The sequence below is a fragment of the Corynebacterium epidermidicanis genome (genome assembly GCF_001021025.1).
Taxonomy (GTDB): Bacteria; Actinomycetota; Actinomycetes; order Mycobacteriales; family Mycobacteriaceae; genus Corynebacterium; species Corynebacterium epidermidicanis.
The window spans coordinates 747,426-804,252 of the sequence record NZ_CP011541.1; the positions used below are offsets into that span (position 1 = coordinate 747,426).

Annotated in this window: 51 protein-coding genes and 1 tRNA gene (2 of these 52 only partly in view); 31 read left to right on the forward strand and 21 right to left on the reverse strand. The window is 59.4% G+C overall.

Annotated elements, in window-relative coordinates:
• Together CEPID_RS03515 and CEPID_RS03520 are read left to right on the forward strand one after the other, a co-directional pair.
• On the forward strand, positions 1 to 860 hold the 3' portion of the coding sequence (locus tag CEPID_RS03515; protein ID WP_047239782.1) for an NCS2 family permease. The gene continues 595 nt to the left of window position 1, outside the view; 860 of the gene's 1,455 nt are visible here — the last part of the coding sequence; its start codon lies off the left edge, out of view; it ends in the stop codon at positions 858 to 860.
• 255 nt (positions 861 to 1,115) lie between these two features.
• Positions 1,116 to 1,928, forward strand: coding sequence for a TrmH family RNA methyltransferase (locus CEPID_RS03520; protein ID WP_047239783.1), 813 nt, complete (start codon positions 1,116 to 1,118; stop codon positions 1,926 to 1,928).
• A 9-nt stretch (positions 1,929 to 1,937) separates the two neighbouring features.
• Here the strand turns inward: CEPID_RS03520 and CEPID_RS03525 are convergent, their stop codons facing one another.
• The 3 genes from CEPID_RS03525 to serC form a co-directional block, all read right to left on the reverse strand.
• On the reverse strand, positions 1,938 to 2,807 hold the full coding sequence (locus CEPID_RS03525) for a DUF6928 family protein (RefSeq protein WP_047239784.1): 870 nt from the start codon (positions 2,805 to 2,807) through the stop codon (positions 1,938 to 1,940).
• A 5-nt stretch (positions 2,808 to 2,812) separates the two neighbouring features.
• Positions 2,813 to 3,688 (reverse strand): septation protein SepH, encoded by an 876-nt coding sequence (sepH, locus tag CEPID_RS03530; protein WP_047239785.1) that lies wholly within the window; start codon positions 3,686 to 3,688, stop codon positions 2,813 to 2,815.
• 95 nt (positions 3,689 to 3,783) lie between these two features.
• The gene (gene serC / locus CEPID_RS03535; RefSeq protein ID WP_047239786.1) at positions 3,784 to 4,902 is read right to left on the reverse strand and encodes a phosphoserine transaminase; all 1,119 of its coding nucleotides are present in this window, start codon (positions 4,900 to 4,902) and stop codon (positions 3,784 to 3,786) included.
• A gap of 736 nt (positions 4,903 to 5,638) precedes the next feature.
• Between serC and CEPID_RS03540 the strand changes: the two genes are divergently transcribed.
• Positions 5,639 to 6,937 (forward strand): citrate synthase, encoded by a 1,299-nt coding sequence (locus CEPID_RS03540; protein WP_083984363.1) that lies wholly within the window; start codon positions 5,639 to 5,641, stop codon positions 6,935 to 6,937.
• A gap of 113 nt (positions 6,938 to 7,050) precedes the next feature.
• Positions 7,051 to 7,410, forward strand: coding sequence for an FKBP-type peptidyl-prolyl cis-trans isomerase FkpA (gene fkpA / locus CEPID_RS03545; RefSeq protein ID WP_047239787.1), 360 nt, complete (start codon positions 7,051 to 7,053; stop codon positions 7,408 to 7,410).
• A gap of 203 nt (positions 7,411 to 7,613) precedes the next feature.
• Here fkpA and CEPID_RS03550 read toward each other — a convergent pair whose 3' ends face one another.
• From CEPID_RS03550 to CEPID_RS03565, 4 genes are all read right to left on the reverse strand, one after another.
• Positions 7,614 to 8,759, reverse strand: a complete 1,146-nt coding sequence (locus CEPID_RS03550; protein ID WP_047239788.1) for an NAD(P)-dependent malic enzyme — start codon at positions 8,757 to 8,759, stop codon at positions 7,614 to 7,616.
• 9 nt (positions 8,760 to 8,768) lie between these two features.
• On the reverse strand, positions 8,769 to 10,274 hold the full coding sequence (locus CEPID_RS03555) for a carboxyl transferase domain-containing protein (RefSeq protein WP_047239789.1): 1,506 nt from the start codon (positions 10,272 to 10,274) through the stop codon (positions 8,769 to 8,771).
• 74 nt (positions 10,275 to 10,348) lie between these two features.
• Complete coding sequence (locus CEPID_RS03560; RefSeq protein WP_047239790.1) at positions 10,349 to 10,855, reverse strand: hypothetical protein; 507 nt, start codon at positions 10,853 to 10,855, stop codon at positions 10,349 to 10,351.
• A complete protein-coding gene (locus tag CEPID_RS03565) occupies positions 10,852 to 11,121 on the reverse strand; it encodes a helix-turn-helix transcriptional regulator (RefSeq protein ID WP_047239791.1) in 270 nt (89 codons plus the stop codon). The genes CEPID_RS03560 and CEPID_RS03565 overlap by 4 nt, the downstream gene beginning before the upstream one ends.
• Positions 11,122 to 11,256: 135 nt before the next feature.
• On the opposite strand from CEPID_RS03565, the gene CEPID_RS03570 reads away from it, so the two are divergent.
• From CEPID_RS03570 to CEPID_RS03595, 6 genes are all read left to right on the forward strand, one after another.
• On the forward strand, positions 11,257 to 12,126 hold the full coding sequence (locus tag CEPID_RS03570) for an aldo/keto reductase (RefSeq protein ID WP_047241321.1): 870 nt from the start codon (positions 11,257 to 11,259) through the stop codon (positions 12,124 to 12,126).
• A gap of 3 nt (positions 12,127 to 12,129) precedes the next feature.
• Positions 12,130 to 12,870, forward strand: coding sequence for an enoyl-CoA hydratase (locus tag CEPID_RS03575; RefSeq protein ID WP_047239792.1), 741 nt, complete (start codon positions 12,130 to 12,132; stop codon positions 12,868 to 12,870).
• 22 nt (positions 12,871 to 12,892) lie between these two features.
• A complete protein-coding gene (locus CEPID_RS03580) occupies positions 12,893 to 15,247 on the forward strand; it encodes an HAD-IC family P-type ATPase (RefSeq protein ID WP_047239793.1) in 2,355 nt (784 codons plus the stop codon).
• Between the two features lie 360 nt (positions 15,248 to 15,607).
• The gene (locus CEPID_RS03585) at positions 15,608 to 15,952 is read left to right on the forward strand and encodes a DUF485 domain-containing protein (protein WP_047239794.1); all 345 of its coding nucleotides are present in this window, start codon (positions 15,608 to 15,610) and stop codon (positions 15,950 to 15,952) included.
• 9 nt (positions 15,953 to 15,961) lie between these two features.
• Positions 15,962 to 17,575: a solute symporter family protein gene (locus tag CEPID_RS03590; protein WP_047239795.1), complete on the forward strand. Its 1,614-nt coding sequence runs from the start codon at positions 15,962 to 15,964 to the stop codon at positions 17,573 to 17,575.
• Positions 17,576 to 17,664: 89 nt separating this feature from the next.
• A complete protein-coding gene (locus CEPID_RS03595) occupies positions 17,665 to 18,468 on the forward strand; it encodes a hypothetical protein (RefSeq protein WP_144413439.1) in 804 nt (267 codons plus the stop codon).
• Here CEPID_RS03595 and CEPID_RS03600 read toward each other — a convergent pair.
• Together CEPID_RS03600 and CEPID_RS03610 are read right to left on the reverse strand one after the other, a co-directional pair.
• Positions 18,454 to 19,401 (reverse strand): DUF1906 domain-containing protein, encoded by a 948-nt coding sequence (locus tag CEPID_RS03600; protein ID WP_047239796.1) that lies wholly within the window; start codon positions 19,399 to 19,401, stop codon positions 18,454 to 18,456. The genes CEPID_RS03595 and CEPID_RS03600 overlap by 15 nt on opposite strands.
• 641 nt (positions 19,402 to 20,042) lie before the next feature.
• A tRNA-Arg gene (locus CEPID_RS03610) sits at positions 20,043 to 20,115 on the reverse strand.
• A gap of 305 nt (positions 20,116 to 20,420) precedes the next feature.
• On the opposite strand from CEPID_RS03610, the gene CEPID_RS13110 reads away from it, so the two are divergent.
• Together CEPID_RS13110 and cobF are read left to right on the forward strand one after the other, a co-directional pair.
• On the forward strand, positions 20,421 to 20,693 hold the full coding sequence (locus CEPID_RS13110; RefSeq protein WP_047239798.1) for a hypothetical protein: 273 nt from the start codon (positions 20,421 to 20,423) through the stop codon (positions 20,691 to 20,693).
• A 76-nt stretch (positions 20,694 to 20,769) separates the two neighbouring features.
• Positions 20,770 to 21,483, forward strand: a complete 714-nt coding sequence (gene cobF, locus CEPID_RS03620; RefSeq protein WP_047239799.1) for a precorrin-6A synthase (deacetylating) — start codon at positions 20,770 to 20,772, stop codon at positions 21,481 to 21,483.
• A gap of 5 nt (positions 21,484 to 21,488) precedes the next feature.
• Here cobF and CEPID_RS03625 read toward each other — a convergent pair whose 3' ends face one another.
• From CEPID_RS03625 to CEPID_RS03635, 3 genes are read right to left on the reverse strand one after another with little or no spacing between them, the layout of a single operon-like run.
• Positions 21,489 to 21,737 (reverse strand): mycoredoxin, encoded by a 249-nt coding sequence (locus CEPID_RS03625; protein ID WP_047239800.1) that lies wholly within the window; start codon positions 21,735 to 21,737, stop codon positions 21,489 to 21,491.
• A gap of 3 nt (positions 21,738 to 21,740) precedes the next feature.
• Entirely contained in the window at positions 21,741 to 22,256 is a 516-nt protein-coding gene (locus tag CEPID_RS03630) for a dihydrofolate reductase (protein WP_047239801.1), read from the reverse strand.
• On the reverse strand, positions 22,257 to 23,072 hold the full coding sequence (locus tag CEPID_RS03635) for a thymidylate synthase (RefSeq protein ID WP_047239802.1): 816 nt from the start codon (positions 23,070 to 23,072) through the stop codon (positions 22,257 to 22,259). It abuts the gene before it with no gap.
• Between the two features lie 201 nt (positions 23,073 to 23,273).
• Between CEPID_RS03635 and CEPID_RS12415 the strand changes: the two genes are divergently transcribed.
• Positions 23,274 to 24,695, forward strand: coding sequence for an HNH endonuclease signature motif containing protein (locus CEPID_RS12415; RefSeq protein WP_052843351.1), 1,422 nt, complete (start codon positions 23,274 to 23,276; stop codon positions 24,693 to 24,695).
• Positions 24,696 to 24,772: 77 nt separating this feature from the next.
• Positions 24,773 to 25,591: a GNAT family N-acetyltransferase gene (locus tag CEPID_RS03650; protein ID WP_047239805.1), complete on the forward strand. Its 819-nt coding sequence runs from the start codon at positions 24,773 to 24,775 to the stop codon at positions 25,589 to 25,591.
• A 7-nt stretch (positions 25,592 to 25,598) separates the two neighbouring features.
• Here the strand turns inward: CEPID_RS03650 and CEPID_RS03655 are convergent, their stop codons facing one another.
• Together CEPID_RS03655 and CEPID_RS03660 are read right to left on the reverse strand one after the other, a co-directional pair.
• Positions 25,599 to 26,291: a DNA alkylation repair protein gene (locus tag CEPID_RS03655; RefSeq protein WP_047239806.1), complete on the reverse strand. Its 693-nt coding sequence runs from the start codon at positions 26,289 to 26,291 to the stop codon at positions 25,599 to 25,601.
• Entirely contained in the window at positions 26,278 to 27,036 is a 759-nt protein-coding gene (locus CEPID_RS03660; protein ID WP_047241323.1) for a 3'(2'),5'-bisphosphate nucleotidase CysQ, read from the reverse strand. The genes CEPID_RS03655 and CEPID_RS03660 overlap by 14 nt, the downstream gene beginning before the upstream one ends.
• Positions 27,037 to 27,136: 100 nt before the next feature.
• Here CEPID_RS03660 and CEPID_RS03665 point away from each other — a divergent pair, with 100 nt between their 5' ends.
• Entirely contained in the window at positions 27,137 to 31,978 is a 4,842-nt protein-coding gene (locus CEPID_RS03665) for an ATP-dependent helicase (RefSeq protein ID WP_047239807.1), read from the forward strand.
• Between the two features lie 4 nt (positions 31,979 to 31,982).
• Here CEPID_RS03665 and CEPID_RS03670 read toward each other — a convergent pair whose 3' ends face one another.
• Both CEPID_RS03670 and CEPID_RS03675 read right to left on the reverse strand, forming a co-directional pair.
• A complete protein-coding gene (locus tag CEPID_RS03670; RefSeq protein WP_047239808.1) occupies positions 31,983 to 32,345 on the reverse strand; it encodes a DoxX family protein in 363 nt (120 codons plus the stop codon).
• Entirely contained in the window at positions 32,342 to 32,917 is a 576-nt protein-coding gene (locus CEPID_RS03675) for a TetR/AcrR family transcriptional regulator (RefSeq protein WP_047239809.1), read from the reverse strand. The genes CEPID_RS03670 and CEPID_RS03675 overlap by 4 nt, the downstream gene beginning before the upstream one ends.
• Positions 32,918 to 33,000: 83 nt before the next feature.
• On the opposite strand from CEPID_RS03675, the gene CEPID_RS03680 reads away from it, so the two are divergent.
• On the forward strand, positions 33,001 to 33,828 hold the full coding sequence (locus CEPID_RS03680) for a DNA-formamidopyrimidine glycosylase family protein (RefSeq protein ID WP_047241324.1): 828 nt from the start codon (positions 33,001 to 33,003) through the stop codon (positions 33,826 to 33,828).
• On the opposite strand, the gene CEPID_RS03685 is transcribed toward CEPID_RS03680, so the two are convergent.
• Positions 33,825 to 34,298: a DUF1707 SHOCT-like domain-containing protein gene (locus CEPID_RS03685; protein ID WP_047239810.1), complete on the reverse strand. Its 474-nt coding sequence runs from the start codon at positions 34,296 to 34,298 to the stop codon at positions 33,825 to 33,827. The two genes, CEPID_RS03680 and CEPID_RS03685, sit on opposite strands and share 4 nt — an antisense overlap.
• 127 nt (positions 34,299 to 34,425) lie before the next feature.
• Here CEPID_RS03685 and CEPID_RS03690 point away from each other — a divergent pair, with 127 nt between their 5' ends.
• Together CEPID_RS03690 and CEPID_RS03695 are read left to right on the forward strand one after the other, a co-directional pair.
• Positions 34,426 to 36,498 carry a bifunctional metallophosphatase/5'-nucleotidase gene (locus CEPID_RS03690; RefSeq protein ID WP_052843353.1) on the forward strand — a complete coding sequence of 691 codons (2,073 nt, stop codon included), beginning with the start codon at positions 34,426 to 34,428 and terminating at the stop codon, positions 36,496 to 36,498.
• Between the two features lie 39 nt (positions 36,499 to 36,537).
• Positions 36,538 to 36,951, forward strand: a complete 414-nt coding sequence (locus CEPID_RS03695; protein ID WP_047239811.1) for a YccF domain-containing protein — start codon at positions 36,538 to 36,540, stop codon at positions 36,949 to 36,951.
• On the opposite strand, the gene CEPID_RS03700 is transcribed toward CEPID_RS03695, so the two are convergent.
• The 3 genes from CEPID_RS03700 to CEPID_RS03710 form a co-directional block, all read right to left on the reverse strand.
• Positions 36,941 to 37,579 carry a DedA family protein gene (locus CEPID_RS03700; RefSeq protein ID WP_047239812.1) on the reverse strand — a complete coding sequence of 213 codons (639 nt, stop codon included), beginning with the start codon at positions 37,577 to 37,579 and terminating at the stop codon, positions 36,941 to 36,943. The two genes, CEPID_RS03695 and CEPID_RS03700, sit on opposite strands and share 11 nt — an antisense overlap.
• 25 nt (positions 37,580 to 37,604) lie before the next feature.
• Entirely contained in the window at positions 37,605 to 39,245 is a 1,641-nt protein-coding gene (gene pgi, locus CEPID_RS03705; protein WP_047239813.1) for a glucose-6-phosphate isomerase, read from the reverse strand.
• A gap of 80 nt (positions 39,246 to 39,325) precedes the next feature.
• A complete protein-coding gene (locus CEPID_RS03710) occupies positions 39,326 to 39,625 on the reverse strand; it encodes a chorismate mutase (RefSeq protein WP_047239814.1) in 300 nt (99 codons plus the stop codon).
• A gap of 84 nt (positions 39,626 to 39,709) precedes the next feature.
• On the opposite strand from CEPID_RS03710, the gene CEPID_RS03715 reads away from it, so the two are divergent.
• Positions 39,710 to 42,253, forward strand: coding sequence for a UvrD-helicase domain-containing protein (locus CEPID_RS03715; RefSeq protein ID WP_047239815.1), 2,544 nt, complete (start codon positions 39,710 to 39,712; stop codon positions 42,251 to 42,253).
• A gap of 77 nt (positions 42,254 to 42,330) precedes the next feature.
• Here the strand turns inward: CEPID_RS03715 and CEPID_RS03720 are convergent, their stop codons facing one another.
• The gene (locus tag CEPID_RS03720; protein WP_047239816.1) at positions 42,331 to 43,053 is read right to left on the reverse strand and encodes a M23 family metallopeptidase; all 723 of its coding nucleotides are present in this window, start codon (positions 43,051 to 43,053) and stop codon (positions 42,331 to 42,333) included.
• A gap of 302 nt (positions 43,054 to 43,355) precedes the next feature.
• Here CEPID_RS03720 and CEPID_RS03725 point away from each other — a divergent pair, with 302 nt between their 5' ends.
• The 12 genes from CEPID_RS03725 to CEPID_RS03780 form a co-directional block, all read left to right on the forward strand.
• Positions 43,356 to 44,921 (forward strand): cell division protein PerM, encoded by a 1,566-nt coding sequence (locus tag CEPID_RS03725; protein ID WP_144413441.1) that lies wholly within the window; start codon positions 43,356 to 43,358, stop codon positions 44,919 to 44,921.
• On the forward strand, positions 44,908 to 45,483 hold the full coding sequence (purN, locus tag CEPID_RS03730) for a phosphoribosylglycinamide formyltransferase (protein ID WP_144413442.1): 576 nt from the start codon (positions 44,908 to 44,910) through the stop codon (positions 45,481 to 45,483). The genes CEPID_RS03725 and purN overlap by 14 nt, the downstream gene beginning before the upstream one ends.
• 68 nt (positions 45,484 to 45,551) lie before the next feature.
• Positions 45,552 to 47,084 (forward strand): bifunctional phosphoribosylaminoimidazolecarboxamide formyltransferase/IMP cyclohydrolase, encoded by a 1,533-nt coding sequence (purH, locus tag CEPID_RS03735; protein ID WP_047239819.1) that lies wholly within the window; start codon positions 45,552 to 45,554, stop codon positions 47,082 to 47,084.
• Between the two features lie 1,013 nt (positions 47,085 to 48,097).
• Positions 48,098 to 48,523 (forward strand): hypothetical protein, encoded by a 426-nt coding sequence (locus CEPID_RS03740; RefSeq protein WP_052843355.1) that lies wholly within the window; start codon positions 48,098 to 48,100, stop codon positions 48,521 to 48,523.
• 302 nt (positions 48,524 to 48,825) lie between these two features.
• Positions 48,826 to 49,665, forward strand: coding sequence for an HpcH/HpaI aldolase/citrate lyase family protein (locus tag CEPID_RS03745; RefSeq protein ID WP_047239820.1), 840 nt, complete (start codon positions 48,826 to 48,828; stop codon positions 49,663 to 49,665).
• Positions 49,652 to 50,245 carry a TetR/AcrR family transcriptional regulator gene (locus CEPID_RS03750; RefSeq protein WP_047239821.1) on the forward strand — a complete coding sequence of 198 codons (594 nt, stop codon included), beginning with the start codon at positions 49,652 to 49,654 and terminating at the stop codon, positions 50,243 to 50,245. The genes CEPID_RS03745 and CEPID_RS03750 overlap by 14 nt, the downstream gene beginning before the upstream one ends.
• Positions 50,246 to 50,518: 273 nt before the next feature.
• Positions 50,519 to 52,105, forward strand: coding sequence for a carboxyl transferase domain-containing protein (locus CEPID_RS03755; protein WP_047239822.1), 1,587 nt, complete (start codon positions 50,519 to 50,521; stop codon positions 52,103 to 52,105).
• Between the two features lie 13 nt (positions 52,106 to 52,118).
• Positions 52,119 to 54,104: an acetyl-CoA carboxylase biotin carboxylase subunit gene (locus CEPID_RS03760; protein ID WP_047239823.1), complete on the forward strand. Its 1,986-nt coding sequence runs from the start codon at positions 52,119 to 52,121 to the stop codon at positions 54,102 to 54,104.
• Positions 54,105 to 54,134: 30 nt separating this feature from the next.
• Entirely contained in the window at positions 54,135 to 55,292 is a 1,158-nt protein-coding gene (locus CEPID_RS03765) for an acyl-CoA dehydrogenase family protein (protein WP_047239824.1), read from the forward strand.
• Between the two features lie 3 nt (positions 55,293 to 55,295).
• Positions 55,296 to 55,799, forward strand: a complete 504-nt coding sequence (locus CEPID_RS03770; protein WP_047239825.1) for a MaoC family dehydratase — start codon at positions 55,296 to 55,298, stop codon at positions 55,797 to 55,799.
• Complete coding sequence (locus tag CEPID_RS03775; RefSeq protein ID WP_047239826.1) at positions 55,796 to 56,626, forward strand: HpcH/HpaI aldolase/citrate lyase family protein; 831 nt, start codon at positions 55,796 to 55,798, stop codon at positions 56,624 to 56,626. Before CEPID_RS03770 ends, CEPID_RS03775 begins: the two co-directional genes overlap by 4 nt.
• 8 nt (positions 56,627 to 56,634) lie before the next feature.
• On the forward strand, positions 56,635 to 56,827 hold the 5' portion of the coding sequence (locus CEPID_RS03780) for an AMP-binding protein (protein ID WP_047239827.1). Its footprint extends 1,514 nt past the window's final position; 193 of the gene's 1,707 nt are visible here — the first part of the coding sequence; the start codon lies at positions 56,635 to 56,637; the stop codon falls past the right edge of the window.

A 56,827-nucleotide genomic window follows, 5' to 3' on the forward strand; every position in this document is an offset into this window, starting at 1 on the left:
TGGTCGGTCTGATCATCACTGGCATCATGGTTGCCCGGAATGTCCGCGGTGGTCTCTTCTTCGCGATCGTCATCACCACAATCATCGGCATGATCGTCGAAGCGCTCACCGGCGCAGGCCCATCCTTCGTGGACGGCAAGCCAGTCCCTACCGGCTGGAACCTCGCCGTACCGACACTGCCGAATTCCCTTGGTGGCATGCCCGACCTCTCGATTGTCGGCAGCGTAGACTTCTTCGGCGCCTTCGTTCATGTCGGCGCCCTTTCCGCCACGCTTTTGGTATTCACCCTAGTCCTGGCTAACTTCTTCGATGCAATGGGCACCATGACTGCGCTGGGCAAGCAGGCAGGGCTTACCGACGACGATGGCAACCTCCCCGACATGAAGAAAGCCCTTGTTGTGGAAGGCTTCGGCGCCATCGTAGGTGGCGGTGCCTCCGCATCCTCCAACACCGTCTACATTGACTCCGCAGCTGGCATCGCCGACGGTGCCCGGACCGGCCTGGCTAACGTGATCACCGGCGTGCTCTTCCTGGCCGCGATGTTTTTGACCCCGCTTTACCAAATCGTTCCGATCGAAGCAGCAGCTCCCGTGCTCGTAGTGGTCGGCGCGATGATGATGGGCCAAATCAAGGAAATCGACTTCTCCGACTTCACGATTGCGCTGCCAGCATTCCTCACGATCGTAGTGATGCCTTTCACCTACTCCATTGCTAACGGCATCGGTGTTGGTTTCGTGTCCTACACCCTGTTGGCTCTGGCCTCTGGCAAGGCAAAGAAGGTTCACTGGTTGCTGTGGCTGATCTCCGTGCTGTTCATGGTGTATTTTGCCATCGACCCGGTGATGAACGCCCTGTCCTAGCAACGTCGCCGGTCTTAGGCATGCACCTGGGAAGCGAGGAACGCTCGCACCCAGGTGCTTTTTCGTGCTGTCGGGCAGTCGGACTTCGCTGCGTGGGTCCGCTCAATTTGACCAAATTGTAGCGTCTATTTTGGCCCTCGGAATGGGGGGCTACGGTGTGATGAAGTTTGGCCACACCAAATTCCATCGCCACCCACCACGAGGCCTCACCCACCACGAGGCCTCACCCACCACGAAGCTAAACTCAACACCATTATGGCTCTTACACACATCGATGATCCTGCAGATCCCCGCCTCGACCCTTTCCGCGACCTGAAGCACTCAGATCAGTCGGGCAAGGGCCTGGTTATTGCAGAGGGTCCACTGATTGTGCGTCGGCTGCTGGAGTCGCGCTATCCGGTGCGGGCGATCGTGGGATTCGCAGCGAAGATCGACACCTTCCTGGCGGAGGAGGGGGTTCCTGAGCTGGTTGCGGACCTGCCCATTTATGTGGTCTCCAGGGAGTTGCTCGCGGAAGTCGCAGGGTTTGACATGCATCGCGGTCTGTTGGCGGCGGCTGACCGCGCCGAGCCCGCGACGGTGGCGGAGGCTCTCGAAGGCGCCAAGACCATCGCGATCTTAGAGGGCGTGGGCGATCATGAGAATATCGGCTCGATCTTCCGCAACGCGGCGGGCATGGAGGTGGATGCCATCTTGTTTGGTGCCGCTTGCGCAGACCCGTTGTACCGGCGCTCGGTGCGTGTTTCCATGGGCCACGTTTTGCGTCTTCCGTTCGCGTACCTCGACGGCTCACCCACCACCTGGCACCACAGCCTCAAACCGCTTGTCGACGACGGCTGGCGCCTCATCTCGCTGACTCCCAACACGGAGACTCTGCTCAAGGGCGCGTTGGCTGACAATCCAGAGAAGGTGGCCTTCCTTGTCGGTTCCGAGGGGCCGGGGTTGACGGAGCGGGCGATGCGGGCGACGCAGGTGCGGGCGAAAATCCCGATGGCGGAGGGAACTGATTCGCTGAATTTGGCGACTGCGGCCGCGATCGCTTTCTATGAGCGCCAACGCGCGAACTAACAGGCAGAACTAGCTGCGATCGGTGTGCCGGAGCTTTTCGCGAACGTTATTGAGGGCAGTCGATGCCTGTTTGAGGGATCGAGCGGTGAATTTCAGGGCGCCGTCGGCAAGCGAGCGAGCGCGGTTCGCGACGGGGGTTTCGGTGTTGTCGTCGGGGGTGTCTTCGTAGTCGTCGTATTCGGAGTATTGGGGGCCGAGGCCTAGTTTGGCGGAGGCGTTGTCGATGAGCGCGCCGACGTCGTTTCGCTCGGGCGGGGCCACGACCCGGGGTTCTTTGCGGCCGTCGATGGCGTAGCCCACCACGGAAAGGTCAGGGCCCTCGGCGGAAATGTCGACACCCAACCAATGCTTGTCTGCTTCATGGACCAGGTCAATTGGCTCGAAGGGGAGGTCGATGGAGTGCGGGCTGGTTTCGCCACGTTCCCCGGCCCAAAACGGGCTTTCAAACGGGGAGGGCAGGCCGATGTCCTCGTACACCCGATTGCGGCGTGCGCAGAAGCTGCGTCGCAGTTTGCCGTCGATCCAGTGTGCGATGCCACCAAAGCCGGTGTCGGGGTTAGTGGCGAACGCATAAGTGTTGTGAGCAGGGACGGAATTAAGCAGCGTCGGCGAGAGCTGTGACAAGCAGGTGAGTTCTTCAACCACAGTTTGCACGACAGTGATCCCTGGGTAGCCGGCGATATAGAATTCACCCTTGCTGGCTTGCACGGAGCGGTTCAGGGGGAATTGCCCGAAGACCGAGATGGGCCAGGAGGGGTTCATCAGCGCCAGGTATTTGCGCCCGAATCCGCGGTTAGCTTTTGGCTCTTTGGCCAGGACGGCGGCGGGGTCGTCGGTGTTGACGAACCAGAGGGTGACCACAGCATCGTGCGCGTGCATGGCAGCTAGTTCCTTGGACGTTTGGTGTTGGTACGAACTCCCAAGAGCACGTCCTCCCAGTGCGGAGTGACTGCTTTGCGACGTCGCTTAGCCGGCCGAGCTTGTGCCTCGGGGTGCTGGAGAAAGTCCTCGTCGGAGCTTTCGGCGTGGGTTTCCGGGACCTCTGGTTCTTCTGGTTCTTCTTCCGCAGTTATGGTGGCCAGCGAGCGCATCGCTGGTTGTCCGAAATCGGGGTCGGTGAGTTCGGCCGCTACGGCGTTGCGAGCAACCGCAGTCGCCGAGCTCATCCCCTGCGGGTGGTAAGACCACTCAGCAACGTTGTCGGTGTGCCCGACTTTCCAGCCAACCCGAACCACCCATTGACCGGAGGCGTCCTTGTAGGCGTCCCATTCGGAATCCGTGAGGTCGTTGCCACGGGCCGCGAAAGCGGTCGCGAGAACTTCCCACAAGCTCAGCTTCGCTGGCCCGTCGGAACGCACTGGGTGGGCACGCTTGGCCATGTCAGCGATCCGCGCGCGTTCAATGAGCACCGGGTGTGCGAATGGCTCAATCCGAGCCTCCGTCACGCCGTTTTCTTCAGCAACTTCCGCGATGGTCTTACCTGCGCGAATGCGATCTTGAATATCGCGTGGGCGCATCTTCAGTGGAGTGGACAGGCGCGGGTCAATTTCCCGCGGCTCCGGGCGTGGGGCTGGCTTATCGACGGCCTCCGGCTGGGAGTCCTCTTGGTGATCCTTAACCTGCTCCGGCGCTACAGATTCTTGCGTGATGAGTGTTCGTAGCTCGTCGGTGACTTCAATGAAGAAGTCCTGGTTGTCTTCGGCACGCAGCACTAAGGAAGTGGCGGTTGATTCTTCGGCGATGAGCCTGAGTTCGCGCAAAGTTACTCCTTAGGTGGGCAAACAACATCGATGTGACCACTCTAACGCACAATTGCGCCACAACGTGGGAGTTGCAGCGCGTGTATCGGGGTGTGTTACAGCTGTGAGATGGCCCAATCGATGGCGTGGGTGAGCTTTTCGATATCGGCTGGATCGATAGCCGGGAACATGCCGATGCGCAGTTGGTTACGACCCAACTTGCGATATGGCTCGATGTCGACGATGCCGTTTGCACGAAGAAGCTTGGCTACCTGCGCCGCGTCGATCTCATCGTCAAAATCAATTGTGCCGACGACCAGCGAACGCTTGGCAGGGTCGGCGACGAACGGTGTTGCGCCCGCGCGCTGCTCGGCCCAGCGGTACAGCGTCTGTGAGGACTCGGTGGTACGGGCAACCATCCCGGCCAGACCACCGTGCTCATTCATCCACTGCACCTGGTTATCCATCATGAGGAGGGTGGCAACCGCAGGGGTGTTGTACGTCTGATCTTTGCGGGAGTTTTCCACTGCCGTCTGCAGGTTCAAGAATTCCGGAATGAACCGACCCGAGCCGTGGATCTTTTCGATCCGCTCAAGCGCTTGGGGGCTCATCGCAGCAAACCACAGGCCACCGTCGGAGGCGAAGCACTTTTGCGGGGAGAAGTAGTAGACATCTGCTTGAGACATATCTACTGGTAGGCCACCTGCGCCTGAAGTGGCGTCGATAGCGATGAGTGCGTCAGTCCCTGCCGGTCGGGTGACGGGCACCATGGCGCCGGTGGAGGTTTCGTTGTGCGCCCAGCCGATCAGATCTACGTCCTCGATTGCCTGAGGCTCGGGCGCGTCACCAGGCTCGGCAGAGACGACAACGGGCTCGTCTAGCCAGGGGGCCTTCTTGGCGGCGCTGGCGAACTTGCCGGAGAACTCGCCGTAGGTAAGGTGACCCGACTTCTGCTCAATGAGGCCGAAAGTAGCAGCATCCCAAAATGCCGTGGCACCACCCAGCGAAAGAATAATCTCGTAGCCTTCAGGCAACTGGAAAAGCTCGCTGAGGCCCTCGCGTACGGAACGCACCACGTTTTTCACTGCAGGCTGACGATGGGACGTGCCCATGATTCCCGGTTGGCCCTGGGAAATCGCGGCAAGTTGTTCCGAGCGAACCTTGGACGGGCCACAGCCGAAGCGGCCGTCGCTTGGGACGAGCTCAGCCGGAAGCTTGGGGAATTCAGTAGTCATTGAAGTCACGCTTTCTGTGCCGGACGATAGTGCTGACCGTTAATTTAATGCGTTGGGGTGAAAATATACAGGGCGGGGGTAATGGGCATGTGTGACTGTGGGGGTGAAATTTTTGGGCAGGAAAGTGTCGGTCGTGGTGGTGGGTTGGGGGATCGTGTGGCTTTGCAAGGTGGTGCAAATGGGGGTGGGTGAAATGTCAACATGCAAAGGGTGTAAAGCGATTGACCTGGTTTGCGAAGCATGTGAACAATTCTCGGCTGGGGGCTTTGTTAGAAATTGTTGCCGCCATCACACTATTTGCTAAACTTGGTCTCATTCCAATGCCATCGTCAGGTGGCGTTTTCTTAGCCGGTAATCCCTTCGGAAAGTCGGTGCAGAAAATGCACGTGACTATGCACGATGGTTGCGGTGTTTTGAGTGCATGAGCATAGGATGATGTCTTCGCGTGCAAGATGCCTTTGACCAGCGACTTTCAAGTCGGGCCCACCGTGGCGTCGACAAGCTGGGGTTGAAGGTAGACTCTGTGATGAGAAGGCATGCCTAACATGCCTTAAAATGTGGCTATTAACGCAACACTTTAGGGTTTCAAACTTGCCCAGTACTGGGAGGTTTGCTCGCCTGCGGGTTGCCGTCCACATCGACGGACAAATTCATAAGGCACGACTCGATCAGCGGATCGAAGCGTAAATGTCCCTTCGCGGGGAGGCCTCAAACGATTTTCTTTGAAAGGAAAACTGTGGCATCTGAAAACAACGACAAGGCCGTTCTCCACTACCCAGGTGGCGAATTCAACATGGACATCATCAAGGCCACAGAAGGCAATGATGGTGTCGTTCTTGGCAAGATGCTTGCTGAAACGGGCCTCGTAACCTTCGACCCAGGCTACGTCAGCACCGGTTCCACCGAATCCAAGATCACCTTCATCGACGGTGAGCAGGGCATTCTCCGCTACCGCGGATACGCCATCGAAGATCTGGCGGAGAAGGCTACCTTCAACGAGGTTTCCTACTTGCTGATCCACGGTGAGCTCCCAACCCAGGAGCAGCTGGCGCAGTTTAGCGACGAAATCCGCCACCACACCCTCCTCGACGAGGACTTCAAGGCGCAGTTCAGCGTGTTCCCACGCGACGCTCACCCAATGGCAGTGCTCGCGTCCTCCCTGAACATTCTGTCCACCTACTACCAGGACACCCTCGATCCGCTTAACCCAGAACACCTCCACAAGGCCACCATCCGCCTCATGGCGAAGGTGCCAATGTTGGCTGCATATGCACACCGTGCCCGCCACGGTGAGCCATACATGTACCCAGACAACTCTCTGAACGCCCGCGAGAACTTCCTGCGCATGATGTTCGGCTTCCCAACCGAGCCATACGAGGTAGACCCACTCCACGTGAAGGCCCTGGACCAGCTGCTCATCCTGCACGCTGACCACGAGCAGAACTGCTCCACCTCCACCGTTCGTATGGTTGCCTCCGCACAGGCAAACATGTTCGTATCCGTTGCAGCAGGTATCAATGCACTTTCCGGCCCGCTGCACGGTGGCGCAAACCAGGCTGTTCTGGAAATGCTCGATGAGATCAAGGCCAACGGCGGCGACGCAACCGACTTCATGACTCGCGTCAAGAACAAGGAAAAGGGCGTCAAGCTCATGGGCTTCGGCCACCGTGTGTACCGCAACTACGACCCACGGGCAGCCATCATCAAGAAGACTGCCCACGAGCTGCTGTCCAAGAACGGAAACGACGAACTCCTCGAGCTCGCCATGAACCTCGAGCAGATCGCGCTTGCCGACGACTACTTCATCTCCCGCAAGCTGTACCCGAACGTAGACTTCTACACCGGCCTGATCTACCGCGCCATGGGCTTCCCGACCGACTTCTTCACTGTGCTGTTCGCCATGGGGCGTCTCCCAGGCTGGATCGCACAGTACGTCGAGCAGGTCTCCCAGCCTAACGGCAAGATCTACCGCCCACGCCAGATCTACACCGGCGAAGCTCTCCGCGAGTTTGTTCCTCGCGAACAGCGCGGCTAGTCCCTCCGCTGACCTGCTTTGAGCCAAACCCTCCCTCCCTTGCGTACACTTGGGAGAAAGAGTTTGGCTCATTGTCATTTCTCTCAACTGACTATTCAAGGAGTTTTCTCACAATGGAAAAGCCAGTAATCGAACCACAAACCGGCCCGGCGCCAGAAGACCTGGTCATCGTCGACCTCATCGAAGGCGACGGTCCGGAAGCTCAGCCAGGCGGTGTTGTTGAAGTCCACTACGTTGGTGTTGACTTCGAATCGGGCGAGCAGTTCGACTCCTCCTGGGACCGCGGACAGACCATCGAGTTCCCGCTTAACGGTCTGATCGCAGGCTGGCAGGAAGGCATCCCAGGCATGAAGGTCGGTGGCCGTCGCCAGCTGACCATCCCCCCAGAGGCTGCCTACGGTCCTGCTGGTGGCGGACACCCACTGTCCGGCCGCACTTTGGTCTTCGTCATCGACTTGGTAAGCGCGCACTAAGCTAGTCGATGCTTTCGCAGGTGCACTACCCGTTCGGGCAGTGCACTTTTGTCGTTAGTGGGAACGCACTAGGCGTTGGCCGCCCGGCGACCGCGGAGCCTGCTGCGCAGTTAGGCTTCAAGAGTGCTAAGTATTGCCACGGAAGTACTGCTTAGCAGGTTTGCAGCACAACACATTTAACAAACCAGAACCCTCAAGGAAACCTAGGACTTGTTAATAGCTGCAGCTTTCACCGCCGCTGCAACTGTCGGCGCTACCTGTGGATCAAGCGGGGAGGGCACAATGTGGTCGCGATCGAGGTGTGAGTGCGCGACCTCGGCAATCGCCCGCGATGCGGCTAACTTCATCGCAGGCGTGATGCGAGTGGCACCCGCTTCCAACGCACCGCGGAAGATGCCTGGGAATGCCAGCACGTTGTTGATTTGATTTGGTAGATCCGAACGGCCAGTGGCAACCACAGAGCCGTAGCGAACGGCGAGGTCGTAGTCGATCTCTGGGGTCGGGTTGGCTAGCGAGAACAGGAAAGGATCGGGGGCCATCAACTGGAGTTGATCTTCGGATATATGGGCACGCGAGACCCCGATGAACGTGTCTGCGCCACGCAGCGCGTCTTCGATGCCCCCGGTTCGTCCCTCTTCGTTTGTGAGCGCTGCTAGTTCTCGCTTGATCGGTGACAACGGTTCCCGGCCAGCATGGATGATCCCGCGGGAGTCCACCATCGTGATGTGGCGGACACCGGCGTCGATAAGCATGCGTGCGGTGGCCACACCAGCGGCTCCGGCCCCGGAGATCACGACGCGCAGGTCCCGAAGTGAGCGGTCGGTGATTTCGCAGGCGTTGCGCAGAGCTGCCGTGATGACGATTGCGGTTCCGTGCTGGTCGTCGTGCATGACGGGGATGTTGAGGGCATCGATGAGTCGGCGTTCGAGTTCGAAGCAGCGGGGCGCGGAGATGTCCTCAAGGTTGATCGCGCCGAAGGAGGGGGCGAGGCGGACGATGGAGTGGAAAAGCTCGTCGACGTCCGTGGTGTCTAGCACGATGGGCACTGCGTTGAGTCCCGCGAAGCGCTGGAATAGTTGGGCCTTGCCTTCCATGACGGGGAGGGCGGCAGTTGGGCCGATGTCTCCGAGGCCCAGCACGGCGGTGCCGTCGGATATTACGGCGACCGTGTTGCCGGTCCAGGTAAACTCCCGCGCGAGGGAGGGGTCTTCGTGGATCGCTTCGCAGACGCGGGCAACGCCGGGGGTATAGGCGAGGGAGAGGTCCAGGGTGGTCTCGAGCGGGCGTCGCGACGTTGTTGCTAGTTTTCCGCCGCGGTGAGCATCAAAAATATCCTGGTCACTAAGCATTACTCCATGCTACTGCCGGGTTGCCAACTTCTCGTAGTGTTTGAAACGTTGCTCTCGTCCCACCCGTTCAGGGCTATTTTCCAGTACCCAAAGTTCATGACTGATGGTAGATAGGACGCGGTCGATGAATGCTTCCGGCTCCTCGGCAGCATCTGGCTGCTCAGGAATGATGCTGTCCACAATTCCTGCGCGGTGCAAAGCAAACGCGGACACATCTTGTTCTTCCATCATTTGCGGAGCGTGATCGATGTCGCGGTAGATGATGGCGGACGCTCCTTCCGGAGGGAGGGGCGAGAGCCAAGCATGTTCAGCTGCCAGCACCCGGTCGGCCGGCAGCATTGCCAATGCGCCACCGCCGCACCCTTGGCCAAGGATCACCGATATCGTAGGGACATCCAGGTACACCAATTCGCCTAGCGTGCGGGCAATCGAACCAGCCAGACCATGTTCTTCGGCGTGCTGGGAAAGCTCCGCCCCTGGAGTATCAATGATGCTCACTAAAGGTAGTTGCAGTTCGTGGGCGAGTGCGATGCCGCGACGCGCACATCGCAGCGCCTCAGGACCGAGCTCCGCCTCCCCGAGGGGAGGCTGCTGGTGACGATTCTGTCCAATCAACACCACGGGGCGCCCGGCGATCTGCGCCAGCGCGACGGTCATCGCCGCGGAACGACGACCGTCGCCCGACCCGGACAGCTCAATGAGCTTGGGGCTGAGCTTGGCGACGATATCGCGTACCCCAGGACGATCCGCTTGCCGGGTCTTGAGGATAGACTCCCATACGTTCCCCGCAGCAACCTCCGCCGTTTCGGGGCGGGTCGGCTCCAGATCTGAATGGGTGGAAAGTAGCACGTCTTCAATTTTCCGAACCGCATCTCGGAGCAGTTTGGGTGAGAGGACGCCGTCGATAACGCCCACATGGGCGAGGTTTTCCCCAGACTGTACCCCATCTGGGATCGGGGTTCCGGTGGTGAGCTCCACAACGCGGGGGCCGAGGAAGCCGAGCAGCGCGCCGGGTTCGGCGAAGGTGAAATGCCCAGCTGAACCCCAGGAAGCCATGACCCCGCCGGTGGTGGGGTTGCGCAGGTAAACCAGGAAGGGGAGGTGAGCGTCCTTGTGGCGGTAGACCGCGGTGGTGATAGAGACCATCAGTGCGAACGCGGGAGTCCCTTCCTGCATGCGGGTCCCGCCCGAAGATGGAGAAATGAGCAACGGCAGGCGCTCCGCGGTGGCGCGGTGAATTCCTGCGATGATGCGGCGTGCAGTTGCGGCGCCGATCGACCCGCCCAGGAAACTGAACTCCGAGACGATCGTTGCTACTCGACGCCCCGCAACGGTACCTTCGCCCGTAATGACAGATTCGTCGACCCCGCTTTTCTCGCGGGCGCGCGCTAGGGCTTCCCGATAGTCGTCGCTAATGTCGCCATACTCGGGAGAGGTGTCCCAGCTAATGAAGGAGCCGGGGTCCAAAACGGTGGTGATGAGGTCATTTGCGCTGGTACGAGTGGTGCTGCTCATAGTGATTAAGCTAGCAAATCTCCTAGGTTGCTTGAGCTGTTTCGCGCCGAAGCGGGTGGATTGGGGGAGGTTTGCTAGGCGTCATCGTCGGGTTTGTTCCAAGCCAATGCCAAGGCAGGGTAGCCGCTGACGGTGAGTGTGATCAACAGCAGCACGTAGCCGGTGCCGAGGACTGCTCGCGAGGCAGTATCGGCGCCAAACGCAAGGTCTTTCCAGAGGTTTCCCGCGAAGATCAGCGCGAATGCGATGACGGTGCAGAAGAAGCCATAGAGGCGGAAGGCGAAAGCTCGGTAGCGTTCGAGGCGCTCGAATTGGAACTCGTCGAGTGCTTCCGGCGGGGCCTGATCTTCACTGTCGATTGCGATGCGGATGATAGTCCAGATGACAGCGAGGAGAAGCAGGCCAGCGACAATGGCTAGCAGCATCGTCTTGTAGGCGGGAATCAAGAAGGCGCAGCCGGTGGTGATGAGTGCGATGATCACGAAAAGGTTCACGAGCATTCGACGCTGCTTTTGGCCTCGTAAGCCCGGCAGCAAGTTCTGGGTGCGTTCTTGTTGGCGACGGTAGGTGTTGATGTTCATTGGGTGTTTCCTCCTGGATAGATTTGGGTGGACATGGGGGTGAATTCGGTGCGGGAGAAGATGGCTTCGATCGGCAGGCCAAAGGTCTCGGAAAGATTCATGGCCAGATCTAGGCTGGGATAGTGGTCGCTGCGCTCCAGTGCGCCGACGGTTTGGACGTTGACTCCAATGGCGTCGGCGAGCTGGGCGCGCGAGAGATTGCGTTCGGTTCTTAATAATCGAATCCGATTGAATATTGGTTTTGTAGGTTTCTTTGCTGGACTCATGCTCTAAAGTGTTGTATAAACCCAATACTTTGTCAAACTTTGCTAGAAATTTTTTGAAACTGAAGGTGAGGGAGGAAGGAAGCGTCGACAAGCATTTTGCTGCGGTGAGTGAAGAAAGTGCGTTTAATGGGGGATATGACTAGTGCCACTTTGATTCCATCGGTAAGTTTTCGGGACGGCAGCGAGTATCCGCAGCTGGGGCTTGGTACGTGGAAGCTTCGCGGAGAAGATGCGATCCGTGCGGTGCGCGCAGCGATCGAGCTGGGATACCGGCATATTGACACTGCAGCGCTGTATAAGAACGAAGAAGAGGTCGGTCGAGCGATCAAGGAAGCCATCGCCGCGGGTGATGTCACCCGCGATGAATTGTGTGTGACCACTAAGCTGTGGCACACCGACCAGGGCGCAGACAAGGCAGCGGACGCTTTTCAAACCTCCTTGCGCAACCTTGGACTGGATTATCTTGACCTCTACCTCATCCACTGGCCGTGGCCTTCGGCAGGGAAATTCGTAGCGACTTTCGAGGTGATGGCCAAGATGCAGGGCATGGGGACGGTGCAGTCGATTGGCGTGTCCAACTTCTTCCCGGACGCTTTGGACGAGCTTGTGGCCAAGACCGGCATTACCCCCGCGGTTAACCAGGTCGAACTGCACCCGGGCTTTTCCCAAGAATCCTTGCGGGCCTACCATGAGCAGCATGGCATCGTGACGGCAGCTTGGTCACCGTTGGGGCAGGGAACGCTGTTAGAAAATGACACGGTCCGGGACATCGCGCAGGCCACTGGGAAAACCCCGGCCCAGGTGATCTTGCGTTGGCATATTCAACTTGGCAACATGGTGATCCCGAAGTCGCAGTCGCCGGAACGGCTCGCAGAAAACGCCGCTATCTTCGACTTTGAGCTCACTGCGGATCAAATGGCTCAGCTCACCGCGCTGGATAATGCCACCGGCCTGGGGCGTATTGGGCCTGACCCACTGGAATTCCCTGATCCTGAGGGTAACTAGTCCATGGTGCTGCGTTACGAACAACAGGACCACCTGGCGATTCTCACGCTGAATCGACCGGAGAAGCGAAACGCCCTCAACCTGGAGCTCACCACGGCGCTTGCCGACGAGCTTCGCACGCTTTCCTCCCGCGGCCCAGACCACACCCGAGCGGTGCTCATCCGAGGCGAAGGGGCAGCGTTTTGCGCCGGAGCCGATTTCAGCGGGGTGTACAACGAAGAATTCCTGGGCAGCCTGCAACGGATGCTGACGGCAATTCTCGAAGCTCCCGTCCCGGTCATCGCTGATATCCAAGGTCCAGCTGTCGGCGCCGGAGTTCAGGTGGCGCTGGCATGCGACCTGCGTGTAGTTGGCGACAATGCCTGGTTCTTGGTCCCGCCTGCAAAGCTCGGGTTCGCGTTGGACAACTGGACAATTCGTCGCGCAGCCAGCATGTTGGGTGGATCCGTGGCCCGCGGAGTTTTGCTTGGGGTGCAAAAGGTCTCTGCTGACCTAGCCGGCCAACTCGGGTTTGCCAATGAACGAGGCGATGCCGACGCTGCGCTGCAGTATGCCCAAACGATTGCTAGTTATGCGCCGCTATCAGTGCAACAGCTCAAGCGAGTGCTTAACGATGAAGGGTTTGGTTTCGCCCTGTCTGCCACCCAACAGCAGATGTATGAAGCCGCGTGGAGCAGCCAAGATGCACAGGAAGCTATCAAGGCGCGGGCAGAAAAACGAGCACCAGAATTTAGGGGCCGATAAGCTTCCTGACTAGCATTGCGGTATGAGTAATGCCACGAGCCTTGAGGGATTGAGCAGCGCGGACGTCGACAAGCGTCGGGCGGACGGGTTAGTCAATCACCCGGTGCGGACAACTGGGCGTAGCGTCGCCGACATTGTCCGCACCAATGTGTTTACGCGTATCAATGCGATCCTCGCGGTGCTGTTTTCCATCGTGTTGGTGACGGGGTCGTGGATTAATGGCGCTTTTGGGCTGTTGATCGTGGTGAATTCTGGTATCGGTATTGTCCAGGAGCTGCGTGCAAAGCGCACGCTCGATAAGTTGACCATCTTGGGCGAATCGAAGCCGCGGGTGATACGCGACGGGCAGTCTCGTCAGCTCAACCGCGACGACATTGTGCTCGATGACCTGATTGAGCTCAGCTCTGGGGAACAACTAGTGGTGGATGGCGTCGTGCGCGCCGCGGAGTCCCTCAAAGTGGATGAGTCGATGCTCACCGGGGAATCCGACCCCGTATTAAAGCAGGTCGGCGACAAAGTCTTGTCTGGCTCCTTTGTGGTTGCAGGCCAAGGGGCTTTTCAGGCCACCGAGATCGGCGAAGATGCATACGCTGCGAAGCTGATTCGGGAAGCGGGGGAGTTCAAACTCACCGACTCCGAGCTGCACCAAGGCATTGACCGGATTCTGAAAATCATTACGTATCTGCTCGTGCCGGTCGGCGCCTTGACCATTTGGACCCAGCTGTGGCGAACCCACGCGCGACCCAACGACGCCTTGTTGTCGATGGTCGCCGCCCTCGTTCCGATGGTGCCGGAGGGCTTGGTGTTGATGACGTCGATCGCTTTCGCGGTCGGTGTGGTGCGGCTGGGGAGGCACAATGCGCTCATCAATGAGCTCAAAGCCATCGAGGCGCTCGCACGGATCAGCGTGCTCTGTGCCGACAAAACCGGGACCCTCACCGACAATGCCATGGAGTTTGACCAGGTCCAGCTTTTGTCGACGGCCCCCAGCGCGGAAACTGAAACCCGGGTGCGCACTGCGCTCGCTACGATGGCTGTGGCCGATAAGCACCCTAACGACACGATGCGGGCCATCGGTGCCGGGGTAGCCTCCGAGCCTGCGTCAATTAGTGCGAAAGTTCCTTTTGATTCCACCCGTAAATGGTCGGGGGTTTCCTTTGAAAACCAAAACTGGGTGATCGGCGCCCCAGAGATGCTGACCCAGGACAGCGATGTGCTCCAGCGTTGTGCGGAAATCAGTGACAGCGGATTGCGCGTGTTGCTGATCGGAACTACATCGAGTTTGGGCGAAGAACTGGTCGGCTTTGAACCGGTAGCTGTTCTGAGCCTGCAGCAGAAAGTTCGCGAGACTGCTGCCGAGACCTTGGCGTTCTTTGCCGCTGAAGACGTTGATGTGAAGGTGATTTCTGGTGACAATGCGGATTCGGTGGCCGCTGTCGCTCACCGTGTAGGCGTTGAAGGGGCAGCCTTTGACGCCCGTAACTTGCCTGCAGATGCGGACGCCGTCACAGAGATTGTGCGCGAGCACGACATTTTCGGCCGCGTCACCCCGGAGCAAAAACGCATGCTAGTGAAGAATTTGCAGGCCAGCGGGGAATTCGTGGCGATGACCGGCGACGGGGTCAACGACGTCCTCGCCCTCAAGGACTCCAATATTGGCATTGCGATGGGTGCCGGTTCGCCAGCGGCCCGCTCGGTGGCACAGGTGGTGCTGTTGGACAACGACTTCGCCACAATGCCACAGGTGGTAGCCGAGGGACGACGCGTGATTGGCAATATCGAGCGGGTTGCCAATCTGTTCTTAACCAAGACGATCTACTCCGTTCTCATCGCGCTGGTAGTGGGCATTTGGGGGCTCACGTACCCATTTCAACCGATCCATGTCACGATGATCGGCTGGTTCACCATCGGCATCCCGGCCTTTATCCTTTCGCTGGCGCCCAACTATGAACGTGCCCGTCCGGGTTTTGTTCGCAGAGTACTGTTGCTCGCCCTTCCAGCGGGGCTACTCATTGGGGCGGTTACCCTCGGCTTTTGGATCTGGCACTACCCCGGGGACGTGCTTGACGACCATGCGCGTCAGGTTTCCACCGCAACCCTGTTGGTGCTGCTCATCATGGCGGTGTGGGTGCTCGGTGTCGTCGCCCGTCCCCTGAATTGGTGGAGGCTGGCGCTGTTGGGAGGCAGCGTTGCTGGTTACGCAGTGATTTTCACTGTGCCTGCATTGCAGCGACTATTGCTTCTGGATGCCTCCAACGTGCCATTGCTTATCGACGCCGCGATCTGGGGAGGTCTCGGGGCGACTGCGATTGAGACCGCCACCAGGATCGCGCAATTGCTGACGCGTCAATTTGCAGAGCAAGGTTCACGGGCTTAGCTACGGCCGGTCAATGTGTGGCTTGCAAAGGCTTTACTTGCCCAAATCGTAACCTTCACAAAATTTGCAATTGTAAGTGGGTCATCGGGGTGGGGGTAATTCAGATTTAGGTAAAAGTCCAGCTAGGGTAGGGGTTTGGGGGTGGTTTGCCAGGTATGTGTAGTCCTTGTGGTTAAAAATGTTCACTATTGCAATGTGAGCTGGGTAACTTTTTATCTACGCGATATTTGTGACCGCTCGCACAATGGCAGAGTTGGCCGGCGGAGAGGTCCACAACGTGTCGACGTGACCGAAGTAAATAGTCCATCCGTCAACACTTGTAGAAGATTGACCCCAACACCGAAAGCGAGATGATCTTCGATGAGCAATGCTAATCAAGTTCAGCTCACGCGCCGGGAACCCACCGCCGCAGAGTTTAGGGAAATGCAACAGAGTGCACAGTTCCAGGAACTGCGCTCAAAGTTCCGTTCCTTTACTTTCCCTATGTCCGTGCTCTTCTTCGTCTGGTTTATCGGCTACGTTCTCGTAGCTACTTACATGCCAGACTTCATGGCTACCAAAGTGTTCGGCAATGTGAATGTCGGCATCGTTTTGGGCCTGCTCCAGTTTGTGACGACCTTCCTGATCACCTGGATTTATATCAAGTTTGCCAATAAGAACATCGAGCCTCGTGCGGCTGCGATCCGTGAAGCAATGGAAGGCTAGGTTCTTTTAGTGAATACTCAACTTCTCGCTGCGGGTTCCAACACCGGTAACCCAATTCTGAACATCACCGTCTTCATTATCTTCATCGTCGTCACCATGGGCATCGTGATGCGCGTCGGTAAGAAGACCTCTGAAGCCTCCGACTTCTACACCGGTGGCGCATCCTTTACCGGCACCCAGAATGGTCTGGCTATCGCGGGTGACTACCTATCGGCAGCATCCTTCCTCGGTATTGTCGGCGCTATCGCACTGACTGGTTACGACGGATTCCTCTACTCCATCGGCTTCTTCGTAGCTTGGCTCGTTGCTTTGCTGCTGGTTGCGGAACCGCTGCGCAACGTCGGTAAGTTCACCATGGCTGACGTGCTTTCCTTCCGCCTGAAGCAAAAGCCAGTCCGCATGGCAGCTGCCATGGGAACCCTGTTTGTGTCGCTGTTCTACCTGATCGCGCAGATGGCTGGCGCCGGCTCCCTCGTGGCCGTGCTGCTTGATCTGCATGGCAAGACTGAGCAGGCTATCGTCGTCGTGATCGTGGGTATCATCATGATCGCCTACGTCTTGATTGGTGGCATGAAGGGCACCACCTATGTGCAGATGATTAAGGCCGTGCTGCTCGTCGGCACCGTGGTTATCATGACTGCGCTCGTGTTCTTTGCCGTCAAGGGTGGCCTGAGTGAGCTCTTTACCAAGGCAGTTGCTGCACACAACGGAAACGAAGCTTTGCTCAAGCCGGGCATGAAGTACGGCAAGACTGAGATCTCCAAGCTGGACTTCGTCTCCCTTGGCCTCGCGCTGGTGCTTGGTACGGCTGGTCTGCCACACGTGCTCATGCGTTTCTACACGGTTCCTACCGCAAAGGAAGCTCGCAAGTCCGTGACCTGGGCAATCGTCCTGATTGGTGCTTTCTACCTGATGACCCTGGTCCTGGGCTACGGCGCAGCTGCCCTCGTTGGACCAGACGCGATCAAGAAGGCTCCTGGTGGCGCCAACGCAGCCGCTCCGCTGCTCGCACTCGAGCTCGGTGGTTCCTTCTTCATGGCGATCATCTCTGCTATCGCCTTCGCGACAGTGCTCGCCGTGGTTGCTGGCCTGGCAATTACTGCCTCGGCTTCCATCGCTCACGACGTGTACCACTCCATCATTCGCGATGGTAAGTCCACCGAAGAAGAGCAGGTCCGTGTCTCCCGCATCACCGTGGTTGTCATCGGTATCGTCGCGATTGTGCTGGGTATCCTGGCCATGAGCCAGAACGTGGCCTTCCTGGTGGCACTGGCATTCGCAATCGCCGCATCTGCCAACCTGCCAACCATCCTGTACTCCCTGTACTGGAAGAAGTTCAACACCACCGGCGCGCTGTGGGCAATCTACTCCGGTCTGATTTCCGCTCTCGTGCTGATCGTGTTCTCCCCAGCAGTGTCCGGCTCCGCGACTGCGATGTTCCCGAACGTGGACTTCGCTTGGTTCCCGCTGGCTAACCCAGGCCTGGTTTCCATTCCGCTTGGCTTCTTGGGCGGTATCGTCGGTACGCTCGTCGGCAAGCCAGACAACCTCGATGACCTCCAGTCCGAGATGGAAGTTCGCTCCCTGACCGGTGTTGGTGTCGAGGCACCAGTTGATCACTAAGCTGTTCAGTTAGGTTCAACGAAACCCCAAACGACCGTTGGTTGTTTGGGGTTTTCTCATGGCAGCGGGTTCGACATATGATTCTTGCTATGTTTCAAACACAGGTGTCGACGCTGCGGGGAGGACCTTGGCACCTACTCATCCCTGTCGGGTGCATCGGCGTGGTGGTCGCGAACCTCTCCTGGTCGGTGGAGTCACAACCTGCGTCGGCACCGGTGTTGCCGGTGGTAAGCGTGCCGACACCCACTGTGGTTGACGACCGCATCGATGTCGCCTACGACAGCTTCATCAACAATCCCACCGGCTCCCAACTCTCATTCACCCGGCTTAGCGATGGCCACCACGTCGGCAGCGCCACCGAACGCTATCCGAGACCCGCGTTGAGCCTAATCAAGTTGTATATCGCCGACTACGTGCTGGTACACGGCACGGAGGCGGAAAAAGAGCAGGCGCTGGAGATGATCCGGGGGTCGTCTGATGGGTACGCCGAGGAACTCTTTGCCGCCTACCCAGACTCCATAGAGGCGGTGGCTCGGGACTACGGGCTGTGGTCGACACGTTCGAGCGAGGAAGGCTGGGGATACTCCGTGACCTCGATGTACGACGTGGTGAAGTTCGTGCGCGCCAAACTCGAACATGATCCGAAGTCACCCCTGCTCCAGGCCATGAAAGAAGCCCACGATACCGCCGAGGACGGCTACGCGCAGAACTTCGGCACGGCCGTACTCCCCGGGGTGGTGGGCACGAAATGGGGTTGGTCGAACGATTATGTGGTGCACTCGTCGGTAAGCTTTGGCGACGACTACGTGGTAGCCGCCGCCGTGCTGGGCTCCGCCGAGGATCTCACCTCGCTGGTCGAGCGACGAGTGCGCCCGCTGCTAGCTGGACAATAGTGGCTTGACCTTGTTGATCAGGTTTAGGGCGTCGTTGATCTGCTGCTGGTTCGGTAGCGGCACGTTGCGCACCTGAGGCGGCAACATGCTGGAAAGCTGCTGAGCGCCAGGGATCGCTGGGATCTGAGCCTGCGAAGGGGTAGGCCCCTGGCCAGGCTGCCACTGGCCCCAGTCCTGGGCGTAGACGTTATTGATGTCGACGTCGATGCCCTCGATATTTTCTTGCCACTTCGCCTTTTGATGGATCGTGGTGCGCGGGTGAATGCGGCCGTTGGAACCCCAATCGTGCATCCAAAAGAACTCACCGAGCCCATCCTGGGTGGCCCACTCGATGGTGTTGTAATTGCCATAGACGCCCAACTTGAGCTCGGCGGCGTGCAGCTGCTGCTGGAAAGCCTGCAGATAAGGGCGGATCTGCTGATCGTACTGGGAGCGAGAAGGGTTGTCATCGATAGCGACGTAAATTGGGCGTCCCTTCGGGCCACCAGCGGCCGCGTGAATCGCAATTGCCTGAGGAGCATGAATGGCAGCACCGGCGGCACCCTGCAGCCAGTCAGCGGTCTCGGCCCGGCCGAACTGATACACCGAGGCGGTGGCCAGCCCGTGGTTAGCAAAATCTTGCGTCTCGCCGAGGCGAACTGGCTTGCCGGCCATCCAGTTTGCGCCCGGACGCTTCTCAGAGACGTAGCGCACCGCGCCCAGGTGACCGCGGGCCTTCACAGCCTGGGCGGAAGGGACACCAGCCGAGTAATCAATGACAGTGCCGATCGGGGCAGGCAGGGCGTTGGCGCGCGGGGTAACGCTGCCAGCTGCAATGACGGCGGTGCCGGCGAAAGCGGCTTTGAAGAAAGTACGGCGGGAGAGGTGCTTGGGTGCGTGCGTTTGGGTTTGGTTTTGGGGGTGGGTTTGGTTTTGGGTTTTAGGGTGCGCCATGATGCTCCTGGTGCTTAAGTTTTGCGAGTGACTACTGGGGTAACAGTAGGAACTCTAGCAACAAGGAGAGTGGGTGGCTAGTGGGAGTTGAGGTTGTGAAGATGTAGCTGACGCGTGGTGGTAGCAGATCTTTATTGGCTTGCTTTGCGATCGTGTTTTTCGAGAGCTCGGAGTTGCTTGCGGCCGTGTTTGTGGTGTTCAGATTCGGCGGTGGTGTCATCGAGGGTGCGTGAAAGTGCAGGAATCGGTGGGTGTTGGGTGGTTTTGTGCAGTTTGGTGCACCGTGGATGACAGTGTGGGGCGGTGGTGTCATCGAGGGGGCGTGAAAGTGCTGGAATTGGTGGGTTTTGGGTGGTTTTGTGCAGTTTGGTGCACCGTGGATGACAGTGTGGGGCGGTGGTGTCATCGAGGGTGCGTGAAAGTGCTGGAATTGGTGGGTTTTGGGTGGTTTTGTGCAGTTTGGCGCACCGTGGATGACAGCATCACAGGATGGCCAGATGCCGGGGCACGCGGCGGCAGACATACGAGAGGGGCCAGGACGAAAGCATCTGACACGATCGTGCGCTTCCAGTAGGTCGACTTAGATGCCAAGAATTGCTTCAAAAAATCATGAAGGACTGCGGAACCCATAAAACAAAAAGTGCCCCCGAGAGGAATCGAACCTCCGACACCGGCTTTAGGAGAGCCGTGCTCTATCCACTGAGCTACGAGGGCAACAGGCACGCGCCGGCTGGCCAGCAAACAAAGTTCAACGCCAGCGGCAGCCAAAGCATGTGCACTCGGGAAATTTTAGCGCACCGTCGATTTTGAGTACTAACCGGCCGTCACCAAGCGCATGCGAAGCTGAGGACATTACGCCGTCGACAAGCTTGGCTTGGCCGGTGGGGGCACACTTTGGGGGTTATTTACTGTGTAATGTCCTGGGAAATGTGGGGAAGTGCGGGCGCGGATGAGAAAAGCGCCATAATCTAGATGGTGCGGAAACTTTAACCGAATCTTTGAAGAGCAGGTGTTTTTTTATGTCAGATCTGAAGCCAACTTTTACCGATGTTACGCGTCGTGACATTCTGGCCCGCATCGTCACCAAGAATGACGTGCCAGTGTTGTCTGTGGAAGAAGTGAAGGAAGATGGCACCACTGAGCGCCTCATGCTGCTCAACAAGTATGACGCAAAGCAGCTGTCCGCCATGTGCGAGCTTTATCTGCAGCAGATCTTCTCCGTGCAATTCAACGAGTCCCACACGGGTCTCTCGCCAGCGGAGATGGCAGAAATCTTTAGCGAAGAAGACTAAGCCACCGCTTATCGACGCCCCTTTCCCCGTACCACCCTCAACGGCGGAACCGGGGCGTTTTCTACACTTGAAAGCTATGCAGATAAACGTCATCGGGATCGGTGCGGGAAACCCGCAGCACCTCACCCTGGAAGCGATCGCCGCGCTGCAGGAAAGTGACGCGGTGGTGGCGCTCGACAAGGGGGAGAACAAAGCTGATCTTTTGGGTGCGCGGCAGTACATCATCGCCACTCATGCACCGGGAATCCCTTTGATCACCGTGTCGGACCCGCCACGCGACCGTGATCCCGCTGACTACCGCGCTGAGGTGCGCCGTTGGCACCAGGCCCGCGCCCAACTACTACTCGAAGCTTTGCCAGATGTGGAGCAGGTGGCGTTCCTGGTGTGGGGCGATCCGGCGCTCTATGACTCCACGCTGCGCATTATCGAGCGCATGCGGGGGCTCGGCCTGGACTGTAGTGTGCGGGTGATTCCCGGGATCACCGCAGTTCACGCGCTTACCGCGGCTCACGGGATTCTACTCAACCGCATCGGGGAGGACATCCGCATCACCACCGGGCGGGCGCTGCTCGATGGCCCGACCACGAACGCTGTTGTCATGCTGGATGGTGGGGCTGCGTGGCTTGACGTGCCTGATGCCCAGATCTGGTGGGGTGCCTACCTCGGGACCGAACTTCAAGTGCTGCGCAGCGGAACTGTCGCTGAGATCGGGGCGGGGCTTGCCGAAGAAAAAGCCGCGCTGCGTGAGCAGCACGGCTGGATCATGGATATCTATCTTTTGCGGCGCTAATGGACTTAAGAAGTCAGTTCTTCCAGCTTGCGGCGCACATCAGAAGCTGGCGGATTCGTGGCGTAGGAGCCGTCTGAGTATTTGACCGTTGGCACTACGCGGTTGCCGTCGTTGACGGACTCCACCCAGGCTGCGGCGTCGAGGTCTTCTTCGACATCAATGCGCTCGTAGGGGGTCTCCGTGCGGTCGAGAGCTTTGACGAGACGCTGGCAGAAAGGGCACCACTCTGTGGTGTACAAAGTTACGTGATTCATTGTTCACTTCCGTTCGTAGGTGATGAACTTATAGCGTAGCGGAGTCGTTCGGTCCGTTCCGACAGTGAGGTGACCGGCCTGCGACGTCAGCCAGCCGGAGTCGGTGGTGGGGCGAAAGTCGTCGAGGGGTGGGGCGGACACGGCGTGGGGAATGGTGGCCAGGTGGGCGTCGATAAGCGTGCAGATGACCGTGCTGACCTGGGAGAGTGTCGCCTCGTAGACTTGCCCTCCGCCCATGATCCAGGCGTCGATGTCGGGAAGTTCCCGGACCACGGTTGCGCCGGTGGACCACTCGCCGGGCTCCCGGCTGGATAGTACGTAATTGGCGCGACCAGGCAGGGGCCGGAAACGTTCGGGAATGGACTCCCAGGTGGCGCGCCCCATGACAACCGCGCTTCCGGTGGTGTGCTCGCGAAAATGGGCGAGGTCCTCGGGAAGGTGCCAGGGCATGTCTTTGCCGTCGCCGATGATGCCGTCCAAAGACTGTGCCCAGATGGCCTTATAGGTCGGCTCGGGCATTTAGACAGCGACCTCGGCCTTGATCGTCGGGTGCGGGTCGTAGCCGACGAGCTGGCAGTCCTCAAACGTGTAACTAAAGAGATCCTTCGCCTTGTTGAGCTTGAGCTGAGGATATGGCTTTGCGGTGCGGCTAAGTTGTTCCCGGACCTGCTCCACATGGTTGTCGTAGATGTGGCAATCGCCGCCGGTCCAAATAAACTCGCCGACCTCCAGGCCCGCCTGCTGGGCAAACATGTGCGTGAGCAGGGAATAGGAGGCGATGTTGAATGGCACGCCCAGGAACATGTCGGCACTGCGCTGGTAGAGCTGGCAGGAGAGCTTGCCGTCGGCAACGTAGAACTGGAACAGCAGGTGGCACGGTGGCAACGCCATGTTGTGCAGCTCAGCAACGTTCCAGGCGGACACAATATTGCGACGCGAATCCGGGTTGGTCTTAAGCAAGTCCAGTGCTTGGCTGATCTGGTCAATATGCTGACCATCCGGGGTCGGCCAGGAACGCCACTGCACACCGTAGACCGGGCCGAGCTCGCCGTCTTCGCGAGCCCACTCGTCCCAGATGTGAATGTTGTTCTCCTGCAGCCACTGCACATTCGACGAGCCCTGCAAGAACCAGAGCAACTCGCCGACAACACCCTTCCAATAGACCTTCTTCGTGGTAATCAGTGGAAACTGTTTATCCAGGTCGAACCGGATCTGCTGCGCGAACAGGCTGGTAGTGCCGGTACCGGTGCGGTCCGACTTCTTGGACCCATCTTCGAGGATGCGGGCCAGGAGGTCTTCATAAGGCGTGGCTGGGGTAGCTGGCGTGGCGATCATGGTTGTCTAGCCTATCGCAGTTTTGGCGCGGAAGAAATGCCCTCTCAGTGCGCCCAGTGCGGGCTTCCGCCAGGCATGCTTTTCGACGCTTTGTCTCTGGTTGTGGGGCAGCTGTTGTGGGGGTAGGAAAAGTGCCGGTTTAGCTGCTATGTTCGAATGAGCGGGGGTGCTATGTCCACGGGTAAATTTTAGGATAGGGGCATGTTCACGGTTGGGATGGTGGAGTGCGGGTTCCGGGAAGCGATTGAGGCGCTTACTCGGTCTTCGGCAATGCTCGATGAAAGCACAGGTCAAAGGGAAGAATTTGCTTGCCTCATGGACCATGCGCGGGAGCTTTCCTGGCTAGCCCAACAGCTGACGGTGAAGCTGGTGAGAACGTTGGCGGAGGAGCACTTCTTCCGTCCCGATTCGCGCACCAGTTTCAATGAGTTACTGCACAGGGGGCGCTTTGAACGCCGCGAACTAAAAGACGTCACCCGGTTGGCCTCCGAACTATTTGAGCAACCTGCTGGCCTTGAGCGAACCGAACCGCGACCGCCCCGGCTGCCCAAAACTGCGCTGGGATTTGCGGAAGCCAAGTTCGGGGTGGCTTCAGCGATGGAAATCAGCAAAGTCCTCGATCAAATCCCAGAGGCAACGCCTGCAGCGACAGTTTTCCGCGTCGAATCGATGCTGGCTGACATGGCCGAGTGGCTGGCGCCCGAAGACTTACGCAAAGCCGGGATCAAGATTTTGCAAGGCCTCAACGCCGAGTCAGAACCAAAAGACGAGGATCGCCAACGCCGACGCAACGTGACGGTAACCGCACAGCGTGCCGACCTTATGTCTGGCATCAAGGGGGAAATTACTCCGGAGCTCAAAGCACTGCTAGATCGTCTTTTTGCCGACTATGCGGGGCCTGGAGACCTGCTTCCAGAAAAGGAAAAAGCCGATGACACCCGGACGGCTGCGCAGCGACGTCACGATGCTCTCACCGCCGCGCTGAAAGCTGCGTTGCATCGGGAAGGGCCAATGCCACCGACGCGTGGCTGCAGCACCGTCGTTGCCACTCTTGGGCTTGATCAGTTGCAGCGCGCAGCAGGGGTTGTGCCAACCGACGTGGGAACCCTTTTGCCAGTGCGGGACCTTATTCGCTTGGGGGCCGACCGTAACGCATTTCTAGCTATTTTGGACCCGGAGACCGGCAACCTCATCGAGCTGGGGCGCACCAAGCGAGCAGCCGACATCTATGCCTACCTAGGTTTGGTGGCCTCCCAAGGGGGCGATCAAACTCCAGGTTCCGACCTCCCAGCAGCTCTGTGCGAGATCCACCACGTCCACCCCTGGGCAGAAGGTGGTGAGACTGTGGGGAACAACCTCATGCTGGTGGGACACAGAGTGCACCGCAATATAGATGACAAAAAAGCCAATCGAAAGAAATACTGGACCATCTGCACCAGCACCGGTCACCTGCTGTGGCGATTGCCCGACACAATCGATCCGAAGCGCGAACTAAGGGCGAACTTCAACCCAGCGCAGTGGTTCATCCCAGGACAAATCATGAGATGGGGGCTCGGGCCACCTGCGGAAGAACCACCATTCCAATATCACAGGTGCCGAGACTGTGGCTCACGCGTAGCCTAAACACTCGAGCTTTGAGTACGGTTGTGCTCAAGGCCAGGTTGGCGTAGCTAGTGCCCGAGTGGACGCAAGGAACAACTATGGTTAGCAATTGGAAATCGGAGCTGCTGTCCCGTTACGACGAGCAGCTGCGCACGCACGCCGAAGTGTCCGACGCCTCGGAGGTCGCGCGCATCGGCCCACTCTGGTTGGCCACATATCCCGAGGTCGGCCGTGGCCTTGTCACCTACGCAGAACTGTCCACTAGCGCCGCGGAGCCTGCAGGGACCGCAGACTTGGTGCGCGCTGCCGTCGACCACTTCGCGGGTGACCCGCGGATCTCCGAGTTCGAGTGGAAGACACGCGGCCACGACCACGCACCACAACTTATCGACGAACTCCTCGCCGCTGGTTTCGAGCTCGAAGAAGAAGAGACCGTCATGGTCGGCCCCGTCGCAGACGTGATATCAGCCAGCGACGGCCTACCAGCAGGCTTCGAGCTGATGCGTGCGAAAAGCGATCAGGAACTTCTTCAAGCTCACGCTGTGGCCTATGCGATATTCGGCAAAGATGCGGAATGGACGCGGGTGGTAGGTGAGAGTCTGGTGCGCACTGCCCACGAACACCCCGGTTCCTTCGAAATGTGGTTTGTGCGATCCGATGACGGGGAGATTGTGTGCTCCGGGCGAGTCGTCTTTGTAGAAAACACCGATTTCGCTGGACTGTGGGGTGGTGCGTGCCGTGAGGAGTTCCGTGGGCGTGGCATCTACCGAGCTCTTACCGCTGCCCGGGCGGAATCAGCGATGCGACAGGGCAAAAAGTACCTACACTCTGATTCCACGAAGTATTCCCGCCCAATTTTGGAGCGCGCCGGGCTGCATGCGGTGACTACGAGTATCCCCGCTGTGTGGCGTCGTTAAGCGGTGGCTAGAGGTGCTTCAGTGCCTCGCGGCGCGACAGCGGTTGCATGCGTCGCTCGTGGAGCGCGACGAATGCCCGCACCCACTCCGGGTCGTGGCGGGCGTGGTCACGCAACGCCCAACCGATTGCCTTGGCAACGAAGAATTCGCGGTCGGCCAAGTTCGGCAGGATGCAGTCCACCAGTAGGTCTTTGTCCAGGTCAGACTTGGTGCCGAGCTGGGAGATGATTGCGTAGCGACGAATCCAAAAGTTCTCATCCACCGCCCAGGCGCGCATGAGCGCGTCAGACTCCGCGGGCGCCGAGGCGCGGGCGTAGGGTTGCACCTTAACCAGGGCATCGACCAGGTCCCACCAGGCACCTTCCACCACCAGTTGGCGAATCAGTGGCATCGCATCGAAGGTGACCAGGCGCGCGTAGCGAGGGAGCGCGAGCAGGAAAATCGCAGCGCTGCGCTCATCACGGGACTGCGCGTGGGCCCACGTGTATTCGGTGACCGCCAGCAAATCTGCCAGCCCAGGCCTGCGCCCCAACAACTCGAGCGAGACCGCGTTGACCACCGAACGCAGGTCACCATTGGTAATGCCCAGCATCGGTTCGAGCGTTTTGAGATACGCTTGTTGCCCTTTCGCACGTTCGGGGTCAGCAAAGCGCTGGAATCCAGCGCGAAGCTCAGTCAGAAAAGACTCAGTAGGTGCCATTGTCGGCGAAGTAGGCGGCGGCAAGCTGCATCATTTCTTCAGCCAGCTCCGGGCGGCAAATGAGGACGTCCGGCAGGTAGGTGTCCTTGTTGTTGTAGGTGAGCTCGGAGCCGTCGAGGCGCGAACAGTGCAGGCCAGCAGCGCGGGCAACGCCGACGGGTGCCGCGGAGTCCCACTCGTACTGGCCACCAGCGTGGATGTAGGCGTCTGCGTCGCCAAGAAGCACGTGCATAGCTTTCGCCCCGGCGGAACCCATCGGCGTCAATTCGAAGCCCATGGCATCCGCCACGTGCTGTGCGACCTGCGGGGCGCGGTTGCGGGACACCACGATCTTCCGGGAGAGCGGCCCGGTGACGGCCTTGGATTCCATCGAGGAAAAGACGACACCGAGGTCGGGCAAGCCGACGGCGGCATGGATCGGCTGGCCGTTTTCGACGAGCGCGATGTGCACCGCCCAATCTTGCCGACCCCCGGCGAATTCTTTGGTGCCGTCGAGTGGGTCGATGATCCAGACGCGGTCTTTGCCGAGGCGCTCGGGATTGTCTGCTGCTTCCTCGGACAGCACGCCGTCGTCAGGGCGGTGTTGCGCGAGGACTCGGGCGATCCAGTTCTGGGCGAGGTCGTCGCCGGCGTCGCCGAGGTTGCGGTCGCGAAGCAAACCAACACCGCGCACACCCTTGAGGATTTCGCCGGTGCCGAGGGCGAGACGGTAGGTGAGCCGGGCATCATCAATCTGAGCAGTCATGTGTTTCAGCTTAATGCTTTCAATCAACTCAGGCAGGTCAGGTGCCGGTTCAGTGGCAGGGCGTGGTGCCTGACGAACAGTAGTTTGCAATGATAGAGACATGACCCCTTCCGTCCTCGACCGCTTCCGTCCGCAAGTACGCAGCTGGTTTGAGGACGTCTTCGCCGCCCCAACTCCCGTACAACAACAGGCCTGGGAAGCTATTTCTTCAGGCCAGCACGCCCTCGTGGTAGCCCCTACCGGTTCGGGTAAGACCCTAGCGGCGTTCCTGTGGGCCTTGAACTCCCTGGTCGAGGCCCCCGGTCAGGTGCCCTTGCCACAGCTTGTCGACGCCCCGACGGCCAACTCCAGCCGCGGCAAAGTAAAGGTGCTCTACATCTCTCCACTGAAAGCACTGGGCGTGGATGTGGAAAACAACCTCCGGGCACCCTTGTTGGGGATTCAGCGGACGGCCGAGCGTTTGGGGGTCGACGTGCCGTCGATAAGCGTGGGCGTGCGCTCGGGGGATACCCCAGCTAGCGAACGCAGCAAGCAGCTGCGCAACCCACCGGACATCCTGATCACGACGCCGGAGTCGCTGTACTTGATGCTGACTTCTAAGGCAGCTGCCATCCTGAGCGAGGTGGATACCGTGATCGTCGATGAGATCCATGCGATGGCCGGTACGAAGCGTGGCGTGCACCTGGCGTTGACGCTAGAGCGACTCAGCATGCTAGTGGGCAAGCCGGTGCAGCGGATCGGGCTGTCGGCCACGGTGCGCCCGCTGGAGCGGGTAGCTGCCTTCCTAGGCGGATCGGAAGACGTGGCGATCATCGCCCCACCCGCAGAAAAGGCGTGGGAACTGGTAGTGCGGGTGCCCGTGGCGGACCTATCAGACCTACCGACCGCCGACCCAGGTTCTCCGATCGGGGAAGCAGTACTGGATGATCCGCTTGGGCTGGCCGGTCCCTCGCCGCTCGAGGAGTCGGCGCTGCCTACCCAAAAGTCGATCTGGCCGTTCATTGAGACCCGCGTCTTTGCAGAGGTGATGGGGGCGCAGTCGACGCTTGTGTTCGTGAACTCGCGAAGGACGGCGGAGCGCCTTACCTCGCGCCTCAACGAGCTCTACGCCGCCGAGCACGCCCCGGAAACCTTATCCCCGCAGCTCAGGCGCGACCCAGCGCAGCTGATGAAGTCAGTGGATGTGGCCGGCAAAGCCCCCGCGGTGATCGCCCGAGCCCACCACGGCTCGGTGTCAAAAGAAGAACGCGCACTCACCGAAAGCCTGCTGAAATCGGGTGATCTGCGGGCCGTGGTGGCAACTTCTTCGTTGGAGCTCGGCATCGACATGGGTGCTGTCGACCTGGTGATCCAAGTGGAGTCCACCCCCTCGGTGGCCTCCGGCCTACAACGCGTGGGGCGCGCCGGGCACGCGGTGGGCGCGGTATCCCATGGTTCGTTCTACCCCAAACACCGCTCGGATCTGGTGCAGACAGCGGTCACCGTCCAGCGCATGCGGGCAGGACTCATTGAGGAACTCCACGTCCCTTCCAACCCGCTCGACGTGTTGGTTCAGCAAACGATCGCCGCCTGCGTGAACCAGGACCTGCAGGTAGACGAGTGGTACGAGACCGTGCGGCGGGCCTATCCGTATCGCTCGCTGGCCCGCGACGTGTTCGACTCCGTCATCGACCTCGCCTCTGGTGTCTATCCGTCCACGGACTTCGCTGAGCTCAAACCCCGGGTGGTTCTCGATCCTGCCTCTGGTATGTTGTCCGCCCGCCCCGGTGCGCAACGCGTGGCGGTGACCAGTGGCGGCACGATTCCCGACCGCGGCATGTTCGGCGTGTTCTTGATCGGCTCGGGCGCGGAAGGGGCAGCGCCCCGGCGCGTCGGTGAGCTCGACGAGGAGATGGTCTACGAGTCCCGCGTCGGCGACGTCTTCACCCTCGGAGCCACCAGCTGGCGCATCGAGGACATCACGCGTGACCAGGTGCTGGTCAGCCCCGCCCCGGGGCACACCGGCCGCTTGCCGTTTTGGACGGGTGATCAGGTGGGGCGCCCCTATGAGCTTGGCCTCGCGCTCGGGGCTTTTCGACGCGCCGTCCTAGCCGACCCGGCTGCGGCTGACGGGATCGGGCTGGATGACTTCGCTCGGGACAACTTGGTCCAGTTCTTGTCGGATCAGCGGTCGGCAACTGGCTTGGTACCGGATGAAAAGACCCTTCTTGTTGAGCGCTTCCGAGATGAAGTGGGCGATTGGCGGGTGGTCTTGCACACCCCGTTCGGCAGAGGGGTTAACGCTGCGTGGGCGCTGGCAATCGGTGCGCGCATTGCGGCAGAGACCGGCATCGATGCTCAGGCCGTGGCGGGTGACGATGGGATCGTGCTGCGCCTGCCGGAGTCTGACACGGAACCGGGGCCGTCTTTGTTCGTGTTTGATCCGGACGAAATCGCGGAGATCGTGCAGGAGCAGGTGGGCAACTCGGCCTTGTTTGCGGCCCGTTTCCGGGAGTGTGCAGCTCGCGCGCTGCTTCTGCCACGGCGGAATCCCGGCAAACGCGCACCGCTGTGGCAGCAGCGCCAGCGGGCAGCGCAGCTGCTGGATGTTGCGCGTAAGTATCCGTCGTTTCCGATCATCTTGGAGACCGTCCGTGAATGCCTGCAGGACGTCTACGACTTGCCTGCTCTGCGCAAAGTGCAGGAAGAACTGCAGCAGCGTCGGATTCAGATCGCTGAGGTGACCGTCGATCAGCCGAGCCCGTTTTCTTCTAGCCTGCTGTTTAACTACACCGGGGCGTTCATGTACGAGGGGGATTCGCCCCTGGCGGAAAAGCGTGCGGCGGCGCTAGCGCTGGACCCATCCCTGCTGGCGAAGCTGCTTGGCACAGCGGACCTGCGGGAACTGCTGGACGCGGATGTGATCGTCGAGGTGGATGACCAGTTGCAGCGTCGCGCCTACGAGCGTCGGGCGCGCACGCCGGAGGAGCTGGCGGATACGCTGCGCTTGATCGGCCCGATTCCGGTGGACGAACTGGAGGCACACTGCTTGTTTGCGCAGCCCCTGGTCGCAGCGCAGGAAGCGCTCAAGGGCCGCGTGATGGTGGTGCGCATCGCCGGTCGTGAGCATCTGGCGCAGTCGCAGGACGCGCCGCTGCTGCGGGACGCCCTGGGGGTGCCGATCCCGCCTGGAGTCTCGGCGCAGCGCGAGCCGATTGCGGATGCGTTGCAGCAGCTCGTCAACCGTTTTGCACGCACCCGCGGTCCGTTTACGGTTTTGGACGTTTCGCAGGCTTTCGGGCTCGGATTCTCTGCCGCCCACGCTGCGGTTCTTAAGGCTAAGCAGGACAAAGTGGTGATTGAAGGCCACTACCGCTCTGGTGTTGTGGACGTGGAGTATTGCGCCACCGAAGTGCTGCGCATGATCCGCTCGAAGTCCCTGGCGCTGGCCCGGGCGCAGGCCGAACCGGTGTCGCAGTCCGCCTATGCTCGATTCCTGTTGGATTGGCTGGGCGTCGCCGCGGTCGGGGAGCGCGGCCAACTGGCCGGTGCGGATGGCGTTTACCAGGTCATCGAGCAGCTCGCCGGGGTTCGTCTCCCTGCCAGCGCTTGGGAGACCTTGGTGTTTCCGCAGCGCGTGGGCAACTACGCGCCGTCTATGTTGGATGAGCTGACGGCCTCCGGTGAGGTCCGGATCCTTGGCGCGGGTGTGGCGGGTTCGAAAGACCCGTGGATCATGTTGCTGCCCGCCGACTATGCTGCGCAGCTCGCGCCGCTCATCGAACCCGGTGGCCTCACCCCACTCCAAGACCAGGTACTTGAGGTGCTGCAGCGTGGCGGCGGTTTCTACTTCCAAGACCTGCTCGCCGAGCTCCAGGATGATCTACTCACCGTGCAGTCCGCTGAGCTGCGCGAAGCGTTGTGGGCGCTGGTCGACCAAGGCCTTGCGACTCCCGATTCCTTTGCCGCCGTCCGCGCCCGCTTATCGACGTTCGGGCCGGCCGCAGGTGCCGCCCACCGCGCCCGTCGCACCCCCGCCCGTGGTCGCCTGCGGATGGGCCGGACCTCGTTCTCGCAGGCCACCCGTGCTGCGACGGGGACTCCGCCAGATATGACCGGCCGGTGGGCACTCGCCGTGGCACCCGCCGAGGATGCCACCTCGCGTTCGGTGGCACATGGCGAGGCCTGGCTGGATCGTTATGGCGTCGTCACGCGGGGCAGCGTGGTCGCCGAGGATGTCAGTGGCGGTTTCGCCCTGGCCTACAAGGTGCTTGCGCGCTTTGAGGAAAACGGCAAAGCCATGCGCGGTTACCTGGTGGAAGGCCTGGGCGCTTCGCAATTTTCGACAACCGCAGTCATCGATCGCCTGCGCGCCTTCGCCGACTCGCCCGACCTGGTGGGGTGGCCTTCTGGTGCTGCTGCGCCTGCGGCTTTTGTGTTGGCAGCTTCCGATCCTGCTAACCCTTATGGGGCGGCTCTGCCGTGGCCGGATTCGGGGTCTACGCCGACCCGCGGTGCCGGGGCGCTCGTTGTGCTTGTCGACGGCCTCTGCCTAGCCCACCTCACCCGGGGCGGGCGCACCTTGACCTTGTTCGAGTCCTCGCTGGTGGGGGACCTGTCGCGTTCGTCGCTGGCTACGTCGGTGGTTTCTGCCCTGGCTGGTGCTGTGGCCGCTGGTCGCTTGGACCGCGTCATTGTGGAGAAGATCAACGGCGCGCCGGTGTTCGACTCTGACTGGATTGCGGAGCTGCGCGAGGCTGGGGCAGTGATCACGCCGAAGGGGCTGAAGATCAATGGATCGGCGACTGCTGCGGTGCCTGCTTCTGCTGCGCCAGCTAAGCGGCCGGGGCGGACTCTCGGTGAAGCCGTGATCAGTTTTGACGATTCTTCGGTTGAAGAGTCGCCGGCGCCGCCTAGCTCTCCTTATGGCCGATCGTTTCGGTCTGGTGGGTATCGGCGGTAGGCGACTAAGTTAGTATCGTAAGCAAAAGTACTGCAATTGAGAGTGACAGCATGCCGAGGCAGTTAATCCAGAAGGACTGCTTAAGATATCCTGCTCGAATGTGGGCAATGGTTGCCGCGCAAAAGTAAGCGATGATTCCACACATTGCAGCAATTCCAAAACCTGGAATGTGTAATCCGATGAGCAATCCTAAAACGGCTACGGATTTTATCAGGATAAGTGCCCACCACCAGTTTTCGGGGAAGTTCACTCCAGACAAACACTGCCTAATAAACCGGAGCGGTTTGATTGACATTGCAATGTCGCCAAGCAAAATAGCTGCCATGAGAAGTGTTGGCCATTGAGGTTCTGAAGTGATTGTGTTCATTTGGGTAAAAATGCCTTTTCGAGGGTATTAATCAAAGAGCTTGACTGGCGCTCGAGCTCGTCAATGTCATGTAATCCGGTGATCCAGCCGAGGAGAATTCCGAGGTAGCCATGGTAGAACAGGGAAGCGAATTCGGATTTTTGATCTAGGGTGAGGTTGTCGCTTAGGCGTGCAGTGATTTCGTCAATTAAAAGCGCTTTGATGCGATTCAAGTCGTTTGCGTTCCGATCTTGAGAAATCAATGCGCAAGCATACGCTTGAGACAGCGATGGATTTTTTCCGAAAAGAAGTAAGAACGGCTTCAATACTTCAATTAATTCGGTTGAGCTAGCGCGTATTTCGTCGTGAATCACTTCAATTTGTTTATGGATAACCTGAATCAGGATCGAATTTTTGTCGCCAAGTTTCATGACTCGACCGACGCTGACGCCGGCCTGACTAGCTATTTCGCGAATTGTAGTTGTTTCAAATCCTTGTGAATTGAAGAGTTGAAACGCTGTGCTGAGAATTTTTTCGGATGTTTGTTCTTTTTGTTGGGCTCGCCCTGTCGAGTGAACATGTTCAATGAGCATGTTCACCACGCTACTGTGGTTGTGATTCAGTTGTCAAAAGATTGATGAATCGAATGCTGATTGTTCGCACTACAATCACTCCCATGCCCGAAGGTGATTCCGTCTATCAGCTCTCTAAGCGTCTGCAGTTTATGGTCGGGCGCGAGGTCGTCGATACGAGCCTGCGCACCCCGAGCACCGCGCTGGAGACCTTCACCGGCCTGACCGTCGACGCCGTGTGGCCCTACGGCAAGCACCTGTTCATGCAGTTCGGGGAGCGGAAAATCCTGCACACGCACCTGAAGATGGAGGGCACCTGGTCTATCCATCGGCGTGGCGACAAGTGGCGCAAACCCGGACACAAAGCGCGGGTCGTCCTCACCCTCGCAGACCCGGTCGGTCCCATCGAAGTCGTTGGGTTTGAGCTGGGGCTTGTCGACGTCTTCCCGGCGAACATGTACGTCGACCGCATGGGCTACCTCGGTCCCGATATTCTCTACCCAGATTGGGAGGAATACGGCCGTGACGAGGCCCTACGTCGGATTCTCCAGCACCCCGAACGGCCGATCGGCACGGCACTGCTCGATCAGAAGAATGTCGCTGGCATCGGAAATGAGTATCGGGCCGAGGTGTGTTTCCTCGCGGGCGTGCATCCGGCGACCCCGGTCAGTCAGGTGGATGTGGGGCAGTTCCTTGATATCTCGCGACGCATCATGTGGGCGAATCGAAATTCGCCGATCCGCGTCACCACTGGGGTAAAACGGGCAGGGGAGAATGGCTACGTGTTCGGCCGAAACAACAAACCCTGCCGACGGTGCGGCACGCTCATCACGAAGGCGAGCCTAGGGGGCACTGAGTTCGACGAGCTCGAGCGGATTATCTGGTGGTGTCCGACGTGCCAGCCGTCGAAAAGCTCGCACCTGGAGGGCTAAGAGCCCTCCAGCCGTTTCGCTTGTTCCTGCACCTGCTTGCGTTCGAGCACTTTGAGTAGCTTTTCTTCTTCCTCGCTGAGCCCGAGGAATTTGCGCGATCCACCCACTGCCATGGGGATCAGCAAGAATGGCACCCAGGCGTAGTTCAGATTAAAAACAAATTGCAGCACAAGGAAGAGCCCGAAAGCAACAATCCCGGCGCTGGATTCTACTGCCCTAGAGATGTCACGCTTGCGTTTCAAAGTAGCTAGCTCGGTAGACGCGGATGCAATCGGGGTGGCGGTTGGCATGCCGCCGGGAAGGTCGTCGAAAAGCGGGGTGAGTTCCCCAGCGGTGGTGGCCGTCGCTGCTTTCCCGCTGCGTTCCTCGAATTCAGTCACGGTCAGGCGCCCCTCGGCGAAGTAGGTGCCGAGCGCTTCCATCGCGCGGGCGCGGTCGGCGTCGGAAAGACGAATGTTGTCGGCAGGCATGAAGAAAGTTTAAAGCACTTCGCGGCTAGGTGAATACTTGGCGAATTCTCTTCTCATCAGCGGGCGAAAAACTTGGTTACGGCCGAAGATGGATGAGTTAGTTTGTTTCGTCTAACCAGGAGAGAGCATGATCCCAAAGTCCAAGCTCGGCACCCTATCTGTGGGTGTCGTTTGCGCACTCGCAGCCCAGCACGCAGCAGTAGCGAATGCACAGACCGCGCCGGTGAAGTTCAACGTCACCGCGATCACCGACTTCCACGGCCACTTCGAGCAAACCACAAAGAAGACCGGTGAGGTCGTCGACCCGGGTGCTGCCGTGTTGGCGTGCATGGTGCCTAAGCTTGCCGACGGCAATCCCCAGGCATTCGTCTCCTCGGGAGACAACATTGGCGGGTCCTCATTTTCCTCGGCATTGCTGCAGGACGCCCCAACCATGGAGATGCTGAATGCGATGGGGCTCGAAGCATCCGCGGTGGGCAACCACGAATTTGATAAGGGATTTTCGGATCTTACCGGTCGGGTCGGTATCAACGGCGATGGCGAAGCGAAGTTCCCTTACCTCGGTGGCAACATCACTGGCGACAACCCGGACCTGAAGTCTTATGTGGTCAAGGACTTAAACGGCGTGAAAGTGGCGTTCGTCGGTACAGTGACGGACACGACCCCTCAGATCGTGGCCGCGGACGCCGTCACGGGCCTAAATTTTGCGAACCCGCTCGAAGTGACGAACCAACTGGCAACCGAGTTGAAGAAGTCGGGCGAAGCAGACGTGGTGGTTGCCCTGATCCACGAAGGAAACCTCACTGCAGCCCAGTTCGGGCCGGACGTTGACGCTGCCCTCGGCGGGCACACCCACCTGGTGGGCAATGAGAAGATCACGCGTGCCGACGGCTCGCCGTTCGTGTGGGCACAAGCCGGCAGCTTCGGCCGTAACATCGCTGACCTGGACTTCACGTTTGATCCCGCGACGAAGAAACTCATCGATATCCAGTCGCAGGTGGTTGATGCGGCAACCATGATGCAAGAATGCGGTACCACCCCGAATGCGTCGATCCAGGCGATCGTCGATAAGGCAGTGGCGGCTGCCGCCACCGAGGGCAACCGCGCGGTGACCACCCTCAACCACGACTTCCTTCGTGGACTGAATGAGTCCCAACTGGCCAACCTCATCGCAGAAGCGACGAAGCAGGGCATCGCGGATAAGACTTCCGTGAAGCCAGATCTTGGCCTGATCAACCCCGGCGGCGTGCGCGCAGACCTCTTTGCCGGAGAGGTGACCTACAAGGAAGTCTTCGACGTACAACCTTTTGCTAACGACATGACCTACGCCACCCTCAGTGGCGCTGAGATCAAGCAGGTGCTGGAACAGCAATGGCAGCCGAAGAACGGCAACGAGACCACCACCATGCTCGGTTGGTCTAACAACTTCTCCTACACCTTCGACGTCACCCGCCCGAAGGGGAACCGCATCACGTCGATCAGCGTAGACGGCCAGCCCATCGACCCGACCCGCAACTACGTTGTCGCCGCCGGCGCGTTCCTGCTCAACGGTGGCGATGGCTTCACTGCACTCAAGAACGGCACCATGGCCTCGTCCGGGCTTCTCGACGTCGACCTGTTCGCCACCTACCTGTCCGACCACCCAGACGTAACGCCACGCACGTCGCAGGTTGCCACGGGAGTGCATTTCGCCAACCAGCCTGAGCCAGGTAAACCGCTGAACATCGAGCTGAACTCGCTGGCTTTAGAGCATGGCGAGTCCGCCACGTCTGTCACAGCAACCCTAGGTGAGGCAACCAGCAGCGCGCCGATCAACCAAGCCGGCGGTGACGCGAGCGCCGCGACCTTGGGCACCGCCACCCTCACCCTAAATGTTCCTGCTGACCTGCGAGGAATCCAGATGGTGACCATCACGACCGATGCCGGTACGAAGGTGATGGTTCCTATCGACCTCGGCGCAGGCGCACCCGCCGAACCGACCAAACCAGGTGACAACAAACTGACGCAGCCAGGGGGAGTGGACGGCTCCATTATGGCTGTCAAGATCGGCTCTGGCTTGATTATGGGAGTCGGGTTGCTGTTCTCGGCGTTGGTCGGCATCGGAATTTCGATGAACCCAGCTAAGTCCGCGCAAGTCCGGGAAGCTATCGACAGGGCGATCAGGGAATTCCAGTCCCGCATCGCGGCGATGTCCCACTAACTTCGGCAGCGTTCCAGAATCCGTCCTAGTGTGGAGGGCATGAAAACTCTCCTCAATATTGTGTGGTTCCTTTTCGGCGGGTTCTGGCTCGCACTGTCCTACTATCTGGCTGGGATCGTCGCGTGTTTGTTCATCGTGACCATCCCAGCCGGCGTGGCAAGCTTCCGCATCGCAAACTACATGCTGTGGCCGTTTGGCCGGACGGTAGTGGCACCTACCGGCGGTGGCACGACGATGGGAGCGATCGCTAACGTCATCTGGTTCCTGGTCGCCGGAGTGTGGCTAGCGATCAACCATGTGATTACCGCTTGCGCCCTGGCTGTCACCATCGTCGGCATTCCGTTTGCCTGGGCCAACATCAAGTTGATCCCGATCACCTGCTTCCCATTTGGCAAGCAGATCGTCTCCGGCGACCGCATCCCATTCGGCTACGAACCGATGATCAAGATGTAGTTTTCCTTCTGCGCCGGGCTTTTCGACGTTCCTTTCGGCGCCACATCCGGTAGACCACATAGGAGATAGCCGCAGCGATAATTGCGTATATCACCGTTGAATACTTGTCGATAACGTCGGAAACCACATGGTAACGTTCGCCAAGCCACATTCCCAGTCCGATGAGCACTGCATTCCAGAGCAGAGAGCCTGCTGCGGTTAACATGGTGAACTTCGGTAGGCTCATGCGGTCGATACCAGCTGGAATGCTGATCAATGATCGAACACCGGGAATGAGACGTGCGAAGAAGACGGACCACTGCCCGTGTTGTTGAAACCAATCCAGCGAGTTGTCTACATCTTCCGGTTCCGTGAGCCACATCCAGTCCGCGATCTGGCGAAGCCGCTGTGCTCCAAACTTCGCACCCACCCAGTAGAGCAGCAGGGCGCCAAGAATAGAGCCCACCGTTGCCCAGACAAGGGCAGCGATAAAGTTCATCCCGCCCTGTCCGACGGTGAATCCCGCTAGTGGAAGTATCAATTCGGACGGGATGGGTGGAAAAATGTTCTCGAGGAAGATCGCAATTCCCACTCCAGGCGCGCCCAGCGCGCCCATGAGTGATACGACCCAGTCAATGAGTTTCTGCATATGTCAGAGCGATGTCACGCTTTCGCTAACGCTTCGCGCGGTACCACTCGATCAGCGCGTCGGTGGAGGTATCGCCTGAGTCGACGGTTTGGGCGCCGGTAACTGCCGGGAGCAGGTCCCCGGCCTGCTTCTTACCGAGCTCCACGCCCCACTGGTCGAAGGAGTTGATGTCCCACAGCACGCCTTGCACGAAGGTGATGTGCTCGTAGAGTGCGATCAAGGCGCCCAAAATGGCTGGAGTGAGCTCCTCCGCCAGAATGGTGGTGGTTGGGCGGTTGCCTGGCATGACCTTGTGGTTGACCAGCTCGGCCGGAACACCTTCGGCAGCGATCTCCTCGGCGTTCTTGCCAAAAGCGAGGACCTTAGTCTGCGCGAAGAAGTTGGACATGAGCAGATCATGCATGGAACCGGTGCCGTCGGCGGTGACGAGGTCCTGCTTCGGGCGCGCGAATCCGATGAAGTCAGCCGGGATCAGGCGGGTGCCTTGGTGCATGAGTTGGAAGAAGGCGTGCTGGCCGTTAGTGCCTGGTTCGCCCCAGTAGATTTCGCCAGTCGGTGCAGTGACGGCGCTGCCGTCGTGACGCACGGACTTGCCATTGGACTCCATCGTGAGCTGCTGCAGGTAGGCCGGGAAGCGGGAAAGGTCCTCAGAGTAGGGCAGCACCGCGTGGGTGTCGGCGCCGAAGAAGTCGGTGTACCAGACGCCGAGCAACCCCATGAGGACAGGAACGTTGTGGGCGAATGGGGTGGTGCGGAAGTGTTCGTCCATGGCGTGGAAGCCGCCGAGGAACCGCATGAAGTCCATTGGGCCGATGACGGCCATGAGGGACAGGCCAATGGCGGAATCCACGGAGTAGCGGCCGCCTACCCAGTCCCAGAACCCAAACATGTTGTTGGTATCAATACCGAACTCGGCTACTTTTTCCGCGTTGGTCGACACCGCGACGAAGTGCTTGGCAATAGCGGACTCGTCGCCGTCGAATTGCTCGAGCAACCAGCGCTTGGCGGCGTGTGCGTTGGCCAGCGTTTCTTGGGTGGTAAACGTCTTGGACGCGATGACGAACAGGGTGGAGTGTGGGTCCAGCTCATCGAGGGTAGCCACCATATCCGCGGGGTCAACATTGGAGACGAACTTCGCATTGATCCCGGCAACTGCGTAGTGGCGCAGTGCCTTGACGGCCATGGCTGGGCCGAGGTCGGAGCCACCGATGCCAATGTTGACGACGGTCTTGATGGTGTGGCCGGTGTGGCCGAGCCACTCGCCGGAACGCAAGGCGTGCGCGAAGTCCCGCATGCGTCCGAGTACCTCGTGGACATCCGCGGCGACATCTTGGCCATCCACCTGGAAGTCTTCCTCAACTGGCTTGCGCAGTGCGGTGTGGAGTACCGCCCGATCTTCGGTGTTGTTGATGTGGACGCCGTTGAACATCTCCTCGATGCGCGACTGCAGCTGTGCAGCTTCCGCGAGGGCGATGAGCTTGTCGACAGCCTCGGCGTCAACGAGGTTCTTGGAGAGATCCACCCGCAGACCTGCCGCATCAAACGTGAGCTCTTGGGCACGCTTCGGGTTGGTGGCGAAGAGCTCGCGGAGCGTGGTGGCGTCGATGCTGGCCTTGTGTGCCTGCAGCGCGGCCCATTCAGCGGTCGAAGTGACGTCGAAAGACATGGGATCTCCCCTTGATAGTGGTCAGTAGATCTAACCCTGTCCAGGGTAGTCGCGTTCGCACCTTCGTGCTGGCCTCGACCTCAGCCCAGTTTGCCGCGTCCCATCCGCAACAAAATGGCTGCGAGAGCGGGCCCTTCTTCGCCGATCTCGTCGCGGAACCGGTTGATAATCGCTACTTCGCGGGTATGGACCAGCCGGGTCCCACCAGAACCCATGCGGGTGCGGCCGACTGCTTTGGAGACGGCCGCGCGCCGCTTTACTGCATCGAGGATGATGCCATCGAGACGGTTGATTTCCTCGCGATATTGCTGGATTTCGGCATCGGATAGCGGATCGTCGGTACCCGACGGCATGCGGATTTCGAAATCAGGACTGGACATAGCAGTCCATCATAGTCGTTGAGCTGTATGTTCGAATGAAGTGTTCGAAGTGTCGGGGGTACCAGTTAAGCTAGGGACATCATGATGAATTCAGCCTCTCCGTTTTCGGGTAATCAGCGTGTCACACGTCCATCAGAGCCGGCGGCCGACCGGGCGTCGATAAGCTCTGCTGACGCCTTCGGCTCAGTGGAGGATCTCACTGCGGGTTTGAACCCGCAGCAAAAAGCTGCCGTCGAGCATCGTGGCGTGCCGCTGTTGATCGTGGCGGGCGCCGGGTCGGGCAAAACCGCGGTGCTCACCCGGCGCATCGCGTACCTGCTGCGCGGTGGGGTGCATCCGAGCCAGATCCTGGCTATTACGTTCACCAACAAAGCCGCCAATGAAATGCGCGAGCGTGTGATGGGGCTGGTGGGTCCGGTCGCGGAACGGATGTGGGTCTCGACGTTCCACTCGACCTGCGTGCGCATCCTGCGGCAGCAAGCTGCGCTTGTCGACGGCCTGAACACGAACTTCACCATTTATGACTCCGACGACTCCAAGCGATTGCTAACGATGATCGCGAAGGACATGCAGCTCGACGCGAAACGCTTCAGTGCCCGCGGCCTGGCCACGGCGATCTCGAATCACAAAAATGAGCTGGTGGGCGTGGCGCAGGCCCAGGAGGAGGCTGGGGGAGAGCCGTATGCCACCACGGTCGCGACGGTCTACGGTGAGTACCAACGTCGCCTCCGGGCCGCCAACGCGGTTGATTTCGATGACCTGATCGGCGAGGTAGTCCGCATTTTCCAGGAGCACCCAGAGGTAGCCGATCACTACCGCAGGCGCTTCCGCCACGTGCTCATTGACGAATACCAGGACACCAACCACGCCCAATACGTCCTGGTTTCCCTCCTCGTCGGCCGCCCTTCGACCGATCCTTTTGCGGTGCCACCTGCCGAACTCGCAGTGGTGGGCGATGCCGACCAGTCAATCTATGCCTTCCGTGGTGCCACCATCCGCAACATCGAAGAATTTGAGCACGACTATCCGGAAGCACGGACCATCCTGCTCGAGCAAAATTATCGTTCCACTCAGACGATTCTGTCCGCTGCAAACGCGGTGATCTCCCAGAATGAGAACCGTCGGGAAAAGAAACTATGGACCGCGCTGGGCGAAGGAGAGCCGATCATCGGTTACGTCGCCGACAACGAGCACGACGAGGCGCGTTTCGTGTCCGCCGAAATCGATTCCTTGGTGGATTCCGGGATGAATTTTGGTGACATCGCCATCATGTACCGCACCAACAATTCCTCCCGCGCGCTGGAAGATGTGTTCATGCGGGCAGGAATCCCATACAAGGTGGTCGGAGGCACCCGCTTCTACGAGCGTAAAGAAATCCGCGACATCGTCGCTTACCTGCGTGTGTTGGACAATCCCGGCGACGAGATGTCGCTGCGTCGTATCATCAACACACCGCGACGAGGAATCGGCGACCGCGCGCTCGCATTCATCGCCCTCCACGCCGAAAACACCGGGATTTCCTTCGCCGAGGCGCTTGTCGACGCCGCGAACGGCGACGTCACCATGCTGGGCGGGCGGGGGCGTAATGCCGTGGCCAAATTCGTAGACATGATGAACGGTTTGCGCGAGCAAGCCAGCACCCGCATTGACTCAGTGACCCAGCTACCGAACATTGGCGCGGTGGTCTCCGATGTTCTCGACGTCACAGGCTACAAGGCGGAGCTGGAGGCGTCTAACGATCCACAGGACGGCGCACGACTCGACAACCTCAATGAGTTGGTGTCCATCGCGCGGGAGTTTTCTTCGGAGGCAGCTAACTTGCTTGCTTTCGAAGAAATGGATGGCGAGACCTATGACCCGGAGGAAGGTGAGCCGGCGCCGGGGTCTTTGCAGGCGTTCCTCGAACGCGTCTCCCTGGTTGCTGACGCTGACCAGATCCCGGACAACGATGAAGCCAGCCAGGGCGTGGTCACCTTAATGACGCTCCACACTGCAAAGGGACTCGAGTTTCCGGTGGTTTTTGTTACCGGCTGGGAGGACGGACAGTTCCCGCATTTGCGGGCGCTGGGCGACGCCAAAGAGTTGGCAGAAGAACGCCGCCTAGCCTATGTAGGCATTACGCGCGCCCGACAGCGCCTGTACCTGACCAGAACGATGCTGCGCAGCTCCTGGGGCAATCCGGTAGCACATCCGGCCTCCCGATTCTTGAGTGAGATCCCGTCGGACCTCATCGACTGGAAACGGGAAGAGCCCGAAAACTCTTATGGGGCCGGCTGGGGCGCTGGCGGGTCTGGTGGCTCCGGCTGGGGCGCTGGCGGGTCTAGCTGGGGCGCTGGCGGGTCTAGCTGGGGTAGTGCCGGGACTGGGCTTGGTAGCGACGGCTGGAATTCCGGTGGCCGAGGTGCACGCGGGGCACAGTCAAAGAAACCAACTTTGCCGAAGGCACCAAAGAAGAACAACAATCTCACTTTGGTAGCTGGGGACCGGGTTGTGCACGAAAAGTACGGGCTCGGCACGGTGGTCTCCTGTGAGGGGACGGGGCCACGGGCAACGGCGATTATCGACTTCGGCTCGGCAGGGACCGTGCGGTTGATGCTGATCGGCGGGGTGCCGATGGAAAAGCTCTAGCTGTTCCGGACAGCAAAAACCTCCTTGGAGGCGCCGATCAAGCGCTTGCAAGGAGGTTTCTGGCCTAGCGTAAAGCTTTAGACGTGGATGCCACGAGCTGCGAGCCATGGCACAGGGTCTACAGCGCCCTGGCCAGAGGGGTGGATTTCGAAGTGCAGGTGAGATCCGGTGGAGAAACCACGGTTGCCCATGCCGGCGATCTTCTGGCCAGCGGTGACGTGCTGACCAACAGCAACGTCAAGGGTTTCCATGTGGCCGTAGACCGATATGGAGCCGTCTTCGTGCTTGATGCGGATCCAGTTGCCGTAGCCGGAAGCAGGGCCGGAGTCGATGACGGTGCCATCCATTACGGCGAGGATTGGGGTGCCAACAGCGTTGGCGATGTCAATTCCGGAGTGGAAGGAACCCCAGCGTGGGCCGAAACCGGAGGTGAACGTGCCTTCGGCTGGCTTTGCGGTCTGAGGAGCGCGGGCAGCGTTGTCAGCTGCGACGCGTTCATTGTTGTATTGCACGGCTTTGGTGACCTGGTCAGTCAGATTAGCCATTGGTTTGAACTCGGCGATGGCCAAGATCTGTGGTGCTTCACTGGATAGTGCTGCACCGGTGTTAGCTGCCAAATCGATGTTTGGCTCTTGCTTAACTTCAGCGTGTTGAGCTTCAGCTACAGCTACTCCACCAGCACCTGCGGTGGAAACCGCACCAGTTGCGACTGCGACGAGGGCGACGCGTCCTTTGGTCGTCGGCGATACGCTCTGCTTGCGGTGGCGTCCTACGCCGTTCCGCGGTGCATGCTTTTGCATGAAGCCTTCTTCCTCCGTTTGCTCACAATCGAAAATTGTGACCGTCTCGTTACCTAACGAGGTTTCACGATAGCGCTTCGTTACAACCGAGGCAAGCGAAATTCAGCAATTTTGGCAAAATGTCACGAAATGATTACAACGCTAAAGGAAAAGTCTCAACCTGCAATTGAGGGTTGCAGGCAATAGGTCTTTAAAAATCCAACGATAGGTATTGTCTCAGGTTCGTCTAATTTTTGGCAATTTGAACGGTGATGGGCGCGGGTTCCGACCATCGGGTTTTGTGTCGTGGCACAGTGGACTAGATGAGTAAAAACGTAAGCCCACAGGCCCGCCCGGCCCGATCTGCCCGCTCGCGGGGTAAGGTGCGGGAGGGGAATAAAAAGCTGGACCGTTCCGCCGCTTCAGCGTCATCGGCAGTGAATTCGACCACGGATCACACCACTTATAGGGGGCGGCTCAAGATTTTCCTGCCTCGGGTACTAATAACCAATGTGATCGTCATCCCATTTTTGTTGGTGGTGGCGATCGCTGGCATTTTGTTAACGAATTCAAGCTTCGTTGCGTTGCCTGCGACCATCGCCCAGCTTTGGCTGATATCGCAGGGGGCTCCCGTAGCAAGCTCCAGTACGCAATTAGCAATCGTGCCGCTGTTGCCCATGATGGGCGTGGTGGCTCTGGGTGCGCGACGAGTGTATGGCGTGGTGAAAGACCGCGTCTCTCTCGCCGATCTGTATGTGCTTGTGGCGTGCGTCGCGGGCGTACCGCTCCTATTGTCGTTGACTGCGGTGGCCATGTTGCTGGATGCTGCACAGGTGTTGCCGGTAGCGGTGCCGTCTGTGGGGTTGGTCCTGTCCCGCACGTTGATGACATCTCTGTTGGGCTTCGCCTTCGGCATGGGGTCTCGCCTATGGCGGGCGCTGCTTAAGAGGTTTAACCTGCCAGCGGAAATTTTTGATGGGCTTGTGATCGCGCTTCGTTATCTCGCTGGCCTCGGGGCCGTTGGTTTGGTGGCGGTTTTGGTGTCGATAGTTGCACATGCGGGCCAACTAGGCGAGGTTTTTGGTGCCTATACTGACCCGGCGGCCCGCGGGAACCTCATCGGCTTGAGTGTGTTGTACCTACCTAATATGGCGATGTTTGCTGCCATGGTGCTTACCGGGGTCGAGCTGGCAATTGGACGAGGCGCGCTTAGTCTTTTTGGAGCTTTCCTCGTCCCGTTGCCGCCTCTGCCGGTATTGGTTGCTGTGCCCGCATCGGTGTGGCCCTACGCCTGGGCTTTGTTGGCGATTGCTTTGTTGGTTGGGTTTGCGGTCAGCTACCGTCCGCTGCTGCGCGCCCAGCGCCCGCTTCTCGACGTCGGATGCGCTGCTATCTGGACGATTGTCCTCACGGCTGTGCTGTTGCTGTTTACTAGCGGATCGATGGGGCAGCATGGTTTCGTTGGCCCAGTGTGGTGGCTGGCCCTGCTACTGGTTCCGGTGTGGCTCGTTGGGTCGGGTTTGGTTCTGGTGGGTGTGGCCAAGTTTGCTGCCCGTTCGGGTGCCGATGATGGAGGTGAAGTAGTCGAGTACGCACCTGCAACTGCCGTGGCTGAGGCGGGTGGGGAAGTCGGCGAAGATGGCCAGGAAGCCCAGGAAGGTGAAGCTGAGGCTGCTGAACCTGAAGTAGCTGAAGATGGGGAAGAAACCAAAGAAGCAGATGAGGTCACCGAGCCGGCTGATGAAGCTGAAACGATAGAGGCGCACGGGACAGTAGATAATAAAGGTATAGAAGTAGAATCTGAGACTTCAGTAGACGAAGACGACGCAACACAAGCCGGCAATGCCGTGCCGCTCGGGCTCAAGGAGAAAAATAATGACAAAAAGTAGCCGCCGCGTGGTCATCATGGCCTCCGGAACTGGAAGCCTGATGGAAGCGCTCATCGCCGCCTCTGGAGACAAATATGAGGTGGTCGGCGTCGTGACAGATCGCCAGTGCCCGGCCGTCGATAAGGCGCAGCGGGCTGGGATCGCGGTACGGACAGTGAGCTTCACTGCCGGCGACGATCGCAGTGCATGGAACATCGCACTGCGGGACGCGGTCGCGGAGCACAACCCGGACATTGTCGTATCGGCTGGATTTATGCGGATTGTTGGGCCGGAATTTCTGGCGGAGTTTGCGGGCCGGATGATCAATACGCATCCTGCGTTGTTGCCTTCTTTCCCAGGGGCGCACGCGGTGCCGGATGCCCTTGCCTACGGGGTGCGGGTCACCGGATCGACGGTGCATGTGGTGGACGAAGGCGTCGATACTGGCCGCATTCTCGCTCAGGTGCCCGTGCCGGTGGAGTTGGGTGATGATGAAGAGACGCTGCACGAACGCATCAAGGTGCAGGAACGCGCGTTGATCGTTCGGGTACTCAATTCGGACAATCCACTGCAACCGCTCTAATATGGGTGGCGAAAAGTGCCCCATGGACAGGGGGCACTTCAATCGTCGAAAGGGTTGGCAGAACTTCCATGAGTGAAGATCGGAAAGACATCAAGCGCGCTCTGGTGAGCGTCTACGACAAGACCGGGCTCGAGGACCTGGCGCGTGCGCTTAACGACGCCGGTGTGGAAATCGTATCCACCGGCTCCACGGCCGCAAAGATCGCTGACCTGGGAATCCCGGTCACTCCAGTCGAGCAGCTTACGGAATTCCCGGAGTGCCTCGAAGGTCGTGTGAAGACTCTGCACCCGCGCGTCCATGCCGGCATCTTGGCAGACACCCGCAAGGAAGATCACCTCAATCAGCTCGCTGAACTGGGCATTGAGGCATTCCAGCTTGTTGTCGTCAACCTCTACCCGTTCCGCGAGACGGTGGCATCGGGCGCCAATTTCGACGAATGTGTGGAGCAGATCGACATCGGAGGCCCTTCGATGGTGCGCGCTGCAGCCAAGAACCACTCGTCTGTGGGTATCGTGGTGGACCCTGCTCGCTACGCAACGGTGATCGAGGCGTTGGGTAAGGGCGGCTTTAGCCTGCAGGAACGACGCGAACTGGCTCGCGATGCATTCTTGCACACCGCCGCCTACGATGCGGCAGTGTCCGAGTGGCTCGTCGCTCAACTTTCCGACTCCGAGCAGACCTCCACGCTGCGCTACGGTGAAAACGCCCATCAGTCCGCTACGGTCACCCGAATCGGAACGAAGGGGCTGGCTAATGCGCAGCAGTTGCACGGCAAGGAGATGTCGTACAACAACTACCAGGATTCGGAAGCAGCCTGGCGGGCGGCGTGGGATCATGAGCGCCCATGCGTGGCCATCATCAAGCACGCTAATCCATGTGGCGTGGCGGTCTCGGACGTTTCCATCGCTGATGCGCACCTGAAGGCGCACGCCTGCGACCCAGTTTCGGCTTTCGGTGGCGTGATCGCCGTCAACCGTGAGGTCACTGCCGAGATGGCCCGCCAGGTGGCAGACATCTTCACCGAGGTCATCATCGCCCCAGCTTACGAAGAGGAAGCGGTGGCGATCCTTTCCGAAAAGAAGAACCTTCGCATCCTGGTTGCCGAATACGAAGCCCCTACCGAGGAAAAGAAGTTCATCTCCGGTGGCCTGCTCGTGCAAGAACCTGACCTTTACCAGGCTGAAGGCGACAAGCCGGAGAACTGGCAGCTGGTGTCCGGTACCGCTCTGGACGCAGCCGAACTCGCCGAACTCGAGTTCGCATGGCGTTCCGTCCGCGCGGTGAAGTCTAACGCCATCATCCTGACCAAGGATGGCGCCGCAGTGGGCGTGGGCATGGGCCAAGTCAACCGGGTTGATTCTGCGAAGCTAGCTGTTGAACGCGCCAACACTCTTGCTGATGGTGCAGACCGGGCCCGCGGTTCTTTTGCTGCTTCCGATGCGTTCTTCCCATTCGCTGATGGTCTGCAGGTGCTTATCGACGCCGGGGTGAAGGCAGTCGTGCAGCCAGGTGGGTCCATTCGCGATGCTGAGGTTTTCGAGGCCGCCAACAAGGCTGGGGTGACCATGTATGTCACCGGTGTTCGCCACTTCTCGCACTAAAAAGGGCTTCTGATGGTGCATAACGCGAAATAGCTCGCGTGCTCAATGACGGGAACGGCACGAAGGTCTAGGGCTTTCGTGCCGTTCCCGTATTTTTCTGAACAAGCTACTTTGAAAGCGACGAAACTGATGGTGATCTACGCTCATTCATAGTTGTGGTTTGAGCCCTGAGGTTGTTCCTTTCGAAACTCTTGAAAAATGTGTATTTCGAATATTTTTGGTAGGGGTGCGGTATGTCGGGCGTGAAAGATGGTAACGAATCCATAAACATTTTTTGAAAAAGCACTTGTTTTTAATAGCGTTGCATATCGTGAGAGAGGAAGTTTTGTTGGATCTCAATTGAGGAACATCGAGGAGTTAATGTGAGTTGGAAAAAAAACTAGCGCACTTGCTGCTTGTGTGTTGATGGCAATTTCACCGAACTCAGTGAACGCTTCTACTGTGCGTGAAGAACTAAACGTAGATCAAGTAGTGATCCACGTCGACAAATCTGGAAAGATTACTTCACTGGCGACATTAGGTTCAGAAACGATGACTCGCCGTGGTGGCGAGAGAGCGCCTGACTGCATTCGTGCGCAATCCGAATGGGGTTTCGTTCAAGTTTACAATGATTGCCCTTTTGACCTAAGAGTCAAAGTGATTTTTGCTTTCGCACCTGACTCAGCATGCAAACTCGTTATTGCGCATACACGCACAAATATTTCTCCAGCGATGGGGCGGATTGACGGGATCGAAACATGCTAGTTAGTTACAAGGCCCGATTACTACTAGCTGGACTCGTTTCTGGAGTGTCGTTTTTGATTCCTTCAACAGCATCAGCGGATATCGGCCAGTTTTTGTATGAAACTCAGGATCAGTGTGAACGCTCTCTTGAGGCCCTCCGAAATGATCCGAGTACAGCCTATTGGGCCTGGACGAAAGATTGCCATTGGCATCCCGAATTGAATAGTGGCAGAGGGATGTGGTGGCTGCGTTAATAGTAGGGTTACTCAACAAAAGCATGAGGAGCGTCAATGCTTGAACGATACGAGGAGTTCTTCGGTAACAGGTTGGCAAAGTTTATTGAAGAAGTCGTTCCAGAGAAATTGAGCGGGCTTTCACCTTCCGAACTCGATGCAGTTAGCAGTGGAGACGGAGCTTTTCCTCGCGACTTAGTTCGTCTGCTTCAAAACGGGGCAGAGGCTACCGATGAAAAGATTTCCAAAATTCTTGTGGTGATCGGGTCGTGGATGAATTCCTCAAGTGGATCTGATTGGGCGATTGGTCCACTGGAAGATGGTCCATACTCAGAGAGAGCCGGTATTGGTATATCAGACGGTGTGTCCTTTATCCCCTTGCTCGCTTTAGTAGAACGAATCGTGGCGGAAGGACCCGCCGAAAGCTCAACTTTGGACTTGGTCGCGTCGATGGCGGAGTTTAACAAGAAACATGCCAAATAGTTCATTACCGTAGCTGCGACGTCAGTGTCGGCGTTTCGTTAGGAACTTCTGGGCAAGGGGCAGGTTAACCGGTTGCTTCTGCGGAGCTCGCCGTTGAGCGCGCCGACCCTCTCGCTGATGATCGCACGGCACATGAAAGCTCCTTGGGTACGTAGTGGTGGATGTCGGATCGATCCACCGGACATTTAAGTGAACGTCGAACCGAATGTTGTTCATTCCCACACGGGTAGGATCGCGGGGGCGGAAGCTACCCCCGCGGTATGCTCAAAGTTAATTGCGATTAACTTGCTAAGGAGCACCTCATGAATTTCGATCATTTAATCCCCGGACCAGCAATTTTGTTCGCCCCGGCCGGTCGAGCGGACATCATCCCTAAAGCCGCCGCGAAGGCCGACATGGTGATTCTTGATCTGGAAGACGGCGCCGGGGACGTTGACCGGGATATCGCCTATGCCAACATTCGCGATTCTGCTCTGCCCGCCGACACCACGATCGTCCGGGTCGCCGGGCCGAACTCGCCGCACTTCTCTGACGATGTTGCATTTGTGCGCACCACACCCTACCGGCTGGTGATGGTGCCCAAAGTTGAGTCCGACATCCCCGGAGAGCTGGCAGGACTGCAGTTGATCGCGATGGTGGAAACGCCACAAGCGGTAGTAAATCTCCCAGCGCTGGCCGCGCATCCAGACGTCGTCGGCATGTTCTGGGGCGCGGAGGATCTCACCGTGCTGCTCGGCGGCACGCATTCGCGCCTCCTTATCGACGAAGGCGCCCCTAGCACCCGCCCTGGACCTTACCGCGCGGCGATGGCCACCACTCGAGCGCTCATGCACATTCACGCAGCAGCCCACGGCAAGTTTGTTATCGACGCAGTCCATGCCGATTTCCGCGATGAAGAGGGACTGTTTTTAGAAGCTGCTGACGCCGCTCGTTCCGGTTTCATCGGTTTTGCCTGCATCCATCCTCTCCAGGTAGATGTGGTGCGCCGGGCCTTCGCGCCGGACGTCGATCAGCTGGAGTGGGCGCGCCGGGTCGTAGCTGAGGCCTCCCACCACCCGGGGGCGTTCAAGCTTGATGGCGAGATGATCGATGCTCCACTAATTTCCCAGGCTCGTCGGGTGGTGGCGCGTGGCGACCTCTAGAGAGCAGGCTAAACAGAAGCGTCGCGCGGAGTTGCTTAACGCTGCGGCGAGGATTATGGCTGATCGAGGTTTTCATCAAACCCGGTTGGGTGACGTCGGGGCTGCGGTGGGTATTTCCGGCCCGGGTGTGCTGCGGCATTTCAAAAATAAGGATGACTTGCTGGAAAAGATCCTGGTAGACATATCCATCCGTCTTGTTGACGAAGCCCGCGACGCGATCGCCAGCCATGCAGAATCGGGGGACGGGTCCCCGCAAACCTTGATGTCGGAGCTGGTTTTGCGACATGCGGAGTTCGCGGCCACCGAGCCGGACATCATCCGCGTGCAGGAGCGGGAGATCCGTAATCTTACCGAGGATGCCCGTCGAAAAGTGCGGTCCCTGCAGCTGTCCTACCTGGGCCTGTGGATGGACGTGCTGCTGGAGTGCCGCCCAGACCTGGACCGTCAGACCGCTCGTTTGCGGGTGCAGCTGGCTGCTGGGCTGATCAATTCGACTCGTCACGTGATTCACTGGGCGGGGCCCGATTTGTTGCGGGAACAGGCGCACAAAATGGCGCTCGCGGCGCTGATGGCCGAGTAGAGGTGTGGGCTCAGGGCGGCTTGTCGACGCCCGTCGCTGCAGAATGTGACGGGCGAAGTCGAGCGGTTAGGGGGATTTGCAAGGGGTATGTGGGGTGTAGGGGGATTTCTGGCTAAATGTGCAGCTCAAGGGGGTTTCTTGGCCTATTGCATGAGGTGCGAAGAAGTGTGGCGCAGAATTAACAAATCTTAAAAGGTGTTGTGCATCACAAAATTTGCCACTACGCTCTTGGTAAAAGTTAATCGTCGTTAACTGAAATCGAGAAGTGAGCACATGACCACACCTCAAAGCACAGAACTCAGCAACCGCCAGCGACACGAACAGCTGGTTGCCCAGCTGCAAGAACGCCTCGACGTTGCCGCACTGGGGGGCAGCGAAAAAGCTCGGCAACGCCATGTTAATCGTGGCAAGCTGTTGCCACGGGACCGAATTAAGGAACTGCTGGACCCAGGTAGCCCTTTCCTTGAAGTCGCGCCACTTGCTGCAACCGATATGTATGGCGGAAAGGTCCATGCCGCCGGCGCCGTAGCCGGAATCGGCCTGGTCCAGGGGCGAAAGTGCATGATCGTGGCCAACGACGCCACCGTCTCCGGCGGCACGTACTATCCCATGACCGTCAAGAAGCACCTGCGCGCCCAAGAAATCGCCAACGACAACCGGCTGCCGTGCATCTACCTCGTGGACTCCGGTGGCGCCATGCTGCTCAACCAGGACGAAGTATTCCCAGACAAGGAACACTTCGGCCGGATCTTCTTCAATCAGGCCAACATGTCGGCGCGTGGCATCCCGCAAATCTCCGCCGTGTTGGGTAGCTGCACCGCAGGCGGCGCGTATGTACCGGCGATGTCTGATGAAGCAGTGATCGTGAAGAACCAAGGCACCATCTTCCTCGCTGGCCCGCCACTGGTGAAGGCTGCTACCGGTGAGGATGTCACTCCTGAGGAGCTCGGCGGTGGCGACCTGCACTCCAAGACCTCCGGTGTTACCGATCACTTGGCGCTCGATGATGCGGACGCTTTGCATCGTGTCCGTCGGATCGTCGACACACTCCCGCAGGATCAGGCCCCAGCGTGGGACGTAGCGCAACCGCGCGATGCGAGCCGCGACCAAAAAGATCTCTACGATGTCGTACCAGTGGACGCGAAGACACCTTACGACGTGCGCGAAGTCATTGAAATTATCTCCGACGCCGGTGAATACCAAGAGTTCAAGTCCGAATATGGCACCACCTTGGTGACTGCATTTGCGCGCATTTACGGGCACCGCGTAGGCATCATCGCCAATAACGGCATCCTCATGAGCGAAGCCGCCCAAAAGGGAGCGCACTTCATTGAGCTGTGCGACCAGCGCAAGATCCCGCTGATCTTCCTGCAGAACACCACCGGTTTCATGGTGGGGCGGGAGTATGAAGCCGGCGGTATCGCCAAGCACGGGGCAAAGATGGTCAACGCCGTTGCCACCGCGCGCGTACCAAAGTTCACCGTGGTCATTGGCGGTGCCTTTGGCGCTGGCAACTACTCAATGTGCGGACGAGCCTACAGCCCGCGCTTCTTATGGATGTGGCCGAACGCGCGCATCGCGGTCATGGGTGGTCCTCAGGCAGCCATGACGATGTCCACTGTCAAGCGCAACCAAATCGAACGCAGCGGCGGCGAGTGGAGTGCGGAAGAACAAGAAGCCTTCGAACAGCCAATCCGCGAAAAGTTCGAACGCGAATCCAGCCCGTACTACTCGACAGCCCGCCTCTGGGATGACGGGGTCATCGACCCAGCCGATACCCGTCGCATCCTGGGCCTCGCCCTCGAAGCAGCCGCAGGCGCCCCGATCGCAGACACCGCCTTCGGTGTCTTCCGCATGTAGGAGAAATCAGACCATGTTTCACACCGTTTTGGTAGCAAACCGCGGCGAGATTGCCTGCCGTGTGATCAGAACCCTCCGGGAACAGGGCATCAAGTCAGTCGCCGTCTATTCCGACGCCGACCGCACCGCCCCGCACGTCCAACTCGCCGACACCGCAGTGCACATCGGGCCAGCACCCGCGCGCGAATCCTACCTGGTCATCGATACGATCATCGACGCTGCGAAGAAGACCGGCGCCCAGGCGATCCACCCGGGCTACGGGTTCCTCTCGGAAAACGCTGACTTTGCGCACGCCTGCGAAGCTGCCGGTATCGAATTCATCGGCCCGCCCGCCAGCGCCATCGAGGTCATGGGCGACAAGATTTCCGCGCGAGCGGCCGTCGAGAAGCGCGAGGTGCCCACCGTGCCTGGTATTTCCCGCCCGGGGCTTTCCGACGACGACATCATCGCAGCCGCACCCGGCATCGGATTCCCGGTGCTCATCAAGCCGTCCGCTGGCGGTGGCGGCAAGGGAATGCACCGTGTGGAGACTCCAGAGGAACTGCCGGAGCGGCTGCAGGCGGCGCGTCGAGAAGCAGCGGGTGCCTTCGGCGACGACACCCTTTTCCTCGAGCATTTCGTGGACACCCCGCGCCACATCGAGGTGCAGGTCATGGCCGATAAACACGGCAACGTCATCCACTTCGGGGAGCGAGAGTGCTCCTTGCAGCGTCGTCACCAGAAGGTGATCGAGGAAGCTCCGTCACCGCTGCTCGACGAGGAAACCCGCGCCGCAATCGGGCAGGCCGCGTGCGATGCCGCCCGCTCGGTGGGCTACGTTGGGGCTGGCACGGTGGAGTTTATCGTGCCGTCGGCACGCCCCGACCAATTCTTCTTCATGGAGATGAACACCCGACTGCAGGTAGAGCACCCAGTGACGGAAGAAGTCACCGGCGTGGATCTCGTTGCACTCCAGCTGGCGGTGGCAGCAGGGGAGAAGCTGCCACTAGCCCAAGAGGATGTCACCCTCACCGGGCACGCCATCGAGGCCCGCATCTACGCCGAAGACGCAGCTCAAGGCTTTCTTCCTACTGGCGGAACGATCAAGCGCGTCACGCTACCGACCGGGGCGGGCATCCGCGTCGATTCCGGCATCACAGACGGCTCGGAGATCACCTCCCTCTACGACCCGATGTTGATGAAAGTCATCGCCCACGGCGCCAACCGCGAGGAGGCACTGAGCCGTCTCGACGACGCCTTGGCTCACACGCACATCGCCGGCTTCACTGTCAACACGGAATTCTGTCGCTTCCTCCTGTCAGTACCGGAAGTTGCTGCGGGTGACCTCGACACCGGGTTGCTCGATCGGGTGTCCGACAACTTCGAGCCTGCCAAGCCGAACGAGAATGCACTGATCGGCGCTGCAATGGTGTGGCTCGCATCCCGCTGGCCAGAAAAGCCGACCAGCGCCTGGGCTATTCCTGATGCGTGGCGCGCCGGGCGCACCTCGGACCAAAAGATCCGCCTGGCCTCGAACGGGGAAGACTTCCTGATTGCGATCACCGGCACCCCGAGCGACGCCCAGGTCAGTATCGACGGCGAGGCTGCCGTTCCAGCGGCCATCTTCCGCGTTGGTGACGCCTGGAACGTCCACATCGACGGCATCGCGCACGCCTGCAGCGTGGCCGACCTCAGCGACGGCGAATTCGCGCACGTTGTTCTTACCGATGCCACCGGCTCCATCGAATTCACCCGCAAAGACGCGGTCCTCGCCACCAGCGAAGACGCTGATGGCGGCGACAAAACTCTCGTCTCCCCGATGCCGGGCACGGTTATCGCACATGCGGTAGCGCCTGGCACCGCGGTGGCTGTCGGCGACGCCGTGGTGATCGTCGAGGCCATGAAGATGGAGCACACCCTCCGGGCAGCTGTCGACGGTGTGGTGACGTTCCACGTCGAGCCGGGCGAACAAGTACCTGCCGGCAAACCGCTGGCGACCGTCGAACCACAAGAATCCTAAACCCCACCCCTAACCGAAACGAGGACAATCATGACCGATATCAACATCACCGACCTGCCAGAAGAGTACCGCGAGCTGCAGAAGATCGTTCGCGAGTTCGCCAACGAAGTAGTCGAACCGGTGTCCTACCAGCACGATAAGGACCACACTTTCCCCTACGAAGTCGTCTCTGGAATGGCTGAGATGGGCCTGTTCGGCCTGCCATTCCCAGAAGAGGTGGGCGGCATGGGTGGCGACTACCTCTCCTTCGGCATCGCGCTCGAAGAGCTGGCCCGCGTTGATCAGTCCGTGGCAATTACTCTCGAAGCAGGCGTTGGCCTCGGCGCCATGCCGATCTTCCACTTCGGAAATGACGAGCAGAAGCAGAAGTGGCTGCCAGAACTCACCGCTGGCACCAAGCTGGCTGGTTTCGGCCTGACCGAGCCGGGCGCTGGCTCCGACGCGGGCGCTACCCGCACCACAGCGCGGGAAGAAGGTGGCCAGTTTGTCATCAACGGATCCAAGCAGTTCATTACCAACTCCGGCACCGACATCACCTCGCTGAACACCATCACCGCCGTGACCGGCGAAAAGGACGGCCGTAAGGAAATCTCCACCATCATCGTCCCGACCGACACCCCGGGCTTTGTGGCAGAACCGGCCTATGACAAGGTTGGCTGGAATGCTTCCGACACGCACCCATTGACCTTCACTGATTGCCGAGTTCCTACCGAAAACCTTCTCGGCGAGCGGGGACGTGGTTTCGCCAACTTCCTGTCCATCTTGGCGGAAGGCCGAGTAGCTATCGCGGCACTGTCCGCGGGCGCGGCGCAAGGCTGCGTGGATGAGTCCGTGAAGTACGCCAAGGAACGCACCTCCATGGGCCGTGCGATCGGCGAGTACCAGGCAATTTCCTTCAAGATTGCCCGCATGGAAGCGCGTGCACACACCGCTCGACTGGCCTGGATGGCAGCTGCTGCCCGCATGGTCAAGGGCCTGGATTTCCGCAAGGAAGCCTACATCGCCAAATTGATTGCCTCTGAAGCGGCGATGGACAACGCCCGCGACGCCACACAAATTCACGGTGGCTACGGCTTCATGAACGAGTACCGCGTGGCCCGCCACTACCGTGATTCGAAGATCCTCGAGATCGGCGAAGGCACTTCGGAAGTGCAGTTGATGCTGATCGCCCGTGAGTTGGGACTCTAAGCCATGTCTGAGCACGGGAAAGAAATCATTCAGCGCGGGCTGTGGTTCGAAGAATACGAAGAAGGTGCCCGCTACCTGCACCGACCTGGGCGCACGGTCACGGAAACCGACGACGTCGTGTTCACCACCCTCACCATGAACACCCAGCCACTGCACCTCGACGCCCATTGGTCCGCTTCGCAGCCGGGCTTCGACGGCAAGCGACTCGTCAACTCCATGTGGACGATCTCCACTGTCGTCGGGTTGTCGGTTGCCCAGCTAACGCTCGGTACGATTGTCGCGAACCTTGGCTTTAAGGAAGTTAGCTTCCCGAAGCCCATGTTCCATGGTGACACCCTGTACGCCGAGACGGTGTGCCTGTCCAAGCGTCTGTCCAAGTCCCGCCCGGGCCAAGGAATTGTCGAACTCGAGCACATCGGGCGCAACCAACATGGCGACATCGTGTGCAAGGCGGTGCGCACCACGCTGGTGCAGTGTGATCCCGCACAGGTTAAGGAGCAACAATGAGCGCCTGGACACCCCTAGGGCCAGCAATTTTGTTCACCCCGGCCGATCGTGCAGACCGTTTCGCCAAAGCCGCCATACGCGCCGACATGGTGATCCTCGATCTTGAGGACGGCTGCCAACCGGACAACCGCCCGGCGGCCCGCACCGCCATCGAGGCCTGCGAACTGGACCCCGCCCAAGTCATCGTCCGCATCAACCCACCGACGAGCACCGATGGTGCGCAGGACCTCGCCATGCTCGCGCGCAGCCCGTTTCGCCAGGTGATGGTTCCCAAGGTGGAAGGTGCCCCTGATATCGCCGCGGTGACCGCAGTGCTTGGCGACGCCACCATCATCGCCCTCATCGAGACACCTCTGGGCGTGCTCCGCGCTGACGAAATCGCAGCTACCCCGGGAGTTGTCGCACTGTTTTGGGGAGCAGAAGACCTGGTGGCGGGCCTATCGGGGTCGTCTTCGCGACATGCGGACGGCACCTACCGGGACGTCGCAAAGCATGCACGAGCGCGGGTGCAGCTGGCCGCCGCAGCGTTCGGAAAGGCCGCGCTGGATTCGGTGTACGTCGATATTCCCAATACCGCGGGGCTAGCGGCCGAAGTCGAGGATGCCGCTGCCCTGGGTTATGCGGGCACGGTATGCATTCACCCGTCGCAGGTGGCCATCATTCGGGACGGCTACCGCCCCACGGAGGAACAGGTGGATTGGGCCCAGCGATTGTTGGCCGCTGCCGAAAACAACCGGGGAGCCTTCAGTTTCGAGGGGCGGATGGTTGATGAACCACTGTTCCGCCAAGCACAAGCCATTGTTAGCCGAGTACAAAAAGAAAGTTGACTTCAGCCATGACTACTTCTTTGAGCAGCGTAAAGACCCAATCCACCTCGTATGGCTCCATTGTGGTCAACGAGGATGGCCAGCTGATGTCTCATGTGATTGGCGCTGGCGTCGATCAGGGCGCGGCCCCTCTGCGCGAGGAAACCCTCGGGCAAATCCTGCGGCAAATGGTGGAAAAGTACCCGTCGCGAGACTGCATCG

Excerpts from the sequence above, each read along its gene's own strand:
- CEPID_RS03520 (WP_047239783.1), top strand. The coding sequence starts at position 1,116 with ATGGCTCTTACACACATCGATGATCCTGCAGATCCCCGCCTCGACCCT.
- CEPID_RS13110 (WP_047239798.1), top strand. The coding sequence starts at position 20,421 with ATGTCAGATCTGAAGCCAACTTTTACCGATGTTACGCGTCGTGACATT.
- CEPID_RS03745 (WP_047239820.1), top strand. The coding sequence starts at position 48,826 with ATGAATTTCGATCATTTAATCCCCGGACCAGCAATTTTGTTCGCCCCG.
- CEPID_RS03565 (WP_047239791.1), bottom strand. The coding sequence starts at position 11,121 with ATGAGTCCAGCAAAGAAACCTACAAAACCAATATTCAATCGGATTCGA.
- CEPID_RS03580 (WP_047239793.1), top strand. The coding sequence starts at position 12,893 with ATGAGTAATGCCACGAGCCTTGAGGGATTGAGCAGCGCGGACGTCGAC.
- CEPID_RS03575 (WP_047239792.1), top strand. The coding sequence starts at position 12,130 with ATGGTGCTGCGTTACGAACAACAGGACCACCTGGCGATTCTCACGCTG.
- CEPID_RS03720 (WP_047239816.1), bottom strand. The coding sequence starts at position 43,053 with ATGCAAAAGCATGCACCGCGGAACGGCGTAGGACGCCACCGCAAGCAG.
- CEPID_RS03710 (WP_047239814.1), bottom strand. The coding sequence starts at position 39,625 with ATGTCCAGTCCTGATTTCGAAATCCGCATGCCGTCGGGTACCGACGAT.
- CEPID_RS03725 (WP_144413441.1), top strand. The coding sequence starts at position 43,356 with ATGAGTAAAAACGTAAGCCCACAGGCCCGCCCGGCCCGATCTGCCCGC.
- CEPID_RS03600 (WP_047239796.1), bottom strand. The coding sequence starts at position 19,401 with ATGGCGCACCCTAAAACCCAAAACCAAACCCACCCCCAAAACCAAACC.
- CEPID_RS03765 (WP_047239824.1), top strand. The coding sequence starts at position 54,135 with ATGACCGATATCAACATCACCGACCTGCCAGAAGAGTACCGCGAGCTG.
- cobF (WP_047239799.1), top strand. The coding sequence starts at position 20,770 with ATGCAGATAAACGTCATCGGGATCGGTGCGGGAAACCCGCAGCACCTC.
- CEPID_RS03555 (WP_047239789.1), bottom strand. The coding sequence starts at position 10,274 with ATGAGCAGCACCACTCGTACCAGCGCAAATGACCTCATCACCACCGTT.
- CEPID_RS03595 (WP_144413439.1), top strand. The coding sequence starts at position 17,665 with ATGTTTCAAACACAGGTGTCGACGCTGCGGGGAGGACCTTGGCACCTA.
- CEPID_RS03685 (WP_047239810.1), bottom strand. The coding sequence starts at position 34,298 with ATGCCTGCCGACAACATTCGTCTTTCCGACGCCGACCGCGCCCGCGCG.
- CEPID_RS03560 (WP_047239790.1), bottom strand. The coding sequence starts at position 10,855 with ATGAACATCAACACCTACCGTCGCCAACAAGAACGCACCCAGAACTTG.
- CEPID_RS03670 (WP_047239808.1), bottom strand. The coding sequence starts at position 32,345 with ATGAACACAATCACTTCAGAACCTCAATGGCCAACACTTCTCATGGCA.
- CEPID_RS03700 (WP_047239812.1), bottom strand. The coding sequence starts at position 37,579 with ATGCAGAAACTCATTGACTGGGTCGTATCACTCATGGGCGCGCTGGGC.
- CEPID_RS03755 (WP_047239822.1), top strand. The coding sequence starts at position 50,519 with ATGACCACACCTCAAAGCACAGAACTCAGCAACCGCCAGCGACACGAA.
- CEPID_RS03760 (WP_047239823.1), top strand. The coding sequence starts at position 52,119 with ATGTTTCACACCGTTTTGGTAGCAAACCGCGGCGAGATTGCCTGCCGT.
- CEPID_RS03630 (WP_047239801.1), bottom strand. The coding sequence starts at position 22,256 with ATGCCCGAGCCGACCTATAAGGCCATCTGGGCACAGTCTTTGGACGGC.
- CEPID_RS03570 (WP_047241321.1), top strand. The coding sequence starts at position 11,257 with ATGACTAGTGCCACTTTGATTCCATCGGTAAGTTTTCGGGACGGCAGC.
- pgi (WP_047239813.1), bottom strand. The coding sequence starts at position 39,245 with ATGTCTTTCGACGTCACTTCGACCGCTGAATGGGCCGCGCTGCAGGCA.
- serC (WP_047239786.1), bottom strand. The coding sequence starts at position 4,902 with ATGACTACTGAATTCCCCAAGCTTCCGGCTGAGCTCGTCCCAAGCGAC.
- CEPID_RS03635 (WP_047239802.1), bottom strand. The coding sequence starts at position 23,072 with ATGATCGCCACGCCAGCTACCCCAGCCACGCCTTATGAAGACCTCCTG.
- CEPID_RS03680 (WP_047241324.1), top strand. The coding sequence starts at position 33,001 with ATGCCCGAAGGTGATTCCGTCTATCAGCTCTCTAAGCGTCTGCAGTTT.
- CEPID_RS03525 (WP_047239784.1), bottom strand. The coding sequence starts at position 2,807 with ATGCACGCGCACGATGCTGTGGTCACCCTCTGGTTCGTCAACACCGAC.
- CEPID_RS03665 (WP_047239807.1), top strand. The coding sequence starts at position 27,137 with ATGACCCCTTCCGTCCTCGACCGCTTCCGTCCGCAAGTACGCAGCTGG.
- CEPID_RS03625 (WP_047239800.1), bottom strand. The coding sequence starts at position 21,737 with ATGAATCACGTAACTTTGTACACCACAGAGTGGTGCCCTTTCTGCCAG.
- purH (WP_047239819.1), top strand. The coding sequence starts at position 45,552 with ATGAGTGAAGATCGGAAAGACATCAAGCGCGCTCTGGTGAGCGTCTAC.
- CEPID_RS03695 (WP_047239811.1), top strand. The coding sequence starts at position 36,538 with ATGAAAACTCTCCTCAATATTGTGTGGTTCCTTTTCGGCGGGTTCTGG.
- CEPID_RS03660 (WP_047241323.1), bottom strand. The coding sequence starts at position 27,036 with ATGACTGCTCAGATTGATGATGCCCGGCTCACCTACCGTCTCGCCCTC.
- CEPID_RS03690 (WP_052843353.1), top strand. The coding sequence starts at position 34,426 with ATGATCCCAAAGTCCAAGCTCGGCACCCTATCTGTGGGTGTCGTTTGC.
- CEPID_RS03655 (WP_047239806.1), bottom strand. The coding sequence starts at position 26,291 with ATGGCACCTACTGAGTCTTTTCTGACTGAGCTTCGCGCTGGATTCCAG.
- CEPID_RS03675 (WP_047239809.1), bottom strand. The coding sequence starts at position 32,917 with ATGCTCATTGAACATGTTCACTCGACAGGGCGAGCCCAACAAAAAGAA.
- CEPID_RS12415 (WP_052843351.1), top strand. The coding sequence starts at position 23,274 with ATGTTCACGGTTGGGATGGTGGAGTGCGGGTTCCGGGAAGCGATTGAG.
- CEPID_RS03715 (WP_047239815.1), top strand. The coding sequence starts at position 39,710 with ATGAATTCAGCCTCTCCGTTTTCGGGTAATCAGCGTGTCACACGTCCA.
- CEPID_RS03775 (WP_047239826.1), top strand. The coding sequence starts at position 55,796 with ATGAGCGCCTGGACACCCCTAGGGCCAGCAATTTTGTTCACCCCGGCC.
- CEPID_RS03585 (WP_047239794.1), top strand. The coding sequence starts at position 15,608 with ATGAGCAATGCTAATCAAGTTCAGCTCACGCGCCGGGAACCCACCGCC.
- CEPID_RS03550 (WP_047239788.1), bottom strand. The coding sequence starts at position 8,759 with ATGCTTAGTGACCAGGATATTTTTGATGCTCACCGCGGCGGAAAACTA.
- purN (WP_144413442.1), top strand. The coding sequence starts at position 44,908 with ATGACAAAAAGTAGCCGCCGCGTGGTCATCATGGCCTCCGGAACTGGA.
- fkpA (WP_047239787.1), top strand. The coding sequence starts at position 7,051 with ATGGAAAAGCCAGTAATCGAACCACAAACCGGCCCGGCGCCAGAAGAC.
- CEPID_RS03770 (WP_047239825.1), top strand. The coding sequence starts at position 55,296 with ATGTCTGAGCACGGGAAAGAAATCATTCAGCGCGGGCTGTGGTTCGAA.
- CEPID_RS03740 (WP_052843355.1), top strand. The coding sequence starts at position 48,098 with ATGCTTGAACGATACGAGGAGTTCTTCGGTAACAGGTTGGCAAAGTTT.
- CEPID_RS03650 (WP_047239805.1), top strand. The coding sequence starts at position 24,773 with ATGGTTAGCAATTGGAAATCGGAGCTGCTGTCCCGTTACGACGAGCAG.